The organism is Streptomyces sp. NPDC127177 (genome assembly GCF_042672475.1).
Lineage (GTDB): Bacteria > Actinomycetota > Actinomycetes > Streptomycetales > Streptomycetaceae > Streptomyces.
Genome location: NZ_JBHXUW010000011.1, coordinates 1 through 57,671, shown reverse-complemented (window position 1 = coordinate 57,671; position 57,671 = coordinate 1). Strand labels below are relative to the sequence as shown.

The 57,671-nt window shown below is 71.3% G+C and carries 42 protein-coding genes (1 of these 42 running past the window's edge); 21 read left to right on the top strand and 21 right to left on the bottom strand.

Going from position 1 to position 57,671, the window contains the following annotated elements; translation table 11 throughout:
* Positions 1-1,858 carry the 3' portion of a BTAD domain-containing putative transcriptional regulator gene (locus ACFVJX_RS09820; RefSeq protein ID WP_384125561.1) on the top strand. 1,475 nt of this gene lie to the left of the window's left edge, so only the last 1,858 of its 3,333 coding nucleotides appear in the window; the start codon falls outside the window, past its left edge; it ends in the stop codon at positions 1,856-1,858.
* A 10-nt stretch (positions 1,859-1,868) separates the two neighbouring features.
* On the opposite strand, the gene ACFVJX_RS09815 is transcribed toward ACFVJX_RS09820, so the two are convergent.
* The 3 genes from ACFVJX_RS09815 to panB form a co-directional block, all read right to left on the bottom strand.
* Positions 1,869-2,723, bottom strand: coding sequence for an ABC transporter permease (locus ACFVJX_RS09815; RefSeq protein WP_384125563.1), 855 nt, complete (start codon positions 2,721-2,723; stop codon positions 1,869-1,871).
* Positions 2,720-3,742: an ATP-binding cassette domain-containing protein gene (locus tag ACFVJX_RS09810; protein ID WP_384125645.1), complete on the bottom strand. Its 1,023-nt coding sequence runs from the start codon at positions 3,740-3,742 to the stop codon at positions 2,720-2,722. Before ACFVJX_RS09810 ends, ACFVJX_RS09815 begins: the two co-directional genes overlap by 4 nt.
* A 99-nt stretch (positions 3,743-3,841) precedes the next feature.
* The gene (gene panB / locus ACFVJX_RS09805; RefSeq protein ID WP_384125565.1) at positions 3,842-4,729 is read right to left on the bottom strand and encodes a 3-methyl-2-oxobutanoate hydroxymethyltransferase; all 888 of its coding nucleotides are present in this window, start codon (positions 4,727-4,729) and stop codon (positions 3,842-3,844) included.
* A 195-nt stretch (positions 4,730-4,924) separates the two neighbouring features.
* On the opposite strand from panB, the gene ACFVJX_RS09800 reads away from it, so the two are divergent.
* The 4 genes from ACFVJX_RS09800 (at position 4,925) to ACFVJX_RS09785 (ending at position 9,986) form a co-directional block, all read left to right on the top strand.
* Complete coding sequence (locus ACFVJX_RS09800; protein ID WP_384125567.1) at positions 4,925-6,529, top strand: DHA2 family efflux MFS transporter permease subunit; 1,605 nt, start codon at positions 4,925-4,927, stop codon at positions 6,527-6,529.
* A gap of 114 nt (positions 6,530-6,643) precedes the next feature.
* Positions 6,644-7,336 (top strand): TetR/AcrR family transcriptional regulator, encoded by a 693-nt coding sequence (locus ACFVJX_RS09795; protein WP_384125569.1) that lies wholly within the window; start codon positions 6,644-6,646, stop codon positions 7,334-7,336.
* 191 nt (positions 7,337-7,527) lie between these two features.
* A complete protein-coding gene (locus ACFVJX_RS09790) occupies positions 7,528-8,550 on the top strand; it encodes an endonuclease/exonuclease/phosphatase family protein (RefSeq protein WP_384125571.1) in 1,023 nt (340 codons plus the stop codon).
* 215 nt (positions 8,551-8,765) lie between these two features.
* Complete coding sequence (locus ACFVJX_RS09785) at positions 8,766-9,986, top strand: MFS transporter (RefSeq protein WP_384125573.1); 1,221 nt, start codon at positions 8,766-8,768, stop codon at positions 9,984-9,986.
* Positions 9,987-10,162: 176 nt separating this feature from the next.
* On the opposite strand, the gene ACFVJX_RS09780 is transcribed toward ACFVJX_RS09785, so the two are convergent.
* The 5 genes from ACFVJX_RS09780 to ACFVJX_RS09760 form a co-directional block, all read right to left on the bottom strand.
* Positions 10,163-11,917: an NAD+ synthase gene (locus ACFVJX_RS09780; RefSeq protein WP_384125575.1), complete on the bottom strand. Its 1,755-nt coding sequence runs from the start codon at positions 11,915-11,917 to the stop codon at positions 10,163-10,165.
* A 79-nt stretch (positions 11,918-11,996) separates the two neighbouring features.
* Entirely contained in the window at positions 11,997-13,574 is a 1,578-nt protein-coding gene (locus ACFVJX_RS09775; RefSeq protein ID WP_384125577.1) for a multicopper oxidase family protein, read from the bottom strand.
* A 424-nt stretch (positions 13,575-13,998) separates the two neighbouring features.
* Positions 13,999-14,424, bottom strand: a complete 426-nt coding sequence (locus ACFVJX_RS09770) for a CBS domain-containing protein (RefSeq protein WP_384125579.1) — start codon at positions 14,422-14,424, stop codon at positions 13,999-14,001.
* Positions 14,425-14,552: 128 nt separating this feature from the next.
* Positions 14,553-15,272 (bottom strand): DUF305 domain-containing protein, encoded by a 720-nt coding sequence (locus ACFVJX_RS09765; protein ID WP_384125581.1) that lies wholly within the window; start codon positions 15,270-15,272, stop codon positions 14,553-14,555.
* A complete protein-coding gene (locus tag ACFVJX_RS09760) occupies positions 15,269-15,955 on the bottom strand; it encodes a DUF3105 domain-containing protein (RefSeq protein WP_384125583.1) in 687 nt (228 codons plus the stop codon). The genes ACFVJX_RS09765 and ACFVJX_RS09760 overlap by 4 nt, the downstream gene beginning before the upstream one ends.
* Before the next feature lie 243 nt (positions 15,956-16,198).
* Between ACFVJX_RS09760 and glnA the strand changes: the two genes are divergently transcribed.
* Positions 16,199-17,560, top strand: a complete 1,362-nt coding sequence (glnA, locus tag ACFVJX_RS09755) for a type I glutamate--ammonia ligase (protein WP_073735717.1) — start codon at positions 16,199-16,201, stop codon at positions 17,558-17,560.
* Between the two features lie 143 nt (positions 17,561-17,703).
* Here the strand turns inward: glnA and ACFVJX_RS09750 are convergent, their stop codons facing one another.
* Positions 17,704-18,297 carry a CGNR zinc finger domain-containing protein gene (locus ACFVJX_RS09750; RefSeq protein ID WP_384125585.1) on the bottom strand — a complete coding sequence of 198 codons (594 nt, stop codon included), beginning with the start codon at positions 18,295-18,297 and terminating at the stop codon, positions 17,704-17,706.
* Positions 18,298-18,454: 157 nt separating this feature from the next.
* Between ACFVJX_RS09750 and ACFVJX_RS09745 the strand changes: the two genes are divergently transcribed.
* On the top strand, positions 18,455-19,195 hold the full coding sequence (locus tag ACFVJX_RS09745; RefSeq protein ID WP_384125587.1) for a metallophosphoesterase: 741 nt from the start codon (positions 18,455-18,457) through the stop codon (positions 19,193-19,195).
* 37 nt (positions 19,196-19,232) lie between these two features.
* On the opposite strand, the gene ACFVJX_RS09740 is transcribed toward ACFVJX_RS09745, so the two are convergent.
* Complete coding sequence (locus ACFVJX_RS09740) at positions 19,233-20,195, bottom strand: LysR family transcriptional regulator (protein WP_384125589.1); 963 nt, start codon at positions 20,193-20,195, stop codon at positions 19,233-19,235.
* 401 nt (positions 20,196-20,596) lie between these two features.
* On the opposite strand from ACFVJX_RS09740, the gene ACFVJX_RS09735 reads away from it, so the two are divergent.
* Entirely contained in the window at positions 20,597-21,388 is a 792-nt protein-coding gene (locus tag ACFVJX_RS09735; RefSeq protein ID WP_384125590.1) for a putative protein N(5)-glutamine methyltransferase, read from the top strand.
* Between the two features lie 15 nt (positions 21,389-21,403).
* Here the strand turns inward: ACFVJX_RS09735 and ACFVJX_RS09730 are convergent, their stop codons facing one another.
* Positions 21,404-21,937, bottom strand: a complete 534-nt coding sequence (locus tag ACFVJX_RS09730) for a pyridoxamine 5'-phosphate oxidase family protein (RefSeq protein WP_384125592.1) — start codon at positions 21,935-21,937, stop codon at positions 21,404-21,406.
* Between the two features lie 138 nt (positions 21,938-22,075).
* Here ACFVJX_RS09730 and ACFVJX_RS09725 point away from each other — a divergent pair, with 138 nt between their 5' ends.
* On the top strand, positions 22,076-25,072 hold the full coding sequence (locus ACFVJX_RS09725) for a bifunctional [glutamine synthetase] adenylyltransferase/[glutamine synthetase]-adenylyl-L-tyrosine phosphorylase (protein ID WP_384125593.1): 2,997 nt from the start codon (positions 22,076-22,078) through the stop codon (positions 25,070-25,072).
* A 134-nt stretch (positions 25,073-25,206) separates the two neighbouring features.
* On the opposite strand, the gene ACFVJX_RS09720 is transcribed toward ACFVJX_RS09725, so the two are convergent.
* Together ACFVJX_RS09720 and ACFVJX_RS09715 are read right to left on the bottom strand one after the other, a co-directional pair.
* Positions 25,207-26,103 carry a phosphatase PAP2 family protein gene (locus ACFVJX_RS09720; protein ID WP_384125595.1) on the bottom strand — a complete coding sequence of 299 codons (897 nt, stop codon included), beginning with the start codon at positions 26,101-26,103 and terminating at the stop codon, positions 25,207-25,209.
* Between the two features lie 135 nt (positions 26,104-26,238).
* On the bottom strand, positions 26,239-27,309 hold the full coding sequence (locus tag ACFVJX_RS09715) for a LacI family DNA-binding transcriptional regulator (protein WP_384125597.1): 1,071 nt from the start codon (positions 27,307-27,309) through the stop codon (positions 26,239-26,241).
* Positions 27,310-27,677: 368 nt separating this feature from the next.
* Between ACFVJX_RS09715 and ACFVJX_RS09710 the strand changes: the two genes are divergently transcribed.
* From ACFVJX_RS09710 to ACFVJX_RS09690, 5 genes are all read left to right on the top strand, one after another.
* Complete coding sequence (locus ACFVJX_RS09710; protein ID WP_384125599.1) at positions 27,678-28,955, top strand: extracellular solute-binding protein; 1,278 nt, start codon at positions 27,678-27,680, stop codon at positions 28,953-28,955.
* A gap of 21 nt (positions 28,956-28,976) precedes the next feature.
* Positions 28,977-29,993 (top strand): carbohydrate ABC transporter permease, encoded by a 1,017-nt coding sequence (locus tag ACFVJX_RS09705; RefSeq protein ID WP_384125601.1) that lies wholly within the window; start codon positions 28,977-28,979, stop codon positions 29,991-29,993.
* Positions 29,990-30,868 (top strand): sugar ABC transporter permease, encoded by an 879-nt coding sequence (locus tag ACFVJX_RS09700; protein WP_384125603.1) that lies wholly within the window; start codon positions 29,990-29,992, stop codon positions 30,866-30,868. Before ACFVJX_RS09705 ends, ACFVJX_RS09700 begins: the two co-directional genes overlap by 4 nt.
* Positions 30,869-31,051: 183 nt before the next feature.
* Positions 31,052-32,779: a glycoside hydrolase family 13 protein gene (locus ACFVJX_RS09695; protein ID WP_384125605.1), complete on the top strand. Its 1,728-nt coding sequence runs from the start codon at positions 31,052-31,054 to the stop codon at positions 32,777-32,779.
* The gene (locus tag ACFVJX_RS09690) at positions 32,764-33,822 is read left to right on the top strand and encodes a LacI family DNA-binding transcriptional regulator (protein ID WP_384125607.1); all 1,059 of its coding nucleotides are present in this window, start codon (positions 32,764-32,766) and stop codon (positions 33,820-33,822) included. Before ACFVJX_RS09695 ends, ACFVJX_RS09690 begins: the two co-directional genes overlap by 16 nt.
* A gap of 63 nt (positions 33,823-33,885) precedes the next feature.
* On the opposite strand, the gene ACFVJX_RS09685 is transcribed toward ACFVJX_RS09690, so the two are convergent.
* Positions 33,886-34,698: a hypothetical protein gene (locus ACFVJX_RS09685; protein ID WP_384125647.1), complete on the bottom strand. Its 813-nt coding sequence runs from the start codon at positions 34,696-34,698 to the stop codon at positions 33,886-33,888.
* 578 nt (positions 34,699-35,276) lie between these two features.
* Here ACFVJX_RS09685 and ACFVJX_RS09680 point away from each other — a divergent pair.
* The 4 genes from ACFVJX_RS09680 (at position 35,277) to ACFVJX_RS09665 (ending at position 45,093) form a co-directional block, all read left to right on the top strand.
* Positions 35,277-36,998 (top strand): carbohydrate-binding module family 20 domain-containing protein, encoded by a 1,722-nt coding sequence (locus ACFVJX_RS09680; RefSeq protein WP_384125609.1) that lies wholly within the window; start codon positions 35,277-35,279, stop codon positions 36,996-36,998.
* Between the two features lie 103 nt (positions 36,999-37,101).
* Entirely contained in the window at positions 37,102-42,429 is a 5,328-nt protein-coding gene (pulA, locus tag ACFVJX_RS09675; protein ID WP_384125611.1) for a pullulanase-type alpha-1,6-glucosidase, read from the top strand.
* Between the two features lie 194 nt (positions 42,430-42,623).
* Positions 42,624-44,660: an ATP-binding protein gene (locus ACFVJX_RS09670; RefSeq protein WP_384125613.1), complete on the top strand. Its 2,037-nt coding sequence runs from the start codon at positions 42,624-42,626 to the stop codon at positions 44,658-44,660.
* 79 nt (positions 44,661-44,739) lie between these two features.
* Positions 44,740-45,093, top strand: a complete 354-nt coding sequence (locus ACFVJX_RS09665) for a 5-carboxymethyl-2-hydroxymuconate Delta-isomerase (RefSeq protein ID WP_384125615.1) — start codon at positions 44,740-44,742, stop codon at positions 45,091-45,093.
* 42 nt (positions 45,094-45,135) lie between these two features.
* Here the strand turns inward: ACFVJX_RS09665 and ACFVJX_RS09660 are convergent, their stop codons facing one another.
* The 5 genes from ACFVJX_RS09660 to ACFVJX_RS09640 all read right to left on the bottom strand — a co-directional run bounded on the left by ACFVJX_RS09660 (position 45,136) and on the right by ACFVJX_RS09640 (position 50,902).
* Entirely contained in the window at positions 45,136-45,858 is a 723-nt protein-coding gene (locus tag ACFVJX_RS09660) for a TetR/AcrR family transcriptional regulator (protein ID WP_384125616.1), read from the bottom strand.
* Between the two features lie 225 nt (positions 45,859-46,083).
* Positions 46,084-47,172: a PDR/VanB family oxidoreductase gene (locus ACFVJX_RS09655; RefSeq protein ID WP_384125618.1), complete on the bottom strand. Its 1,089-nt coding sequence runs from the start codon at positions 47,170-47,172 to the stop codon at positions 46,084-46,086.
* A gap of 2 nt (positions 47,173-47,174) precedes the next feature.
* Positions 47,175-48,080 carry a metal-dependent hydrolase gene (locus ACFVJX_RS09650; protein ID WP_384125620.1) on the bottom strand — a complete coding sequence of 302 codons (906 nt, stop codon included), beginning with the start codon at positions 48,078-48,080 and terminating at the stop codon, positions 47,175-47,177.
* Positions 48,081-48,158: 78 nt separating this feature from the next.
* Positions 48,159-50,102 (bottom strand): hypothetical protein, encoded by a 1,944-nt coding sequence (locus ACFVJX_RS09645; protein WP_384125622.1) that lies wholly within the window; start codon positions 50,100-50,102, stop codon positions 48,159-48,161.
* A gap of 254 nt (positions 50,103-50,356) precedes the next feature.
* The gene (locus ACFVJX_RS09640; protein ID WP_384125624.1) at positions 50,357-50,902 is read right to left on the bottom strand and encodes a carboxymuconolactone decarboxylase family protein; all 546 of its coding nucleotides are present in this window, start codon (positions 50,900-50,902) and stop codon (positions 50,357-50,359) included.
* Between the two features lie 69 nt (positions 50,903-50,971).
* Between ACFVJX_RS09640 and ACFVJX_RS09635 the strand changes: the two genes are divergently transcribed.
* Together ACFVJX_RS09635 and ACFVJX_RS09630 are read left to right on the top strand one after the other, a co-directional pair.
* Positions 50,972-51,466, top strand: coding sequence for a MarR family winged helix-turn-helix transcriptional regulator (locus ACFVJX_RS09635; protein WP_384125626.1), 495 nt, complete (start codon positions 50,972-50,974; stop codon positions 51,464-51,466).
* Positions 51,467-51,612: 146 nt separating this feature from the next.
* Positions 51,613-53,271, top strand: coding sequence for an alpha-L-fucosidase (locus ACFVJX_RS09630; RefSeq protein WP_384125628.1), 1,659 nt, complete (start codon positions 51,613-51,615; stop codon positions 53,269-53,271).
* A 19-nt stretch (positions 53,272-53,290) separates the two neighbouring features.
* On the opposite strand, the gene ACFVJX_RS09625 is transcribed toward ACFVJX_RS09630, so the two are convergent.
* Together ACFVJX_RS09625 and ACFVJX_RS09620 are read right to left on the bottom strand one after the other, a co-directional pair.
* Positions 53,291-53,938, bottom strand: coding sequence for a LuxR C-terminal-related transcriptional regulator (locus ACFVJX_RS09625; protein WP_384125630.1), 648 nt, complete (start codon positions 53,936-53,938; stop codon positions 53,291-53,293).
* Positions 53,923-55,191, bottom strand: coding sequence for a sensor histidine kinase (locus ACFVJX_RS09620; RefSeq protein WP_384125631.1), 1,269 nt, complete (start codon positions 55,189-55,191; stop codon positions 53,923-53,925). Before ACFVJX_RS09620 ends, ACFVJX_RS09625 begins: the two co-directional genes overlap by 16 nt.
* Before the next feature lie 248 nt (positions 55,192-55,439).
* Between ACFVJX_RS09620 and ACFVJX_RS09615 the strand changes: the two genes are divergently transcribed.
* Positions 55,440-57,596 carry an MMPL family transporter gene (locus ACFVJX_RS09615; protein WP_384125633.1) on the top strand — a complete coding sequence of 719 codons (2,157 nt, stop codon included), beginning with the start codon at positions 55,440-55,442 and terminating at the stop codon, positions 57,594-57,596.
* Positions 57,597-57,671: the final 75 nt, after the last annotated feature.

Sequence of the window (57,671 nt, the reverse complement as noted above, 5' to 3'; positions counted from 1 at the left end):
ACCGCGCCAGATCGCCGACCGGCTCGACGACCGCTTTCGCCTGCTGACCAGCGGCAGCCGCACCGTGCTGCCCCGACAGCAGACCCTGCGGGCCGTCGTCGACTGGTCCTGGGACCTCCTGGACGAGGCCGAACGCAGCGCGCTGAGACGGCTGTCGGTCTTCTCCGGCGGCTGCACCCTCGCCGCCGCCGAGGCGGTCTGCGCGGACGGCTCCCAGGACGTGTACGACATCGCCCGGGTGCTCGGTTCACTCGTCGACAAGTCCCTCGTCGTCGCAGCGCCCGGCGCGGACGGCGGGATGCGCTACCGCCTGCTGGAGACCGTCGGTGAGTACGCCGCCGAGCGGCTCGACGAGGCGGCGGAGCGGGACACCGTGGAGCGGCGGCACCTGGTGTTCTTCCGGGAGCTGGCCCGCACCACCGACGCCGAACTCCGCGGCGCCGGGCAGCGCGCCGCCATCGAGCTCTTCCAGCGCGAGTACGAGAACCTGCGCACCGCCCTGCGGCACGCCGTCGCCGCCCGCGACGAGCAGGAGGTGCTCTGCATGGTGCTCTCCCTCTCCTGGTACTGGCACATACGCGATCTGAGCAGCGACGCCCTCCAGTGGGCCGAGGCCGCCGCCGACCTCGGTCCGGATCCGTTCGCCCCGCCCGGCAGCCCCGCACCGCCCCTGCACGAACGCTGCATCGACGCGCCCCCGCCGATGAGACCCGAGCTGCTCCAGGAGGCGCGGCGTCAGGTGGCGCTCGTCCGGATGGTCAGCACGGACGACGGAATGGACGAGTGGACGAACGTCGACAGCCTGGCGCGGCTGCGGGTCGTCGCGTCCACCTACCGGCCGGGCCAGCCGCAGACCTGCCGCTGGCCGACCTCCCTCTGGTTCTTCGCCGTGCTGGTCACCGGTGACCTGGGCGCACTGCGCGACCTGATGGAGAAGACGGTCGTGGCGGCCCGCGGGTTCGGCTACGAATGGGAGCTGGCCTCGTCGCTCCAGATGCGCGCCAACGTGCTGGCCAACCGGCTCGACTGGGCGGTCCAGGCCGGTGCGGACGCCGACGAGAGCCTGGAGATCTTCGTCCGCCTCGGGGACGACTGGGGCGCGGCCGAGGCGCTCTCCGCGCGCGGCGAGGCCGGCGAGAAGCGGGGCGACTACGGCCAGGCTGCCGACGACTACCAGGCCGCGGTCGGCTACGCGGAGAAGATCGGCGCCCGTGCCCAGGTGTCGGTGCTCCGCACCCGGTACGCCTCCGCCCTGACCGAGCTGGGCCGAGGCGCGGAGGGCGAGGCCATTCTGCGCGAGGTGCTCCAGGAGACGTGGCACACGGGGCACGGGGCCAAGTCCTTCGCCCGGCTCTTCCTGGCCATGTGGCTGGGCAGGTCCGGCCGGGTCGGCGAGGCCCGCGAACACCTCACCGCCCTGCGCGAGGAGTTCACGGCGGAGACCCAGGCGATCTTCGACGGATTCGTGCTGGGAGGGGTGGCCTGGCTGGACAACCTGGAGGGGCTGTACGCGGACGCCCTGGACCGCAGCCGGCAGGCGCTGGCCCGGTCCGGCGATCCGCTGACGCGGATGGTGGCGCCGCACATGGTCACCATCCACCTGGTCAGCGCCGCGCGGGCGCTGGGCGGCCTCGGCGGGGAGCGCCGGGCCGCGCTGGCCGTGCGGCTGCTGGTCACCTGCCGGGAACTGCTGCCGGGCGGACACGTGCCGACGGCGATGGAGCGGGAGAACTACGAGGCGGCGGAGGAACTGGTCCGGGCCGCTCTCGGGGACGCCGCCTTCGAGACCGCGTACGCCGAGAGCGGCGGCCTCTCCATGGAGGAGGCCACCGCTCTCGTCGACGCGTACCGGGACTGAACCGCTCCGGTCAGGTCCGCTTGCGGAACTTCGACACCGCCAGCGGCGCCGTGACGGCGGTGATGCCCACGGCCCAGACGAGGGTCATCCACACGGAGTGGCCGAGCGGTCCGCCGGTCATCAGGCCACGCGCCGCGTCGGCCAGGTTGGACAGCGGGTTGTAGTCGGTGAAGGTCTTGAGCCAGCCGGGCATCGTCGTCGGCGGGGCGAAGATCGAGGAACCGAACTGAAGAGGCATCAGGACGAGAAAGCCCATCGCCTGAACCGACTGGGGCGTCTTGAGGGACAGCCCGAGCAGGATGAAGATCCACATGATCGCGGCGCCGAACGCCGCCGACAGCACCACCGCGACCAGCAGGCCGGAGACCGAGTCCACCTGGAGTCCGAGCGCGAAGCCCATGCCCAGCAGGATGGCCGTGGCGACCATCATCCGGCCCAGCTCGACCACGATCTTCGCGATGAGCACCGACGAACGGGCGATCGGCATCGTGCGGAACCGGTCCATGACCCCCTTGTGGAAGTCGTCGTTGACGCCGGTGCCGACCGCGGTGGCGATGTTCATGCCCATCATCGCCATCAGCCCGGGGATCACGTAGTTGATGTAGGTCTGCCGGTCACCGCCCAGGCTCGCGCCGACGGATCCGCCGAAGACGTACACGAACAGCAGGGTGAAGACGATGGGCATCAGCAGCACATCGAACATCGACTCCGGATCCTTCTTGATCTGGAGCAGGTTGCGCCGCATCAGCGCACTGATGTGGCGCAGGTTGCCGCGCAGCCCGATCCGGGCGTCGTCATCGAGCGTCGTGACCGGGGCGGCACCGGCCGAACCGGCGGGGGCGGGCTTCAGAGTCGTCGTGCTCATGCCGCGACCTCCTCGTGGATCGTGTCGGTGGGGGCCGAGGTCTTCTCGCCGGTGATGGCGAGGAAGACCTCGTCCAGGCTGGGCAGCGCGGTGGCGACGTGCGCCAGCGAGAAGCCCCGGGTGCCGAGCAGACCTATGACGGCCGTCAGCTGCTCGTCGCTGAGGATCGGTACGTACAGCAGCCCCTCGTCCGGGACCGCCTGCGCGCCCGCGACACCATCGAGACCGGTCTCGCGCAGTGCCTGCGCCATCGCGGCCAGCTCGGACGGGTCCGTGGGCCGGATCTGCAGGGTGCGGCCGCCGACCCTGGCCTTCAGCTCGTCGACCCCGCCGCGGGCGATGATCTTGCCGTGGTCGATGACGGTGAGCTCACTTGCGAGCTGTTCGGCCTCTTCCATGTACTGGGTGGTGAGCAGCACGGTCGCCCCCTCCGCGACCATCCTCTGCACCTCGTCCCAGACCTCGTTGCGGGTACGGGGGTCGAGCCCCGTCGTCGGCTCGTCCAGGTACAGCACGGCCGGGCTGCCGATCATGGAAGCGGCCAGGTCCAGCCGACGCCGCATGCCGCCGGAGTACTCCATCGCGGCCTTCTTCGCCGCGTCGGTGAGCGAGAAGCGCTCCAGCAGCTCGTCGGCGCGCGAACGGGCCTTGTTGCGCGGCAGGTCGAGCAGCCGCCCGATCATGTAGAGGTTCTCCCAGCCGGAGAGCTTCTCGTCGACCGAGGCGTACTGCCCGGTCAGACCGATGGTGCGGCGCAGCCGGCGGGGCTGCTTCACCACGTCGTAGCCCGCCACGACCGCGTGTCCGGCGTCGGGCAGGATCAGGGTGGAGAGGACTCGTACGAGGGTGGTCTTGCCGGCTCCGTTGGGGCCGAGCACTCCGAGTACGGTGCCCTCGCGCACATCGAGGTCCACGCCGTCCAGAGCTTTGGTCGAGCCGTAGTGCTTGACCAGTCCCCGTACCTCGACGGCGTTCGAGCCGTTACTGGGGTTCTTGTCGATTCGCGTCATGTCCACCATCAGACCAGCCGCCACCGACAAGCCACCGACAGCGGGCCGACAGCCCGCCGATGGGGGAAGTCGGCGGGCTGTCGGTGGTGCCGGCAGTGGTCGTCCGGGTCAGTGGAAGGTGTGCTCGGGCGCCGGGAACGTGCCGCCGACGACCTCGTCCGCGTACGCCTTCGCGGCGTCGCCGAGGATCTGGCGCAGATCTGCGTACTGCTTGGTGAAGCGCGGCACCTTGCCACCGGTCAGGCCCACCATGTCGGTGTAGACCAGCACCTGCGCGTCGGTGTCGGGGCCGGCCCCGATGCCGACGGTCGGGATGTGCAGGGTGCGGGTGACCTCGGCGGCCAGTTCGGCCGGTACGAGTTCCAGGACGACGGCGAACGCGCCCGCGTCCTGCACGGCCTTGGCGTCGCGCAGCATCTGCTGGGCGGCCTCCTCGCCGCGGCCCTGCACCCGGTAGCCCATCGCGTTGACGGACTGCGGGGTCAGACCGATGTGGGCCATGACCGGGATGCCGGCGTCGACCAGGAGCTTGATCTGCTCGTGGCTGCGCTCACCGCCCTCCAGCTTGACCGCGCCGACCCCGGACTCCTTGATCAGCCGGGTGGCGTTGCGCAGGGCCTGGACCGGGCCCTCCTGGTAGGCCCCGAAGGGCAGGTCGGCGACGACCAGGGCGCGCTTGGTGCCCCGGACGACGGCGGCGGAGAGGATGGCGATCTCGTCCATCGTGACGGGCACGGTGGTCTCGTAGCCGAGGTGACAGTTGCCCATCGAGTCGCCGACGAGCATGACCGGGATGCCGGCCTCGTCGAAGACGGACGCGGTCATCGCGTCATAGGCGGTGAGCATGGGCCACTTCTCGCCGCGCTCGGTGGCGGCGGCGATGTCGTGGACGGTGACGCGGCGGTTGCTCTTGCCTCCGTACAGCGCCTTGCTGCTGTCGGCGGGGGCTCCCGCGGGGGGTGTGGCGGACTGGTCGTGCGCAGCCTGAAGCGACATTGCCAACGGCTCCTTCGTCATCTCGAGGCGCCCTGACGGCGTCCCCGGATCCCTTCCATGGTGGCATCCCGGGGGCGGTCACGGGAAGTGGGCCCGCACACGTCCCCCGGACGACGGGGCGGTTCCCTGTTCCCGCCGGGTAAAGACTTTCCAATACGAGACGGTATCGTATCGAAATGACTTAGGCTCTTGTCCATGTCCATACCGTCCGGCGCTCCCGCCGTCGTGCCCCAGGTCCCGGAGGCGGTCCACCGCCGCCGCTGGGCGATCCTCGTTGTCCTGATGTTCAGCCTGCTCATCGTGGTGCTGGACAACTCGATCCTGAACGTCGCCGTCAAGACGATCGCTTCCCCCTCACCCACCGGTCTGGGGGCCACCCAGAGCGAGCTGGAGTGGGCGATCAACTCCTACACGCTCGTCTTCGCAGGACTGCTCTTCACCGCGGGCCTGCTCGGTGACCGCGTCGGACGCAAGAAGATGCTGCTCCTCGGCATCGTGCTCTTCGGCATCGGCTCGGCCTTCGCCGCCATGTCCGGCTCGCCGGGCGAACTCGTCGCCTGGCGCGCCGTGATGGGCTTCGGCGCCGCCTTCGTGATGCCGGCCACCCTCGCCGTCCTGATGAACGTCTTCGAGCGCGACGAGCAGCCCAAGGCCATCGGCATCTGGGCCGGCAGCGTGGGCCTCGGCATCGCGATCGGCCCGATCACCGGCGGACTGCTACTCGAACACTTCTGGTGGGGCTCGATCTTCCTGGTCAACGTGCCCGTCGTGGTCATCGCCCTGATCGCGATGGTGATCCTCGTACCGGACTCCAAGGACCCGAAGCCGGGCCGTCTCGACCCGGTGGGCGTGGTGCTCTCCATCATCGGCCTGGTGCTGCTGGTGTACGGCATCATCCGTGGCGGTGAACTGGCCGACTTCACCGACGTGTCCGTGCTCCTGCCGGTCATCGGTGGTCTGGCCGTCCTGGTCGTGTTCGTCCTCCACGAGAAGCGCAGCAGCAGCCCGGCCATCGACATCACGTACTTCCGCAAGCCGGCCTTCTCGGCCGCCGTCGCCGCCATCGCGCTGGTCTTCTTCGCGCTGATGGGCGTGACGTTCTTCTCCGCCTTCTACATGCAGAGCGTGCGGGGCTGGAGCGCCCTCCAGTCGGGGCTGCTGATCCTGCCGCTCGCCGTCGCCCAGATGATCTTCGCGCCCAGGGCCCGGCTGGTGGTCGACCGGTTCGGCGCCCGCGCCGTGTGCACCGTCGGCATGCTGATGGTCGCGGTCGGACTGGCGGCGTTCGCGCTGTTCGACGCCGACACGCCCGTCTGGCTGATGTGTGTGGTCTTCTTCGTGCAGGGCACGGGCATGGCCCATGTGATGCCGCCGGTCACCGTCGCCGTGATGCAGGCGCTGCCGCGCGAGAAGGCCGGCTCCGGCTCGGCGGTCAACAACACCTTCCGGCAGGTCGGCGGTGCCCTCGGGATCGCCGTCCTCGGCTCGGTGCTGTCCGCCGTCTACCGTGGGGACATCGAGGGCCACCTCGGCGCGCTCCCGGCCGGCGCAAGGGACGCGGCGGCGGAGTCCATCGAGGCGACGCTCGGCATAGCGGAGAAGCTGGGTCCGAAGGGTGCACCGCTGGTCGCCGCGGCGCACGACGCCTTCCTGAGCGCCATGCACATCACGGCCATCAGCTCGGCCTTCGTGGCCCTGCTCGGAGCGATCGTGGTCGCGCTGTTCCTGCCCGGCAGGCCGCCGGCCGAGCAGACGTCCGCGCGCGACGAGCAGGCGGCGCCCGCACCCGCGGGACGGTGACGCCGACGGCCTCGTAAGGCTGACGGCGTCAAGCCGCCGACGGCCTCGTACGGCTGAAAGCGGCGGGACGCCGTCCGCCTGGGCGAGAATCGGGGCGGCGAAAGGTGGTTTCACGTGCAGGCTCAGGCATCGGACCGGGGCGAGCGGGCTCCGGTCGAGGGCGACCGCGACCCCGTCGGCGACCAGGAGCCCCGTCGCGGCCGTCCGCGCAGCGCGGCGGCCGAGCGGGCCATCCTGGACGCCGTCGTCGAACTGCTGGAGGCCGGGGAGCCCCTGGCCGGCCTCTCCATCGAGCGGATCGCCCGCACCGCCGGAGTCGGCAAGGCCACCATCTACCGGCGCTGGAAGGACAAGGAGGAGCTCTTCGTCGACGTCCTGCGCGACATCGAGCCACCGGAGCCCGATGTCTCCGGCACCGCCGGCCTCGACGACCTGCGCGTCCTGCTGGAGTCGATGCGCAGGCGCGGCCAGGCCCAGCGCTCCTCGGTGCTGCTGCACAACGTCTTCGCGCAGATGAAGAGCCACCCCAAGCTCTGGGCCGAGTACCAGTGCACGGTGATCGCCCCCCGCCGGGTCGCCATGCTCGCGGCCGTGCACCGGGCCGTCGACGCGGGCGAACTGCGGGGCGACACGGACGTGGAGCTGATGGACGACCTGTTCCTCGGCCCCATGCTCGTACGCACCGTCCACCGGCCGGACGCGCCGCTGCCCGACGACCTCGCCGACCGCATCATCCAGCTGGTCGTCGAGGGTGTCGGACCGCGCCCGCAGGGCGCCGCACCCGGCAAACCCGCAGGCCAAGGCTGACGCGCCGGGCCCGGCCCGAGTGTGCGCGTTCTGTCACAAGCCCCCGCGGACCGGCCCCGGCCGGAACCCGTCGCGCCGCCCCGTTCGTCCTCGTGGCAGTACGGCCGTCATCGACGGCGGGAAAAACATCGCGCATCGCCTAGGGTCGTGGGCGCGGGCGATGTGCACGGCAAGGCAGTGAGGACAGCGCGATGGTGCAGGCGTACAGGACGGACACCGGGAACGGCGGCGTGGGGCCGCAGCCCACCGGATCCCGCTTCCGGGACCTGCGCGACAGGCTGACCCGGGACAGAGGCATCTGGCGGCGCGGGATCGTCCTGGCGGGCTGCTCGGTCCTGCTGACCCTCGTGATGGTCCTGCACGCACACATCCCGAACGCCATCGGCAACCTGGGCAGCCTCAGCGAGACGTTCCTGCCGTGGATCGCCGTCTTCGTACCCGTGCTGCTCGTGCTCGGCCTGGTACGGCGCTCCGCCACCGCGCTCATCGCGCTGCTGCTGCCGATCGTGGTCTGGTTCAACGTGTTCGGCGGCCTGCTCACCGACAAGTCGGGCGGCGACGGCGATCTCACCGTCGCCACCCACAACGTCAACGCGGACAACACCGACCCCGCGGGCACCGCCCAGCAGGTCGCGGGCTCCGGCGCCGACGTCATCGCACTCCAGGAACTGCCCGCCGGCAAGGTCGCCACGTACGAGTCGGCGCTCGCCGCCCGCTTCCCGTACCACTCGGTGCAGGGGACCGTCGGCGTGTGGAGCAAGTACCCGATCAGCGACACCCGCCCGGTGGACATCAAGATGGGATGGGTCCGGGCCATGCGGACCACCGTCGCCACCCCCGAGGGCAAGGTCGGCGTCGTCGTCGCGCACCTGCCGTCGGTACGGGTCAAGCTGCACGCCGGATTCACCGCCAACCAGCGCGACCAGAGCGCGGACGCTCTGGGCAAGGCCATCGCGAGGGAGAAGCTGGACCGGGTCGTCCTGCTCGGAGACCTCAACGGCACCATGAACGACCGCGCGCTCAACGCGGTCACCTCGCAGATGCGCTCCACCCAGGGAGCCGCCGGGGACGGCTTCGGATTCAGCTGGCCCGCCTCGTTCCCGATGGCCCGGATCGACCAGATCATGGTCAGGGGCGTCGACCCCGTGTCGTCCTGGACGCTCCCCGCCACGGACAGCGACCACCTCCCGATCGCCGCCAGCGTCAAGCTCTGACGTCACGGGCCGTTCACCTCCCGGCATAAACCATCTGAGAGTATTTGTTCCGATCAGGGACCGAGGCCGACCGGCGATGGAGCCGGTCCGCCGCTGTGCGCTCCGGCCCCCACACCCGGCAGCGCCGCCATGCCCCGGCTCCCTCCTGCGCCTCGCGCCACGGCCGGCCCTGCCCGCCGCGGTGGACGGGGCCCCCTGCGGAAAGGTCTCTCCTCATGCCTCTGGCTCTGCTCGCACTCGCGGTGAGCGCCTTCGGCATCGGTACCACGGAGTTCGTGATGATGGGCCTGCTGCCCGATGTCGCGGACGATCTCGGCACCTCCGTCCCCACGGCGGGCTACCTCGTGTCGGCCTATGCGATCGGTGTGGTGCTCGGCGCCCCGCTGCTCACCGCCCTCGGCTCCCGGATCCCGCGCAAGCGGATGCTCCTGCTGCTGATGGCGCTCTTCACCGTCGGCAACCTCGCCTCCGCGCTCGCGCCCGGCTTCGGCTGGCTGATCGCCGGCCGGGTCCTCGCCGGGCTGCCGCACGGCGCGTTCTTCGGCGTCGGCGCGGTCGTCGCCGCCCGGCTGGTCGCCGACGGGCGCCAGGCACGGGCCGTGGCGACGATGTTCCTCGGCCTGACCGTCGCCAACATCGTCGGCGTACCCGCCGCCACCCTGCTCGGTCAGCACCTCGGCTGGCGCGCCACGTTCCTGGTCGTCGCGGTGATCGGGCTGTGCGCGATGGCCGCGCTCGCCCGGCTCGTCCCGCAGATCCCCGTCGACGCGCACGGTGATGTCCGTCACGAACTGCGGGCCCTGGGCAACCGGCAGGTGCTGCTCGGACTGCTCACCGCCGTCTTCGGCTTCGCCGGGGTCTTCGCCGTGTACTCCTACCTCTCGGCGATGACGACCGAGGCGATGGGCTTCGGCGAATCCTCGGTCACGCCGGTGCTGGCGCTCTTCGGCATCGGCATGACGCTCGGCGCGCTCGCGGCGGGCCCGCTCACGGACCGGGCGCTGCGTCCGACCCTGTACGGGTCGCTGGGCGCGCTGGCGGTCGTCCTGGTGGTCTTCCCGTTCGCCGCGCACGTGCAGTGGGCCGCGCTGGTGATGGTGGTGCTCCTGGGCGGGGTCGGCTTCATGACGACCACACCGCTCCAGATGCTCGTCATGAACAAGGCCAAGGACGCCCCGACGCTGGCGTCCGCCTCCAACCACTCCGCGTTCAACCTGGCCAACGCGGGTGGCGCGTGGCTGGGCGGGATGGCCATCGCGGCCGGCTGGGGCTGGACGTCCCCGGCGCTGGTCGGCGCGGTCCTGGCCGTCGCAGGCCTCGCGGTGGCGGTCACGGCGGGATTCCTGGACCGCGACCCCACTCCGTCCCGAGTGGTGGCCCGCGCGACCCCGGAACCCACCGCGGCACGACACGGATCCGAAGCGGACGTGCACTGAAAGCGCGACGCCCGCCCGGCAGCACCCAGCCCGTCCGGCGATTGGGGGCACCACGGGCGTCGGCGTGGACGTGTGCTGAGTAACGACGCCCGGCAGCACCGAGCCCGTCCGGCGATTGAGGGCACCCCTCCCGACACACCCTCAGCCGGACGGGCCCGCGCACCCCACCCCCGGCGTCAGCCGGACTCGCGCCACCGGTTCGTGATCGGCAGTCGCCGGTCCTTGCCGAACCCCTTGGGCGAGATCTTCGTCCCCGGCGGGTACTGCCGCCGCTTGTACTCCGCCGTGTCCACCATCCGCAACGTCTTCGCGACCAGCGCCGCGTCGAACCCGGCCTCGACGATCGCGTCGAGCCCCTGGTCCCGGTCGACGTACAGCTCCAGGATCCGGTCCAGCACGTCGTAGTCCGGCAGCGAGTCCGTGTCGACCTGCCCCGGCCGCAGCTCGGCGCTGGGCGGCTTGGTGATGGAGGCCTCCGGGATCGGCGGGGTCTGCCCGCGCTCCTCGGCCGCCCGGTTGCGCCACTTCGCCAGCCGGAAGACCGACGTCTTGTACACGTCCTTGATCGGCCCGTACGCGCCCACCGAGTCCCCGTACAGCGTCGAGTAGCCGACGGCCAGCTCCGACTTGTTGCCCGGCGCCAGGACGATCTGGCCCTCCTGGTTGGAGACGGCCATCAGCATCGTGCCGCGCAGCCGCGACTGGAGGTTCTCCTCGGCGAGACCGCTGAGACCCAGCGAGCCCATGTACGCGTCGAACATCGGCTCGATCGGTACGGTCCGGAAGTTCAGCCCGGTACGCCGCGCCAGCTCGGCCGCGTCGCCCTTGGAGTGGTCCGACGAGTACTTCGACGGCATGGAGATGCCGTACACGTTCTGCGCGCCCAGCGCGTCGCAGGCGATCGCGGCGACCAGCGCCGAGTCGATCCCGCCGGAGAGCCCGATGAGCACGCTGCTGAAGCCGTTCTTCGCGGCGTACGCCCGCAGCCCCACCACGAGCGCGGAGTACAGCTCCTCGTCGTCGTCGAGCCGGTCCGCGTACCCTCCGGTCAGCTCCGCCCCGTAGCCGGGCAGCGGCTTCTCGGACAGCGTCACGTGATCGATCCGGAGCCCGTCGTTGACCACACCGGACGGCGCCCGGTCCGCGGCGGCCGGCAGCTCCAGGTCGATGATCACGCTGCCCTCGGCGAACTGCGGGGCGCGCGCGATCACCTCGCCGTGCTTGTCGACGACGATCGAGTCACCGTCGAAGACCAGCTCGTCCTGGCCGCCGATCATCGCCAGATAGGCCGTCGTGCAGCCGGCCTCCTCGGCCCGCCTGCGGACCAGTTCCAGCCGGGTGTCGTCCTTGTCCCGCTCGTACGGCGAGGCGTTGATCGAGAGCAGCAGCCCGGCCCCGGCGGCCCGCGCGGCCGGCACCCGGCCGCCGTCCTGCCAGAGGTCCTCGCAGATCGCGAGCGCCACATCGATGCCGTGCACCCGTACGACCGGCATCGAGTCGCCCGGCATGAAGTACCGGAACTCGTCGAAGACGCCGTAGTTGGGCAGATGGTGCTTGGCGAAGTTCAGCGCGATCCCGCCGCGGTGCAGTACGGCGGCGGCGTTGCGCGGGGACCCGGCGGGCTGGCCGTAGCGCGGCGCCGGGAACTCGGAGCGGTCGAGGTATCCGACGACGACCGGCAGCTCCCCGAACCCCTCCTCGTCGAGACGGGCGGCGAGCGCGCGCAGCGCGTCCCGCGAGGCCTCGACGAAGGACGAGCGCAGGGCCAGGTCCTCGACGGGGTAACCGGTCAGCACCATCTCGGGGAACGCCACCAGGTGGGCGCCCTGTTCGGCGGAGTGCCGGGTCCAGTGGAGGATCGCCTCGGCGTTGCCGGCGAGGTCACCGACCGTCGAGTCGATCTGATTCAGTGCGAGGCGTAGTTGAGGCACGCCGCCCAGTGTAATCGTCTGACTGACGCGATGTCCTGGCGGGCCGCGCGGAACGCCGTCCGGCCCGCCAGGGGCCCGGTCAGCGGCGGTAGCCGACGACCGTCATCATGCCCGCCTCCGCGTGGTACAGGTTGTGGCAGTGCAGCATCCACAGCCCCGGGTTGTCGGCGTCGAAGTCCACCGTCAGCGGCTGTCGCGGCAGCACGATCGCGGTGTCCTTGCGCGCCCCGGACGCGTCCCCGGCCAGCGCGAACGTGTGCCCGTGCAGATGGATCGGATGCCACATCCGGGTCGGGTTGCGGAACTCCAGCCGCACCCGCTCCCCGGCCTCCACCGGATGACGCTGGTCGGCGCTGTACGGCTTTCCGTCGAAGGCCCAGTCGTACGCCTCCATGGAACCGGTCAGCCTGATCCGCACCGTCCGGTCGGGCTCCTTGGCGGGCAGCGCGACGGACGCGTCCGGGACCAGCCGGTCCGCCGTCACCAGTGCACCGTCCAGCTCCTTGGGCCGCGCGGAGGCGGCGGGCGCCGCTCCCGGGCCGGTCCGGAGCAGTGCCCTCGCGGAGGCCTTCTTCCCCTCGGCCAGCGCGGTCAGCGGGAACACCCCGTCCCCTGCGGTCACCAGCACGTCGTACCGTTCGCCCATGCCGAGCAGCAGGGTGTCGGCCGGGGTGTGCCGGACCGGGAAGCCGTCGGTGTGGGTGACCGTCATCCGGTGCCCGCCGAGCGCGAGGCGGAAGGCGGTGTCGCCGCCCGCGTTGATGATCCGTAGCCGGATCCGGTCGCCGGGCCGTGCGGTGAACACCGAAGGATCCTCCTCGGTGCGGCCGTTGACCAGGTAATAGGGGTAGGCGACATCACCCGCGTCACCGCCGAGCAGTTGGCTGGTGGCGCCCGTCAGCATGCGTGACGGACCGTCGTCGGCGGCGCCGGACGTGGACGGCGCGGGCATGGCGTGCCCGCTGTGAGCGGTGCCGCCGGTGAGCTCGGCGAGCACCGCGTCGGGCGTGGAACCGTCCACGCCGTCGACCCAGTCGTCCAGGACGACGACCCACTCCCTGTCGTACGACAGCGGCTCCTTCGGGTCCTCGACGATCAGCGGCGCGTACAGCCCGCGGTCCAGCTGGACGCCCGAGTGCGGGTGGAACCAGTACGTGCCGGGGTTCGGCACCGCGAACCGGTACGTGAAGTCGGCGCCCGGCTCGATGGGGCGCTGGGTGAGATCGGGCACCCCGTCCATGTCGTTGCGCAGGGCGAGCCCGTGCCAGTGCAGCGAGGTCGACTGGGGCAGGTGGTTGGCGAGGGTGAGGGCGAGCGTGTCACCCGCGGTGACCCGCACCTCCCTGCCGGGCAGCCGGTCCCCGTACGACCAGGTGCTGACGGTGTGCCCGCCGCCCAGTTCGAGCCGGGACGGGGTGGCGGTCAGGGCGATCTCCCGTACGGGGCCGGAGCCCCGGCGCTGCTCGGCCGCCGCGACCTCGGGGCCGTCGGGCGAGACGTACCCCTCGGGGGCGGGGGTGCCGGACGGGCCGGTGGGCGTCGTGTCGTGGTGGGCCTGCGTACCGCTGCCCCAGCCGAAGCGGGCGGCGAGAGCGTTCGTACCGGCCAGGGCGATCGACGCGCCGAGCACGGCGCGGCGGGTGTGCTGAGCGGGCATGGCTGAGTGCACCTCGGGGATGTCGTCGGTGTGGTGAAGGGCGGACGGGCGCGCGGTGCGCCCGTATCCGCGGTACCGGCGGACCGGTGAGGAGGACCCTGCGCGGCCGTGGCGGGGGAGTGCGCCGCGGCGCGCGCGAGGCACGGGCGGCGGCGTCCCCCGGCAGGGTGCTCGCGGCCCGCCGGGTCACCCGCGGAAGCCCGGTGAGGAGCGCGGGACCCGGGGCGGAGCGCCCGGTGAGGAGTGCGGGACCCCGGGCGGAGAGCACGGTGAGGCAGACGGCCACCCGGTCCATTCCCACGCGCTCCTCGTCCCGAACATGGCGGCCAACCTACCCCCGCCGGGTATGTGAACGACGGCGGCCCGCCGCCCCGCGCGCGGCGGGGCGACGGGCCGATGGGCCGTCCGGGCGTACGCGTGCCGGTCAGCCGCGTGAGTAGACCTTCTCCGCCCAGCCGGCGATCTGGTCGTCCGAGAGGTGCTGGGCCAGATCGGCCTCACTGATCATGCCGATCAACGTCTTGTTCTCGACCACGGGCAGCCGGCGGATGCGATGGCTCTGCATCTCCTCCAGAACGTCCTCCACCTCCGCGCCCGCGTCGATCCAGCGGGGCGTGCCCTGGGCGAGGTCACCCGCGGTCACCTTCGAGGGGTCCCGGCCCATCGCCACACAGCCGACCACGATGTCGCGGTCGGTGAGGATGCCGACCATCCGGTCCTGCTCGCCGTTGGCCGAGATGGGCAGCGCCCCGACGTTGTGCTCACGCATCAGCTGTGCGGCGCGGTCGAGGGTCTCGTGCGCCGGGATCCAGGTGGCGCCGGTGTGCATGATGTCCTTGGCGGTGGTCATGGCGGGTTCCTCCTGCGTGCCGATGGGCGCTGCCGTACGACCCCGAGCGAACCCATCGTGGGGGGCCCGTTCGGGGTACGCGAGCGCTATCACCCATTCGGGTGCATCTGTGGAGGCCCGGGAACCTTTCAGCTCCTCGGTGCCGCCCCGCGCTCCGCCAGCATTTCCGCCATCGCGTCCAGCTCGGATTGCTGGGCCTCGGCCATGCCCCGGGCGAGACGCTTCTCCGCCTTGACGGTGCACAGGTCCGCGCAGCCGCGGGCCATGTCGATACCGCCCTTGTGGTGGTCGGTCATCAGCTGGAGATACAGGATCTCGGCCTGCTTGCCACTGGCCGCGCGAAGCCGCCCGAGCTCGGTGCGGGTGGCCATGCCGGGCATCAGGGACCCGTCATGGGCCCGGTAACCGCTGCCCGCCGTACCGTCCATCCCGTCCATGTCACCCATGTCGTGGCCGGCGTGCCGCCCGTTCATCCAGGTCATCGGCTCCTGCCCGGCGGCCACCTTGGGCAGCTCCCACAGATCCAGCCAGCCGAGCAGCATGCCCCGCTGGTTGGCCTGCGTGTTGGCGATGTCGTACGCGAGACGGCGCACGTCCTCGTTCTCCGTGCGGTCCCGGACGATGAAGGACATCTCGACGGCCTGCTGGTGGTGGACGGCCATGTCGCGGGCGAACCCGGCGTCCGCCGAGTCCACCGCGGGGGTGCCCGGGGCGGACGCGCTCGCGTGGTGGTCCGCCCCGTCGTCCCGCGCGGAGGCCATCGTCGTGGCCCCCGCGAACAGGACGGCGAGCGCGGCCGCGGAGCCGACCAGCCAGCGGGTGCGCCGGGAGTGCTCCGGCACCCTCACTGCGCGTCCAGCCCGCCGGTGCACGCCGCGCCCGGCTCGGGGGTCTGCGGCCCCTGCACGTACTTGGTGAAGAACTGCGCCACCCGGGGGTCGTCCGCACCGTCCACCGTGACCTGCTTGCCCCAGGCGCTGAGCATGATGGTGCCGGCCTGGTCCTCGTACGGGCTCATCAGCGAGTACGGGGTCTTCCCGACCCGCTCGGCGAGCTTGTCCACATCGGCGGCCGGGGCCTTGTCGGTGTACGTCACCCACACCGAACCGTGCTCCAGCGAGTGCACGGCGTTCATGTCGGGGATCGCCTTCTTGTATACCTCCCCGTCGCAGTTCATCCAGACGGGGTTGTGGTCACCGCCGACCGGGGGCTTCATCGGGTACGTCACGGTCTTGGTGACGTGGTTGCGGGTCAGCTTCTTCGCGTCCCACGTCTTCTCGCCCTCGATCGCCCCGGCGGCCGGCGCCTTGGCGTCGGCCCCGGAGTCCTTCGGGTCCTTCGCGCCGGTGTTCTGCTGCTCGGCGGAGGCCTCGGACTTGTCGAGGATCAGGTAGCTGCCGAAGCCGACCAGACCTGCGAGGACGACGGCGCCGAGGCTTATGGCCAGCACGCGGTTGCGGCGGTCCCGCGCACGGTCGGCGTTGCGCATCCGCTCTATGCGGGTCCTGCGGTCCTGGCTGTCGTGGCTCATGTCGTTGGTCCTTCTGCGAAGGGGCGATGAGGGGGTGGAACAGGTCGGGAAACCGGTGTGCGCAGGGCAGTTGCGGGGCCGCCCCGACCCGTGCACACCATGGCCGACGATCGTAGTGGGTGGCCGAGTGCTCCATCTCACGTCGTGTGCGTAATCTGGGTGAAATCCCGGGTCGTGATACTTGAGTGTCCCCCCTACCCCGGGCGGTGGTGCACGGACCGTCTGAACTGCAAGGATGTGGCTATGGACAAGCAGCAGGAATTCGTCCTCAGGACACTTGAGGAACGCGACATCCGGTTCGTCCGGCTGTGGTTCACCGACGTGCTCGGTTACCTCAAGTCCGTGGCCGTGGCCCCTGCCGAGCTGGAACAGGCGTTTGACGAGGGCATCGGCTTCGACGGCTCGGCCATCGAGGGCTTCGCCCGGGTGTACGAGTCGGACATGATCGCCAAGCCGGATCCGGGCACGTTCCAGATCCTGCCCTGGCGCGCGGAGGCCCCCGGCACGGCCCGCATGTTCTGCGACATCCTGATGCCCGACGGCTCGCCGTCCTTCGCCGACCCGCGCTACGTGCTCAAGCGCATCCTGGCCAAGACCTCCGATCTGGGGTTCACCTTCTACACCCACCCGGAGATCGAGTTCTTCCTGCTGAAGGACAAGCCGGTCGACGGCAGCCGCCCCACCCCTGCGGACAGCTCCGGCTACTTCGACCACACCCCGCAGAACGTCGGCATGGACTTCCGCCGTCAGGCGATCACGATGCTCGAATCGATGGGCATCTCCGTCGAGTTCAGCCACCACGAGGGCGCCCCCGGTCAGCAGGAGATCGACCTGCGGTACGCGGACGCGCTCTCCACCGCCGACAACATCATGACGTTCCGCCTGGTCATGAAGCAGGTCGCACTGGAGCAGGGCGTGCAGGCGACGTTCATGCCGAAGCCGTTCTCGGAGTACCCGGGCTCGGGCATGCACACCCACCTCTCCCTCTTCGAGGGCGACCGCAACGCGTTCTACGAGTCGGGCGCCGAGTACCAGCTCTCCAAGGTGGGCCGCTCCTTCATCGCGGGCCTGCTCACGCACGCGGCGGAGATCTCCGCCGTGACCAACCAGTGGGTCAACTCCTACAAGCGCATCTGGGGCGGCTCCTCCCGCGCCGCGGGCGCCGGCGGTGAGGCCCCCTCGTACATCTGCTGGGGCCACAACAACCGCTCGGCGCTCATCCGCGTCCCGATGTACAAGCCCGGCAAGACCGGCTCGGCCCGCGTCGAGGTCCGCTCCATCGACTCCGGCGCCAACCCCTACCTCACGTACGCGGTACTCCTCGCCGCGGGCCTCAAGGGCATCGAGGAGGGTTACGAACTCCCGGCCGGTGCCGACGACGACGTCTGGGCCCTGTCCGACGCCGAACGCCGCGCGATGGGCATCGAGCCGCTCCCGCAGAACCTGGGCGAGGCGATCTCGCTGATGGAGAAGAGCGAACTGGTCGCCGAGACGCTGGGCGAGCACGTCTTCGACTTCTTCCTGCGCAACAAGAAGCAGGAGTGGGAGGAGTACCGCAGCGAGGTCACGGCCTTCGAGCTGAAGAACCTGCTGCCGGTGCTGTAGGCGCGGGTCAGCGCCGACAGGGCGCGTGCGGGTGGCTTCGGGCCGACGGTGTCTCACCGTCGGCCCGAAGTCGTTTCCGATGTACTCCGGTCCGCCTGCGGGGAGTTGGGTGCGCCCGGGGTCCCGCGTCCGGGGCGGGCCGGTCAGTGGGCGGGGGACTGGCGCCGGTAGTGGCGTGCCGCGCGGGCGCGGTTTCCGCATGACGGCTTGCACCACTCCTGCCGCCCGTGGCTCTTGACGAAGTAGCGCACGCAGCGGGGTGCGGTGCAGGCCCGCAGCTGCTCGCGCTCCGGGCCGGTCAGGAAGTCGATCGCGGCGCGGGCCAGGGCCGCCAGGAGCCGGACGGCCGGGTCGCCCTGCGTGGACGAGAGCCTGACCGCGGGGGCCCCGTCGAGGGGCCAGTCGAGCTGAGGGGTCACGGGTTCGAGGGCGGCGACCGTATTCAGGTGAGCCGTCGCCTCGGTGGCGGGCATCAGCCGGTCGGCGTCCGCGGGGCTCGGGGGAGCGGGGCTGACGGCCCGGGCGAACAGTGCGCGGACTGCCCTGCGCAGCTCGACGATCCCCAGCCTGAGCTCCTCGTCCACCACGAACTCGTCGTCCGCGTGGCCGGCGAGCAGCTCGCGCTGGTGGTGGATCCAGCGGGACGTCCCTCGGGCCGTGGCGAGGTCGTCGGTGACCCCGCCGTCTCCGTCGTGACGGATCGTGCTCGCCAGTTCCAGCGCCGGCCGACGCTCCATGAGGCTGCCTCTTCTCCTTCTGCGACCGGTCGTCAACCACTTGATCGCATCCCTGCGCACACTCTAGAGTCCTAACGGTAAAGCAGAATTTAACCGTTAGGTGTCGGGGTGGGGCGATGACGTCCGGGCTCCGGCCGTCAAAGGAGGACGAGGGACCATGACGCTGCTTGCCCACATCAGCGACCTGCATCTGGACGGCAGCGAGAGGGCGACCCGACGCGCCACCCGCGTCATGGACTACCTGCGCGCCCTGCCGCGTCCGGTCGACGCGCTCCTGGTCACCGGGGACATCGCCGATCACGGGGCGGAGAGCGAATACGAGGAGGCGGCACGGATCCTGACCGCCCCCTTCCCCGTACTCGCCTGCCCCGGCAACCACGACGCGCGCCCCGCCTACCGCAAGGCCCTGCTCGGAGAGGACCCCGGGCACGGGCCCGTCAACCAGGTCCATCACATCGGCGGCACGGCCGTCCTGATGTGCGACTCCACCATCCCCGGCCGCGACGAGGGACTCCTCGACACCGAGACGCTGGCCTGGATCGATGCCACGCTCACCGGGCTGCCGCAAGGGGTCCGGGCCCTGATCGCCTTCCACCAGCCGCCGGTGGACCTCCACCACCCGCTCCCCGACTCCTGCCGGCTCCAGCGGACCGGCGAACTGGCCGACCTGCTCGACGCGCACCCCCGGGTCGCCGCCGTACTGACCGGCCACGCCCACACCGCCGCCGCCTCGACCTTCGCCGCTCGCCCCCTGATCGTCGCGCCGGCCGTCACGTGGACGCTGCGCATGCCCTGGGAGGGGAGCGCCCCCGCCGACCGCGACCAGCCGCCCGGCCTCGCCTTCCACGTCCTCGACGACCACGGGCGCCTGACGACCCACTACCGCGTCGTGCTCTGATCGCCGAACCGTGGGCCGGACGCGCCCGTGGAACGCCTCAGGCGCCGACTTCCCCGCTGCCGCCGCGTGGCCGGGCTGCCGCCCAGGACGGCAGCCAGAGCGGTGCGGGGGGCTCCGGCAGGCTGCCGAGGTGGCTGACGATCCCCCGGAGCCCCGGGTGCGGATTGGTCCGGGGGAGGAGGAGCGAGAGCGGATAGGCGAGCGTCGGACCGACGACGGGGATGCGGCGCAGGTCGTGGCCGGCCGGCCAGATGTACCGGTCGCGTGCCCCGACGAGAGTGGCCACGTCCGCGGAGCCCGCGAGGGTGTCCAGCAGCACTTCGTCGCCGAAGTGCGGGCCCGCGGCGTCGATGCGCAGGTCGAAGTCGGCGGCGAGCTGGTCGTAGAACTCGCCCCATTCGCTGCGGGGTGCGATACCCGGTACCCAGATCCGGTGTCCGCGCAGCTGCGGCGGGGTCACCTTCCGCGCGGAGGCGAGGGGGTGCTCCGGGCCGACGAGGAGTTCCAGTGGTGAGTGGAAGGCGTGGATCATCCGCACGCCGGACGGCAGGGTGTCCGGATCGGTGACGGTGCGGAACGAGGCGTCGACATCACCCGCTTCCACGGCGGCCACCGCCACGCGCGGATCGTCGACCCGGAGGGTCACCACGTCGAGTTCGGTTCCGGGACGCGACCGCCAGTAGTCGTGCAGGACGACGGCCTGTGCGCTCCGGAGGCCGAGAACGTCGATCCGCAGGGCCCGGGAGCCCGGTCTGACGGCGGTGACGGCGCGGTCGACACCCGTGACGACGCTGTGCGCGTGGGGGAGGAACGCCTGACCGTCCAGGGTCAGTTCGACCCCTCGGGCGGTACGCGTGAACAGCCGGACCGCCAGCTCGCGCTCCAGGGCGGCGATCCGCTTGGAGACCGCCTGCTGCGTCACGCCCAGCTCATCGGCCGCATGCTGCAGGCGTCCGAGCTCGGCGGCCCGGACGAACGTACGCAGTGCCTCGGTGTCCACGGGCACAGCATAGGCGGGCACAACCGGACGTTGTGGCTTGTCCGGGGCCGGTTGTCGGCTGCCCCGGCCCTGCGGGAAGGGAGGGCCGGCCGCGCCTTCCTCCGCGCCCACCCGTGCCGGCCGCTCCATCGGCTCGACGCCGCCCGGCCCGTCGGTGGCCGAGCGCCAGGTGCGGGCCAGGAGTTCCTTTCCGCGGTGGCCCCCGTTGGGGGTATGGTGACGCTTCCCCGGACGGGGACATCGTGAAGGCTCCCCGGCACGGGGACCGACCAAGGAGGTGGGACCCATCACCGCTGTATCAGGCTGGGTGCTCACCCCTTGTCACCACGTGGTCGACCGGACGTACCGGACGTAACCGACCGCGGAGCACCCATCGGCATCATCCCGAAAGGCTCCGCTCCATGCCGGTCCCGCTGTCGCCGCTCGCCCTCGCCCGCCTCGTCACCACGCTCCGCACCGCGGGCTGCGTGTTCGCCGAGGACGAGGCGGAGCTGATCACCTCCACCGCCGCCGACCCGGCCGCACTCACCGCCATGGTGGAGCGCCGCGTCGCCGGTCTGCCCCTGGAACACGTCCTCGGCTGGGCCGAGTTCAGCGGTCTGCGGATCGCCGTGGACCCCGGGGTCTTCGTCCCCCGCCGCCGCACCGAATTCCTGATCCGCCAAGCCGTGGAACTCGCCCCCAGCCCGGCCGTCGTGGTCGACCTCTGCTGCGGTACGGGCGCGTTGGGTGCCGCGCTCGCCGCCGCCCTCGACCGGGTCGAGCTGCACGCATCCGACGTCGAACCCGCCGCCGTGCGCTGCGCCCGGCGCAACATCGGGCAGCTGGGGCGGGTCTACGAGGGGGACCTCTTCGCACCGCTGCCCGACTCGCTGCGCGGGCGCGTCGACGTCCTGCTCGCGAACGTGCCCTACGTACCTACGGGGGACGTCGCGCTGCTCCCAGCCGAGGCACGCGTGCACGAGCCGCTGGTGGCGCTCGACGGCGGCGGTGACGGACTCGACGTCATGCGGCGGGTCGCCGGCGAGGCGCCGCGGTGGCTGGCACCGGGCGGCAGCCTCCTGGTCGAGACGAGCGAACGCCAGGCGGCCCGTGCCGAGGAGACCCTTGGCGGCAGCGGGCTGATCCCGCGCGTGGTCTCCTCCGACGAGCTGTACGCCACCGTCGTGATCGGCACCAGGCCCGCCCCCTGAGCGGTGGCCGGGCGCTCAGGCCGGGCGCCAGCGGGTCTGGGTGAACGGATCGCCCTTGCCGAAGCCGAAGACCGCACGCGGAAAGACCGCGAAGACCTCGGCCCGGTTGCCCTGCGAACCGACGAACTCCCCGTCGTGGACGTCGAAATGCCAGACAGGTCCGTACTTCTGCTCCCAGGCCGCGGCGAGACCGGCCAGCAGCCCCCCGTCCGTCACCCGTTCCGCCCGGCCCTCCACCACCACGTCGAACCCCTCCGACCAGGTGTTGGTGCCGGTCGTGAGGACCACCTCGGCACGCTCCGCCAGATTGCGGGCCTTGCGCTCATCGGCGCCGGTGGAGAAGTGCAGCGCGCCCCGCCACCAGACACCGATCAGCGGCGTGACATGCGGGCGGCCGTCCGGGCGCACCGTCGTCAGCCAGTACAGCTCCGCCTCCGTCAGCAGCTCTGCCGCATCGGCCCAGGGGCGGGCCACGGCTCCGGGGCTGCTGTAGCGGGCGTCCAGCTCACCGCGCGGTTCGGGTGCGGGGTGCGGTTCTGCTGCGGGCATGGTCGGTGCCTCCCGGTCGGGTCCTGAAAGAGATCGTGCCTGTTGAAGTACGGACCGTGCGGCCGCTCCGCATTCATCGGTGCGGTACTAGGCTCGTACAGCTGGATGGTGATCGGGCGGCGAGCAGGAGAGCGCGGAATGACGACGTTGCCGGGGCGCAGAAGCAGCACGTTCACCCGACTGCTGCGGCACGGATTCACCGACCCGTCCGCGGCCGAGCGCCTGCTCGACCTGCCGGACCTGTCCTCGGTACGCTCCGACCCCGTCCTCCTCGAAGCGCTCGGGGCCACCGCCGACCCCGATCTCGCGCTGCGCGGCGTCGTACGGCTCGTGGAGGCCGAGGAGCCGGACGAGCGGCAGATCCTGCTGGACACCCTCGTCACCGCCAAGCCCCTGCGGGACCGGCTGCTGGGCGTGCTCGGGGCGTCCGAGGCGCTCGGTGACCACCTGGCCAGGCACCCGCGCGACTGGCAGGCCCTCGTCACGTACGAGGCCACCGACCTGCACCCCGGCGTCGCCGAGTTCGAGCACGAGCTGTCCGGGGCCGACGACCCGGACGCGCTGCGCGTCGCCTACCGCCGGTGCCTGCTGTCGATAGCGGCACGCGATGTGTGCGGCACGACGGATGTCGCCGAGACCGCCGCCGAGCTGGCCGACCTCGCCACGGCCACCCTGCGGGCCGCGCTCGCCATCGCGCGGGCGTCCGCGCCCGAGGACGCCGCGCTGGCCCGGCTCGCGGTCATCGCGATGGGCAAGTGCGGCGGCCACGAACTGAACTACGTCTCCGACGTCGACGTCATCTTCGTGGCGGAACCCGCCGACGGTGCCGAGGAGAGCGCCGCCATCCCGGCCGCCACCCGGCTGGCCGCGCACATGATGCGGATCTGCTCCGACACGACCGTCGAGGGCACCATCTGGCCCGTCGACGCCAACCTCCGCCCGGAGGGCCGCAACGGGCCCCTGGTGCGCACCCTGTCCTCGCACCTCGCCTACTACCAGCGCTGGGCCAAGACCTGGGAGTTCCAGGCGCTCCTCAAGGCCAGGCCGGTGGCCGGCGACCCGCTGCTGGGCGCCGAGTACGTCGATGCCGTCTCGCCGCTCGTCTGGCAGGCCGCCGACCGCGACAACTTCGTCCCCGACGTGCAGAAGATGCGCCGCCGCGTCGTCGACACGATCCCCGTCGACCGGGTCGACCGCGAGATCAAGCTCGGGCCCGGCGGACTGCGGGACGTCGAATTCGCCGTACAGCTGCTCCAGCTCGTGCACGGCCGCAACGACGCCACCCTGCGCAGCGGCTCGACCCTGGACGCCCTGGGCGCGCTCGCGCGGGGCGGTTACGTGGGGCGGGTGGACGCCGCGCAGCTGGACGACGCCTACCGCTTCCTGCGTGCCATGGAGCACCGCATCCAGCTCTACCGGCTGCGCCGCACCCACCTGGTCCCCGAGGAGGAGCCGGACCTGCGGCGGCTCGGCCGCTCCCTCGGGATGCGCACCGACCCCATCGCCGAGCTCAACCAGGCCTGGAAGCGGCACGCCGCCGTGGTGCGGCGCCTGCACGAGAAGCTGTTCTACCGGCCGCTGCTCGACGCCGTCGCCCAGCTGGCACCCGGTGAGTCCCGGCTCAGCACCAAGGCCGCGGCCCACCGGCTGGAGGCCCTCGGTTACGAGGACCCGGCGGCGGCCCTGCGGCACCTGGAGGCCCTGTCGTCCGGTGTCTCGCGCAAGGCCGCCATCCAGCGCACCCTGCTGCCGGTCCTGCTCGGCTGGTTCGCGGACTCCGCCGACCCGGACGCCGGACTGCTCGGATTCCGCAAGGTGTCCGACGCACTCGGCAAGACCCCGTGGTACCTGCGGCTGCTGCGGGACGAGGGCGCGGCCGCGGAGAACCTCGCCCGGGTGCTGTCGGCCGGCAGGCTCGCCCCCGATCTGCTGCTGCGCGCCCCCGAGGCGGTGGCGATCCTCGGCGATCCGCAGGGGCTGAAGCCGCGCAGCCGGGAGAACCTGGAGCAGGAGGTGCTGGCCGCGGTGGGGCGGTCGGGGAGCGCCGCATCGGCGGTCGCGGTGGTGCGCGCGGTGCGGCGGCGCGAACTGTTCAGGACGACGTCCGCCGACCTCATCGGCTCCTACGGCACGGAGGAGAGCCCCGCCGAACCGGACCCGGGCGCGCTCGTCGACCGGGTCGGCAGCGCGCTCACCGATCTGAACTCCGTGACCATCGCGGGGGCGCTGCGGGCCGCCGTGCGCTCGGAGTGGGGCGACACGCTCCCCACCCGGTTCGCCGTGATCGGCATGGGCCGCTTCGGCGGCCACGAGCTCGGTTACGGCTCGGACGCGGACGTCCTGTTCGTCCACGCGCCCCGCGAGGGAGTCGACGAGCAGGAGGCGTCCCGGGCCGCGAACCGGGTGGTCGCCGAGATGCGCAGGCTGCTCCAGCTGCCCACCGCCGACCCGCCGCTGCTGATCGACGCGGATCTGCGCCCCGAGGGCAAGAGCGGGCCGCTGGTGCGCACCATGAGGTCCTACGAGGCGTACTACCGGCGCTGGTCGCTGATCTGGGAGAGCCAGGCGCTGCTGCGGGCCCAGCCGATGGCCGGTGACGCGGATCTGGGCCGCGACTTCATCGAGCTGATCGATCCGTTGCGCTACCCGGTGGAGGGGCTGGGGGAGGACGCGGTCCGTGAGATCCGGCGGCTGAAGGCCCGGATGGAGTCCGAGCGGCTGCCGCGCGGGGCGGACCCGACCCTCCACACGAAGCTGGGCCGGGGCGGGCTGAGCGATGTGGAGTGGACGGTCCAGCTGATGCAGATGCAGCACGGCTGGGCCGAGCCGGGGCTGCGGACGAGCCGGACCCGTGAGGCGCTGGCCGCGGCGTGTGCGGCGGAGCTGATCTCCAGCGAGGACGCCCAGACACTGGACGAGGCGTGGGTGCTGGCCACCCGGGTCCGCAACGCGGTGATGCTGGTGCGGGGGAGGCCGGGCGACACGTTCCCGTCCGGCCCGCGGGAGCTGACCGCGGTGGGCCGGTATCTGGGGTACGAGCCCGGGCATGTCGGAGACATGCTGGACGACTACCGACGGATCACGCGGCGCGCCAGGGCGGTGGTCGACGAACTCTTCTACGGAGCGGCGGTGTGACCCGGGGCCCCGCCCAGGCCCCGCCCCACGATCGCCGCAGGGCTTGAATCCGCCCCGCCCCGCCGGAGGGGCTTGAGCCTGCCCTGCCCTGCCCTGCCCTGCCCGCCGGACGGGCTTGAACGTGCCGGGCCCCGTCAGTTCCGCCCCGCCGCCGCCTTCGTCCGGTGGACCGACAGCGCTGACAGCCGTGGCCGCACCGCGGTCTTCGCCGGGATCAGCTTCGGCAGATGGTGCGGCAGCGCTCCGTACCAGGCGTACGACACCGCGTAACCGAAGGCCAGGCAGGCCATGCCCCCCACCGCGTCCAGCCAGAAGTGGTTCGCCGTGGACACGATCACGATCAGGGTGACCGTGGGGTAGAGCAGACCGAGGATGCGGGCCCAGGGCGCGGAGGCCAGCGCGAAGACGGTCAGCCCGCACCACAGCGACCAGCCGATGTGCATCGACGGCATGGCCGCGTACTGGTTCGACATGTTCTTGAAGTTGCCCGAGGCCATCGAACCCCACGTCTGGTGAACCATGACCGTGTCGACGAAACTGCTGCCGTTCATCAGCCGCGGCGGCGCCAACGGGTAGAGGTAGTAGCCGGCCAACGCGGCCGCCGTGGTCGCGAACAGGGCCAGGCGGGCCGCCGCGTAACGGCCGGGGTGGCGGCGGAACAGCCACACGAGCACACCGATGGTGACGATGAAGTGCAGTGTCGCGTAGTAGTAGTTCATCGACACGATCAGCCATGTCACGGAGTTGACCGCGTGGTTGACCGACTGCTCGACGGCGATGCCCATGAACCGTTCGACCGACCAGAGCCAGTCCGCGTTGGCAAGCGCCGCCGCCCGCTGTTCGGGAACGGCGTTGCGCACCAGCGAGTACAGCCAGTAACTGACCGCGATCAGCAGGATTTCGAACCAGAGCCGCGGTCTGCGGGGGGACCGCGGACCGCGCAGCCCCGCCACACCGCGGTTGAGCAGTCTGCCCAGCCGGTGCACGTTGCCGACCTGCTTCGTGTTCGCCTCGGGAGCCGCCTCGTTCACGATGGGTGACGGGGGGGCCTCCGTGCGGCCTTCCTGTGGTTCCACGCTCAATTCACCCATAGGCACAGAGTCTGCCAGATTTGCCCGCTTCGCCTGATGATCCTCCGGTCCGGGGCGGGCTGCACGTCCTGCGGACTACGGGTGTGCGTGGGATCCTTGGACGGGCGGGGCGGCGGAGGAGGCCGCGTCAGGACCGGGACCCGCGGCCGTCGAGCCGCGCACGACGAGTTCCGGCATGAAGACGAACTCGCTGTGCGGCGCGGGTGTGCCGCCGATCTCCTCCAGCAGCGTGCGCACCGCGGCCTGGCCCATCGCCGTCACCGGCTGCCGGATCGTGGTCAGCGGCGGATCGGTGAACGCTATGAGCGGGGAGTCGTCGTAACCGACCACCGACAGATCACGCGGTACGTCCTTGGAGAGCCTGCGCGCGGCCCGGATCGCGCCGAGCGCCATCATGTCGCTCGCGCACACCACCGCCGTGCAGCCCCGCTCCATCAGCGCCGAGGCGGCCGCCTGGCCACCCTCCAGCGTGTACAGGGAGTGCTGGATCAGCTCCTCCACACCGTCCGCGGTGAGGTTCAACTGCTCCCGCATCGTGGCGTGGAAGCCCTCGATCTTCCGGACCACCGGGACGAACCGCTTCGGTCCGACCGCCAGCCCGATCCGGGTGTGGCCCAGTGACACCAGATGCGTCACCGCCAGCCGCATCGCGGCCCGGTCGTCCGGTGAGATGAACGGCGCCTGCACCTTCGGCGAGAAACCGTTGACCAGCACGAAGGGGACACCCTGGGCGCGCAGTTGCTCGTAGCGCTGCATATCGGCCGACGTGTCGGCGTGCAGTCCGGAGACGAAGATGATCCCCGAGACGCCCCGGTCGACCAGCATCTCGGTCAGTTCGTCCTCGGTGGAGCCGCCGGGCGTCTGGGTCGCCAGCACCGGGGTGTACCCCTGCCGGGTGAGCGCCTGGCCGATGACCTGGGCGAGCGCCGGGAAGATGGGGTTCTCCAGCTCGGGAGTGATCAGGCCGACCAGACCCGCGCTGCGCCTGCGCAGCCGTACCGGACGTTCGTAGCCGAGTACGTCGAGTGCGGCAAGGACGGATTCACGGGTGGCAGCGGCTACCCCGGGCTTGCCGTTCAGTACACGGCTGACCGTCGCTTCGCTGACCCCCGCCTGAGTTGCGATATCGGCAAGCCGTGCGGTCATGGGACTGGACTGTACCGGGAGTGGGTCGGATTGCCCACCATGCACAGGAATCGGCCGGTGGGGGGCGCGCGGCCGGCCGAGGCCGCACCTGGGAGACGCTCCGGCAATATCTTGCAAGGTCTTGCGAAGGTCGTCCGTGTGCTGCGATCAGATCGTCGCACTGCCGAATCATGGGCCGTGGCCTGCCCTTGCCAGGGTCCCTTAACTCACGTCAAGGGGCTTGACGGCAACCGTGAGGACACGCGAATGTAACGATCGCCGGAGCTTGCAGAAATCTTCCGCAAAGTCTTTCGGCCTTCTTTCATCCTTGTTACGTTCACGTCGACCCGGCGCCGCGACGGAGCGGTACGGCAGTTGAAGGAGTTCAGATGCGACGTGGCATAACGGCCACCGCCCTGGTTGCGGCCCTGGCGCTCGCGGCGACCGCCTGCGGCAGCGACGACGACAGTTCCGGCGGCACCAACAAGAGCTCGGGCGAGCTCTCGGGGACCGTGACGTGGTGGGACACCTCCACCGCGGGCAGCGAGGACAAGGTCTTCAAGAAGATCGCCGAAGGCTTCGAGAAGGAGCACCCGAAGGTCGACGTCAAGTACGTCAACGTCCCCTTCGGCGATGCGCAGAACAAGTTCAAGAACGCTGCCCAGGCCGGCTCCGGTGCCCCCGACGTGATCCGCTCCGAGGTCGCCTGGACGCCCGAGTTCGCGGACCTCGGCTACCTCGCGCCGCTGGACGGCACCCCCGCCCTGCAGAAGGCGGACGACTTCCTGAAGCAGGCCGCCGCGTCCACCAAGTACAAGGACAAGACGTACGCGGTGCCGCAGGTCATCGACTCCATGGGCATCTTCTACAACAAGAAGATCTTCAAGGAGGCCGGCGTCGAGGTCCCCAAGACCGTCGGCGAGCTGAAGACCGCCTCCAAGAAGATCAAGGAGAAGACCGGCAAGACCGGCCTCTACCTGCGCGGCGACGACGCCTACTGGTTCCTCTCCTTCCTGTACGGCGAGGGCGGCGACATGGTCGACGCCTCCAGCAAGTCCGTCACCATCGACAACCCGGCCGGCGTCAAGGCGATGAAGGTCGTCAAGGACCTGGTCGACTCCGGCGCCGCGAAGACCGACGCGACGGACGGCTGGGACAACATGCAGGCGTCCTTCAAGGACGGCGACGTCGCGATGATGATCAACGGCCCGTGGGCCGTCGCGGACACCTACACCGGCAAGGAGTTCAAGGACAAGGCCAACCTGGGCGTCGCCCCGGTCCCGGCCGGCTCCGCCGCGCAGGGCGCCCCGCAGGGCGGTCACAACCTGGCCGTCTACGCCGGTTCCAAGAACATCGATGCCTCCTACGCCTTCGTCGACTACATGACCTCCGTCAAGGTCCAGGCCCAGGTCACCAAGGAGCTCAACCTCCTGCCGACCCGCACCTCCGCCTACGCCGAGGAGCCCGTGGTCGACAACGAGATCGTCGGCTTCTTCAAGCCGGTCGTCGAGAGCGCCGTCGAGCGCCCCTGGATCCCGGAGACCGGCAGCCTGTTCGCGCCGCTCGTCACCGAGTACACCAAGGTCCTCACCGGCCAGACCTCCCCGGAGAAGGCGGTCAAGACGACCGGCAACTCCTACCGCAAGCTCCTCGATGGCTGGAAGTAACTCAGGAAGGCAGGCCGGCTGATGGCTGTCCACACCAGCCAGTCGGTGGCGAAGGCCGCGGGCGACGACGTCGCCCGCGGCCGGAGCCGCGGTACTGGTAACCCCCCGCCGCCGGGCAGGCTCCGACGGGCTCTGTCGACACACTGGTACGCCTGGACGATGGTGACCCCGGTCGTCGTCGTGATCGGCGTGATCATCGGCTATCCGCTGGTCCGCGGCATCTACCTGTCGCTGACCGACGCCAACGAGCGCAACGTCGCGCGGTCCATCGGTGTCAACCACCTGCCCGCCACGTACAAGTTCGTGGGTCTGGACAACTACACCGACGCGCTCACCGGCGACCAGTTCCTCGGCACGCTCGGGTGGACCCTGGTGTGGACGGTCTCCTGCGTGGCCATCACCTTCGGCCTCGGCATGGCGCTCGCCAACATCCTCAACCGCAGGATCGCCGGGCGCTCCGCCTACCGGATGGCCCTCATCCTGCCCTGGGCCGTGCCGGGCTTCGTCTCCGTCTTCGCCTGGCGCTTCCTCTACAACAACGACCGCGGGCTGCTCAACAAGCTCCTCTCCGGCGGCGGCTTCGGCGGCATCGACTGGCTCGGCGACCCCACCTGGGCGAAGCTGTCCGTCATCGTCGTCAACGTGTGGCTCGGTGTGCCGTTCATGATGGTCGCCCTGCTGGGCGGTCTGCAGTCCATCCCCAGCGAGCAGTACGAGGCCGCCGAGATGGACGGTGCCACCGCCTGGCAGCGCTTCCGGCACATCACCCTGCCCGGACTGCGGCCCGTCTCCACGACGGTGATCCTGCTCTCCACCATCTGGACCTTCAACATGTTCCCGGTGATCTTCCTGCTGACCCGCGGCGGGCCCGGCGACGCCACCCAGATCCTGGTCACCCAGGCCTACAAGTTCTCCTTCGAGATCAGCCCGCGCGACTTCGCGCAGTCCTCCACCTGGGGCGTGCTGATCCTCGTACTCCTGCTGATCTTCGCCACCATCTACCGGCGAGTCCTGCGCACTCAGGGAGATGACTGGTGACCACCGCACCCACCCCCACCGCGCGGCACTCCGCGCCCAAGGTCCGGCGGCGCGGCGAGCGTTCGCCGCTGGCCTCCACGGCCCTGCACCTGACGCTCGTCGTCGCGTCCGTGATCGCGGTCTTCCCCGTGCTCTGGGTCCTGCTCACCTCGCTGAAGCCGGCCGAGTTCGCGTCCACCACGAGCTTCTTCAAAGAGACGACGTTCGAGAACTACACCCACCTCATCCGGGACACGAAGTTCCTGACGTGGTTCGGCAACTCGCTGATCGTCGCGGGGCTCACCACGCTCATCGGCGTCATCGTCTCCGCGTCCACCGGCTACGCCGTCAGCCGCTTCCGCTTCCCCGGCAAGCGCGGACTGATGTGGACGCTGCTGATCACCCAGATGTTCCCGGTCGCCGTCCTCATCGTGCCGATCTACAACATCATGGCCGGCCTGGGACTGCTCAATAAGCCGGCCGGGCTGGTCATCACCTACCTCACCATCTCGGTGCCGTTCTGCGCCTGGATGATGAAGGGCTTCTTCGACACCATCCCGCGCGAGATCGACGAGTCGGGACAGGTCGACGGCCTCACCCCGTTCGGCACGTTCTGGCGGCTCATCCTGCCGCTGGCCAAGCCCGGCCTCGCCGTCACCGCGTTCTACTCCTTCATCACCGCCTGGGGCGAGGTGGCGTACGCATCCGCCTTCCTGGTCGGCGAGGACAACCTCACGCTCGCGGGCGGACTCCAGCTGTTCGTCAACCAGTACGGAGCCCAGTGGGGTCCGATGACCGCCGCGTCCGTGCTCATCGCGATACCCGCGGCCCTGGTCTTCCTGTTCGCGCAGAAGCACCTCGTCACCGGCGTGTCCGCCGGGGCAGTCAAGGGCTGAGCAGGGAGGGGGCCGACGATCCAGGCGGGCGCCCGGCGCCCGGCGCCCGGCACGCGCATCCGCGGCCGAGATCGTCAGCACCCTCCCCACGCCGCAGCACGACCCGCACGCACCAGTCACGGTGGCGCCGGCATCCCGACCCGGTCCCGGCGCCACCCCCCACCCAGACACCCCAGGGACGACATGACCCAGCACCTCGCTGCCCCCTCCACCGGCACGTCCGACGACGCCCCGGGCCACCGCACCGGCTGGTGGCAGGACGCGGTGATCTACCAGGTCTATCCGCGAAGCTTCGCCGACGGCAACGGCGACGGCATGGGCGACCTCGCAGGCGTCACCGCCCGGCTCCCCTACCTCAGGGACCTCGGCGTCGACGCCGTGTGGCTCAGCCCCTTCTACGCCTCCCCGCAGGCCGACGCCGGCTACGACGTCGCCGACTACCGGGCCATCGACCCGATGTTCGGCACCCTGCTGGACGCCGACGCGCTGATCCGCGAGGCCCACGACCTGGACCTGCGGATCATCGTCGACCTGGTGCCCAACCACTCGTCCGACCAGCACGAGTGGTTCAAGCGCGCCCTCGCCGAGGGCCCCGGATCCGCCCTGCGCGACCGCTACCACTTCCGCCCCGGCAAGGGCGCCAAGGGCGAACTCCCGCCCAACGACTGGGAGTCCATCTTCGGCGGACCGGCCTGGACCCGGACCACAGACCCGGACGGCACTCCCGGCGACTGGTACCTGCACCTGTTCGCGCCCGAGCAGCCCGACTTCAACTGGGAACACCCGGCCGTCGCCGACGAGTTCCGCTCCATCCTGCGCTTCTGGCTCGACATGGGCGTCGACGGCTTCCGGGTCGACGTCGCGCACGGGCTCGTCAAGGCCGAGGGCCTGCCCGACCTGGGAGCCCACGACCAGTTGAAGCTGCTGGGCAACGATGTCATGCCGTTCTTCGACCAGGACGGCGTGCACGCGATCTACCGCAGCTGGCGCACCATCCTCGACGAGTACCCCGACACCAAGGCGCCCGAAGGGCCTTCGCCGGACGGCCGGCGACGGGCGACGGGCGGGCGCATCGCGGTGGCCGAGGCATGGACCCCGACCGTCGAGCGCACCGCCAACTACGTGCGCCCCGACGAGATGCACCAGGCCTTCAACTTCCAGTACCTGACGACCGACTGGGACGCGGCCGAGCTGCGCGCCGTCATCGACACCTCGCTCGACGCGATGCGTCCGGTCGGCGCCCCCACCACCTGGGTGCTCTCCAACCACGACGTGACCCGGCACGCCACCCGGTTCGCCAACCCGGCCGGCCTCGGCACCCAGATCCGGACCGCGGGCGACCGCGAACTGGGCCTGCGCCGGGCCCGTGCCGCCTCCCTGCTTATGCTGGCGCTGCCCGGCTCCGCCTACGTCTACCAGGGCGAGGAGCTCGGTCTCCCCGACGTCACGGACCTGCCCGACGAGGCCCGCCAGGACCCGTCGTTCTTCCGCGCCGAGGGCCAGGACGGCTTCCGCGACGGGTGCAGGGTGCCGATCCCGTGGACGCGCGGCGGCAGCTCCCACGGCTTCGGTGAGGGCGGCAGCTGGCTGCCGCAGCCCGCCGGCTGGGGCGAGCTCAGCATCGAGGCGCAGACCGGTGCGGCCGGCTCCACCCTGGAGCTGTACCGGGCCGCGATCGCCGCCCGCCGCGAGCACCCCGGACTCGGCGCGGGCACCGAGGTGGAGTGGCTGGACGCCCCCGAAGGGCTGCTGATCTTCGCGCGCCCCGGATTCGTCTGCACCGTCAACACGACGGGCGCCCCCGTCCGCATCCCCGTACGCGGCACCGTCCTGCTGTCCAGCGCTCCGGTCCACGCCGACGGCGCCGAGATCGAGCTGCCGGCCGACACCACGGTGTGGTGGACGGTGTGACGGTCCCCCTGCCCAGGGCCGGCGGCGCGCTGAGGCTCTCGGACATCGCCGGTCAGGCCTCGGTCAGTGAGGCGACCGTCAGCCGGGTGCTCAACGGCAAGCCGGGCGTCGCGGACACCACGCGTCAGCGGGTGCTCGCGGCGCTCGACGTCCTGGGCTACGAGCGCCCGGTACGGCTGCGGCAGCGCAGCGCCGGACTGATCGGACTGGTGACGCCCGAGCTCACCAACCCGATCTTCCCGGCGTTCGCGCAGTCCGTCGAACAGGTCCTGGCGGGCCACGGCTACACGCCGGTGCTCTGCACCCAGCTGCCCGGCGGCGCCACCGAGGACGAACTCGTCGAGCAGCTCGTCGAGCGCGGCGTCGGTGGCATCGTCTTCCTCTCCGGGCTGCACGCCGACACCTCGGCCGACCCGGCACGCTATGCCGCGCTCACAGAGCGCGGGGTGCCGTTCGTCCTGATCAACGGCTACAACGAGCGGATCAGCGCCCCGTTCGTCTCGCCCGACGACACCGCCGCCGTCCGGATGGCAGTGGGCCACCTCGCGGAACTCGGCCACCGCAAGGTCGGGCTCGCGATCGGCCCTCAGCGCTACGTGCCCTCCCGCCGCAAGCGGGACGGCTTCGTGGACGCGGCGGTCTCCCTGCTGGGGCTCGACCGCTCCGATGCCGAACTCCTGGTGTGCTCGACGCTGTTCAGCGTCGAGGGCGGCCAGGTGGCGGCGGGCGCACTGCTCGACCAGGGGTGCACCGGCATCGTCTGCGGCAGCGACCTGATGGCGCTGGGCGTGGTGCGGGCGGCCAGGGACCGCGGGCTGGACGTGCCGCGTGAGGTGTCCGTGGTCGGCTTCGACGACTCGCAGCTCATCGCGTTCACCGACCCGCCGCTGACCACCGTGCGCCAGCCGGTGCAGGCGATGGCGGCGGCCGCGGTGGGCGCCCTGCTGGAGGAGATCGGCGGAAGTCCCGTGCAGCGCACGGAGTACGTGTTCCAGCCCGAGCTGGTGGTACGGGGATCGACGGCGGCGGTGCGCACCGCCTGAACGGGCGTGGGGACGGGGCCGGGTCCGGAGGGGGGTCCCGGCCCCCGTCCCCGCGTGCCGCCCTCAGTCCTGCCCGTCGCCCTCCTCGAAGAGCCGTACGGTGCCGAGGATCCGGCGGACCGTGGCGTCGGAGACCTCGTCGGGCACCCCGTGCGCCCCGACGTAGGTCCATGACACGAACTCGCCCCGCGCGTTCTTGAAGGCGAACGTCACCGCCTTGCCGTCGGTGTCGCACTTGCCCTTCTTCGGCGACCCGGACGATGTGACGGTCACGAGCCGGCCCTCGATGCCGGACTTCGTCCGGTACGGCTTGGCCTCACCGACTGTGAGGCGGCTGCGGTCCGGCTGGGTGTAGGCGCCGTAGACCCAGGTCTTCGCGGTATCCCTGGCGGCCTCGGCGGCGCTCTTCGAGCCCTTCTCGCCGGTGGTGCCCGTCGAGGCGAGGCCGGTGTCCTCCTTGGTGCCGTCCTGGTCGTCGTCGGACGTGCACCACTTCTCCTTCAGGACCGCCGGGGCCATCATCGCGACCAGCGGCTTCTCCTGGGGGTCGTCGTCCTCCGCGACGTAGCTGACCCAGCTCGCGGACTGCCGCTTCCAGGAGGCGGGCACGTCGAAGGTGATGCCGCGCTTGGCGTTGACCACCGTGTTCCAGCCGGGGACGAGGGGGCCCGAGCTGTGGTCGGCAGCGGACCGGGCCGGGTCGCCTGTGCTCGCCGAGGCCGTCACCGCGGGCTTCGCGTCGGCCTTGTCGCCGTCGTCGCCGCGAAGGGCCAGGAAGCCGGTCACCCCGCACGCCACGACGACTGCCGCGCAAGCGGCCACGGCGGTGACCGTGGTGCGGCTCCAGCGGCGGCGGGGCGGCTCGGGGGCGCCCATGCCCAGCGTGGGTGCGGCGTGCAGGTCGGGGCCCGGCCGTCCGGGCTGTGTCGGGGTCGAACCCGGGTACCCGTCGCGGGAGTTCGGATGCTCGGAAGACGACTGCTGTCCTGGCCACATGGAAGATCACTCTAGTCGGCGCCGCCGAACGCGTTCGAACGCCGCGCTTCCTGCCGGTCCGTCACGCACTGGAGAGGCCCCGAGGCCGGCCCGGGGTGGGCCGGCGGGGAAGCGGCCTCGGGGCCCTTCCGGTGGTGTGACCGGTCCGGCCGGCCGGGCGCGTGGGGCCCGCGGTAACGGGTCCCCCGGCCGACCGGACCGGAGTCGGGAGAAACGTAACAGCGCTGCAATGTCTTGCGTAAGGCATTGCAGGAAGGAATCTCCAGTATTTCGCGGGTGTGAGCGGGATATGAGCAGGTCGTGTCCAAAGGGTTGACCGGAACCTGGTGGGCTCGTACGGTCTCCCCGCGGCAAGGTTTGCATTCTTGCAGCAAGAACATTCAGGAGCCTTGAGGGCAGGGCGCGTTGCCGTATGAGGCTGCATCGTCACCCGCATTTCCCCCACCGCAGGAGGAAACATGGCACGAAGACCTCTGTCTGCCGCCCTCGCCCTGGTGGCGGGCGCCGCCGCCCTCGTGGTCCCCGCCACGAACGCCGAGGCCGCCACGCCCGGCACCAAGGACGTCACCGCGGTTCTCTTCGAGTGGAAGTTCGACTCCGTCGCCAAGGCGTGCACGGACACCCTCGGCCCGGCCGGCTACGGATACGTACAGGTCTCGCCGCCCCAGGAGCACATCCAGGGCGGGCAGTGGTGGACCTCGTACCAGCCGGTCAGCTACAGGATCGCCGGACGGCTCGGCGACCGCACGTCCTTCGCCAACATGGTCAGCACCTGCCACGGCGCGGGCGTGAAGGTCGTGGCCGACTCGGTCATCAACCACATGTCGGCCGGATCCGGCACGGGCACGGGCGGGTCCTCGTACAGCAAGTACGACTACCCCGGCCTGTACTCGGTCAACGACATGAACGACTGCCAGTCGCAGATCAGCAACTACGGCGACCGCGCCAACGTCCAGAACTGCGAACTCGTAGGCCTGGCCGACCTGGACACCGGTGAGGAGTACGTCCGCGGCAAGATCGCCGGATACCTCGACGACCTGCTCTCGCTGGGCGTCGACGGCTTCCGCGTCGACGCGGCCAAGCACATCCCCGAGAACGACCTCGCCAACATCAAGTCGCGGCTGACCAACCCGGGTGCCTACTGGAAACAGGAGGCGATCTACGGAGCCGGTGAGGCGGTCTCACCCGACGAGTACGCCGGGACCGGTGACGTCCAGGAATTCCGCTACGCCCGCAGCCTCAAGCAGGTCTTCGAAAACGAGAACCTCGCCAACCTGAAGAACTTCGGCGAGGGCTGGGGCTTCATGCCCTCCTCGACGGCCGCGGTCTTCGTCGACAACCACGACACCGAGCGCAACGGCGAGACGCTGAACTACAAGGACGGCGCCGACTACACGCTCGCCGGCGTCTTCATGCTGGCCTGGCCCTACGGCTCGCCCGACGTCCACTCCGGCTACGAGTGGTCCGACGCGGACGCAGGACCGCCGAACGGCGGCACGGTGAACGCCTGTTACAGCGACGGCTGGAAGTGCCAGCACGCCTGGCCCGAGATCGCCTCCATGGTCGGCTTCCGCAACACCGCGCGCGGCGAGGCCGTCACCAACTGGTGGGACAACGGTGGCGACCGGATCGCCTTCGGCCGAGGCTCCAAGGCGTACGTCGCGATCAACCACGAGGGCTCCCCGCTGACGCGCACGTTCCAGACCTCGCTGCCCGCCGGTGACTACTGCGACATCCAGTCCGGCAACGGCGTCACCGTCAACGGCTCCGGCCAGTTCACCGCCACGCTCGGTGCCGACACGGCGCTGGCCCTCCAGACCGGCGCCCGCACCTGCTCCGGCGGCGGCACCGACCCGACCGACCCGACCGACCCGGGCACGGGCGCATCCGGCGTCTCCTTCGGCGTCAACGCCACGACCCAGCCCGGCCAGAACATCTACGTCACCGGCAACCAGTCCGCGCTCGGCAACTGGAACACCGGCAGCGCGCCGAAGCTGGACCCGGCCACGTACCCCGTCTGGAAGCTCGACGTGAGCCTGCCCGCCGGTACGTCGTTCGAGTACAAGTACATCCGCAAGGACGCGAGCGGCAACGTCACCTGGGAGAGCGGTGCCAACCGCACGGGCACCGTGCCGTCCTCCGGCAAGGTCGCGCTGACGGCGGACGCCTGGCGGAACTGAGACCTCTCCACGGGCCGCGCGGTCGCCGGCCGCGCCGTGTCCTCAACCGCCGGACGGGCCGGATCCGCCCGTCCGGCTCCACACCCCTTCGAGGAGAACCAGAGTGATACGTCCGTCCCCGCGCGCGTCCGCGCGAAGAGCGGCGCCCGCCGCCGTCGTCGCGGCCGCCCTGTGCGCGGCCCTCGTGCCCGCGCCGCCCGCCGCCGCGGCCAGGCCGCCCGCCGCGCCTTCGGACGCCGAACTGGCCGCGCAGCCGGCCCGCCAGGACCTGACCCGTGAGCAGTTCTACTTCGTCATGCCCGACCGGTTCGCCAACGGCGACACGGGCAACGACCGGGGCGGTCTGACCGGCTCCCGGCTGGAGACCGGGTACGACCCCACGGACAAGGGGTTCTACCAGGGCGGCGACCTCAAGGGACTGACCAGCAGGCTCGACTACATCAAGGGGCTCGGCACCACCGCCATCTGGCTCGCCCCGATCTTCAGGAACCGGCCCGTCCAGGGCACCGGCAAGGACGCGTCGGCCGGGTACCACGGTTACTGGATCACCGACTTCACCCAGGTCGATCCGCACTTCGGCACCAACGCCGACCTGACGAAGCTGATCGACAAGGCCCACGGCAAGGGCATGAAGGTCTTCTTCGACGTCATCACCAACCACACCGCGGACACCGTCGACTACGCCGAGAAGACCTACGGATACAGGCCCAAGGGCGCCTACCCGTACCTCGACCGGGACGGCCGCCCCTTCGACGACGCCGCGGGCGTGGCGAAGGTGGACGCCGACTCCTTCCCGTACAAGCCGGTCACCACCGGCGGCAAGACACCGGCCTGGCTGAATGACCCGACGATGTACCACAACCGGGGCGACTCGACCTACGCCGGCGAGTCCACCACGTACGGCGACTTCTCCGGGCTCGACGACCTGTGGACCGAGCGGCCCGAGGTCGTCTCCGGCATGGAGAGGATCTACGAGAAGTGGGTCCGCGACTTCCGCATCGACGGCTTCCGCGTCGACACCGTCAAACACGTCGACATGGACTTCTGGACCCAGTGGGCGACCGCGCTGGACGCATACGCCGCGAAGCACGGGCGCAAGGACTTCTTCATGTTCGGCGAGGTCTACTCCGCCGACACCGCGGTCACCTCGCCCTACGTCACCCAGGGACGGCTGGACGCGACGCTCGACTTCCCCTTCCAGGAAGCGGCCCGCCAGTACGCCTCCCAGGGCGCCGCGGCCTCCAAGCTCGCCGCCGTCTTCGGCGACGACTACCGGTACACCACCGACAAGGCGAACGCCTACGAGCAGGTGACCTTCCTCGGCAACCACGACATGGGCCGCATCGGCACCTTCCTCCGGCAGGACAACCCGAAGGCCGGTGACGCGGAACTCGTCAAGCGCGCCCGGCTCGCCAACGAGCTGATGTTCCTCAGCCGCGGCAACCCCGTCGTCTACTACGGCGACGAGCAGGGGTTCACGGGCGCCGGCGGCGACAAGGACGCCCGCCAGAGCATGTTCGCCTCGAAGACCGCGGACTACCTCGACGACGACGAGCTGGGCACCGACCGCACCCACGCCTCCGACGCGTACGACACCGGGCACCCCCTTTACCGGTCCATCGCCGCCCTCTCCGAACTGACCGGGAAGAACCCGGCGCTGCGCGACGGGGTCCAGACCGAGCGGTACGCCGAGGGTTCCGTCTACGCCTTCTCGCGTACGGACCCGAAGCACAGCAACGAGTACGTCGTCGCCACCAACAACGGCACATCCGCGAAGACCGTCCAGCTGCCCACGGAGTCGGCGCGGATGGACTTCCGTACCCTGTACGGCGGTTCGGGCACGGTCCGCAGCGGCGCCGACAAGAAGATCGAGGTCACGGTCCCGGCCCTCTCCAGCATCGTGCTCCGCGCCGGGAAGACACTCGGCGCCCCGGCCGCCAAGCCCTCGATCACGCTGAAGGCACCCGCCGCGGGAGCCACCGGCACGGTCGAGCTGACCGCGGGCGTCGACGGCGGCTCACTCGACCGGGTCGTCTTCGCCGCCCAGCAGGGCAACGGGAAGTGGACCACGCTCGGCACCGCCGACCACGCCCCGTACAAGGTCACCCAGACCATCGGCGACACGACCGCCGCCGGAACGCCGCTGCGCTACAAGGCCGTCGTCGTCGACCGCGCCGGGCGCACCGCGAGCGCCCTCGCCTCCTCGACCGCCGGACAGGCACCCGCCCCGGCGAAGCCCGTGGCAGTCGACCGCGACTACGCGGTCATCCACTACAGGCGCGCCGACGGCGACTACGACGGCTGGCAGGCCAGGTCCGGCGACGCCACCGCGGACTTCACCGGACGGGACGCCTACGGCGCGTTCGCCTGGATCAAGGTGCCGGAGGACGCCACCTCGGTCCCGTACACCGTCGAGAAGGGGGCCACCGCCGACGGGCCGGAACGGACCGTCGACCTCGCCACGACCGGACAGGTCTGGATCGAGCAGGGCGCGGACGGCCAGGCCGGCACCGCACCCGACGGCGCCTATCCCGCACCGGACACCTCCAAGGCCGTCCTGCACTACTACCGTGCCGACGGCGACTACGACGGCTGGGGGCTGCACACCTGGACCGGCGCCGAGAAGCCGACCGACTGGGCCGAGCCGCTCCAGCCGGTGAAGAAGGACGCCTCGGGCCTCACCTTCGAGGTCCCGCTCACCGACGGGGCCACCTCGCTCAGCTACATCCTGCACCGCGGCGACGAGAAGGACCTGTCCAGCGACCAGTCGCTCGACATCGCGAGCTACGGCCACGAGGTGTGGATGCTCGGCGGTACGGCCGGATACCTGCTGCCGCAGGCCGGCGGCGCGCCCGCTCCCGACCTCTCCAAGGCCGAGGCGCAGTGGATCGACTCCGACACCGTCGTCTGGAAGGTGAAGGCCACCGAGGCCACCAGCCAGCAGCTCGTCTACGCGAAGAACGGTGGCATCTCCGTCGTCGACGGCGCGCTGACCGACGAGGGCCGGTGGCTGCGGCTCACCCCGTCCGCGCTGAGTGACGCGCAGAAGGCGAAGTACCCGCACCTCAAGGACTATCCGGCGTTCACCGTGGACGCCCGGGACCGGGACAGGGTCCGGGAGGCCCTGCGCGGCCAGCTGATCGCCACCCAGCGCGCGGCCAACGGGGCGCTGCTCGCCGCCACCGGTGTGCAGAGCGCGGGCGTGCTCGACGACCTCTACGGCTCGCGGGCGAGCGGCGCCTCGCTCGGCCCGGTCTTCCGCAAGGGCAGGCCCACCCTCTCCGTCTGGGCACCCACCGCACAGAGTGTCGCGCTCGAACTCGACGGCAGGACCGTCCCGATGCGGCGGGACGACCGCACCGGCGTCTGGTCCGTCACCGGCACCGAGAAGTGGAACGGCAAGCCCTACCGGTACGTGGTGAAGGTCTGGGCGCCCACCGTCCGCAAGATCGTCACCAACAAGGTCACCGACCCCTACTCCACCGCGCTGACCACCGACTCCGCCCGCAGCCTCGTCGTCGACCTCGACGACCGCGGGCTCGCGCCCAGGGGCTGGAGCACGCTCCGCAAGCCCGCCGCCGTGCCGCCGCGCGACGCCCAGATCCAGGAGCTCCAGATCCGCGACTTCTCGATCGCGGACCCCACCTCCAAGCACCCCGGCGAGTACCTCGCCTTCACCGACACCCGCTCCGACGGGATGAAGCACCTCAAGCAGCTCGCCGACTCCGGCACCGGCTACGTCCACCTGCTGCCCGCCTTCGACATCGGCACCATCCCGGAGAAGAAGAAGGACCAGCAGAAGCCGGCCTGCGACCTGTCCGTCTACGCCCCGGACTCCCGGGAGCAGCAGGCCTGCGTGGCGAAGGCCGCCGCGAAGGACGCCTTCAACTGGGGCTACGACCCGCTGCACTACACCGTCCCCGAGGGCAGCTACGCCTCCGACCCGGACGGCACCAAGCGCACGGTCGAGTTCCGGCAGATGGTGCAGGGGCTGAACGGCGCCGGTCTGCGGACCGTCATGGACGTGGTCTACAACCACACCGTCGCCTCCGGCCAGGACGACAAGTCCGTGCTCGACCGGATCGTGCCCGGCTACTACCAGCGGCTGCTGGAGGACGGCACCGTCGCCACCTCCACCTGCTGCGCCAACACCGCGCCGGAGAACACGATGATGGGCAAGCTCGTCGTCGACTCGATCGTCACCTGGGCCAAGGAGTACAAGGTCGACGGCTTCCGCTTCGACCTGATGGGACACCACCCCAAGGCCAACATCCTGGCCGTGCGCAAGGCCCTGGACGCCCTGACCGTCGCCAAGGACGGGGTCGACGGCAAGAAGATCATCCTGTACGGGGAGGGCTGGAACTTCGGTGAGATCGCCGACGACGCCCGCTTCGTCCAGGCCACCCAGAAGAACATGGCCGGCACCGGCATCGCGACCTTCTCCGACCGGGCCCGCGACGCGGTGCGCGGCGGCAGCCCCTTCGACGAGGACCCCGGCGTACAGGGCTTCGCCACCGGCCTCTACACCGACCCCAACACCTCCGCGAACAACGGCACCGAGGCCGAGCAGAAGGCCCGGCTGCTGCACTACCAGGACCTGATCAAGGTCGGGCTCACCGGCAGCCTCGCCGGGTACACCTTCACCGACACGTCGGGGCACACGGTCAAGGGCTCGGACATCGACTACAACGGGGCCCCGGCCGGATACGCCGCGGCCCCCGGTGACGCCCTCGCCTACGCCGACGCCCACGACAACGAGACGCTGTACGACACCCTCGCCTTCAAGCTCCCGGCGGGGACCTCGGCGGCCGACCGGGCCCGTATGCAGGTCCTGGCCATGGCGACGGCCACCCTTTCGCAGGGACCCTCGCTCTCCCAGGCCGGCATCGACCTGCTGCGCTCCAAGTCCCTGGACCGCAACTCCTTCGACAGCGGCGACTGGTTCAACGCCCTGCACTGGGACTGCCGGGCGGGCAACGGCTTCGGCCGCGGACTGCCGCCCGCCGCCGACAACGAGGCCAAGTGGTCCTACGCCAAGCCCTTGTTGACCAATTCCGCGATCAGCCCCGGCTGCCCGCAGATCAACGGCGCCTCGGCCGCGTACCAGGACCTGCTCACCATCCGCGCGACCGAGAAGGACTTCGGCCTCGCCACGGCCGCGCAGGTGCAGTCCACGCTGTCCTTCCCGCTCTCCGGAAAGGACGAGACGCCCGGCGTGATCACCATGCGGCTCGGAAGGCTTGTGGTCGTCCTCAACGCCGCCCCCGGCACCGCCACCCAGAAGGTCGCCGCCCTGGCGGGCAGGAACTACGCACTGCACCCCGTCCAGGCGGCGGGCGCGGATTCTACCGTCAAGAAATCCACATACGAGAGAAGTTCGGGAAGGTTCACCGTTCCGGGACGCACAGTGGCGGTGTTCACCCTGCGCTGACCACAACAGGTCTACCGTGAGGCCAGCCGCCGGGGAGAGCCGCACCACCGCACTCCCGGGCGCGCCCTCCCACTCCACCCGGCCGGGTCCCGGCCCCGCCCCGTAGCACCGGCAGCCGCACCGTCGGCCCGCCGGTGCCCTACCGGGCGCGGGGACCGGGCCCCGGCCTCTCCACCTGTTCAGCGACGGTGACGATGGTGAGCTACATCCCCGAGGAGACCACGAGCTTTGTCGGACGGAAGGCGGAGCTCGGCCGGATCGAACACGCCCTCGCCACCGGCCGGCTGACCACACTCACCGGCAGCGGCGGCGTCGGCAAGACCCGGCTCGCGGTCCGTGCGGCCGGCCGGGCCGAACCCGGGTACCGCGACGGGGCATGGTGGGCCGACCTCGCCCCGCTCCACGACGACGGGCTGCTCCTGGCCACCGTCTCCGACGCCGTCGGACTCAGCGACCACACCCTGCGGATGCCCATGGACGTCCTGTGCGAGTGGCTCACCGACAAACACCTGCTGCTCGTCCTGGACTCCTGCGAGCACCTGCGCCACGCCTGCGCGCACCTCCTGGGCGAGATCCTCACCACCTCGCCCGGACTCACCGTGCTCGCCACCAGCAGACAGCCCCTCGACATCAAGGGCGAACAGCTCGTCGAGGTGGAACCGCTGCCCGTGGAGGGCGCGGGCGACGCCCTGACACTGTTCCGGGAACGGGCCGTCGCGGCCGCCCCGGACACCGCACTCGACGAACCGGGCACCGTGGCCGCGGCCGGCGAGATCTGCCGCCGGCTCGAAGGCATTCCGCTCGCCATCGAACTCGCCGCCGCCGGCACCGGCCGGCACACCGTCGAACAGATCGCGCAGCGGATCGGCTCCCGCCTCGACCTGCTCGCCGACGCGTCGATCCGGCCGCAGCGCCACCGCACCCTGCGCACCACCATCGGCTGGAGCCACGAGCTGTGCACCCCGCTGGAGCGGCTGCTCTGGGCCCGGCTGACGGTACTGCGCGGCGACTTCGACGAGGCCGTGGCCCAGGAGGTCTGCGCCGGCGGACCACTCACCGGGGACGGTGTCCGCAGGGCGCTGCGCGGACTGGTGGCGAAATCGGTCGTCGCGCACGACGGGGTGCGCCACCGCATGCTCGACACCATCCGCGAGTACGGCCGGATGTGGCTGGCCGAACTCGGCGAGGAACGCGCCGCCGCCGACCGGCACGCCGCCTGCTTCCTGCACCTGGCCCGCAACGCCCACGCGGGCTGGACCGGCGACGACCAGATCAGCTGGTACCACCGCATCGCCGACTCGCACGCCGACCTCTGCGCGGCCCTCGACCACCTCCTCGCCCACGACACCGCCGCCGCCCAGGAGATGGCCGGCCGGATCGGCTTCTTCTGGTGCTGCTGCGGCCACCTGCCGCAGACCCGCGGCTACGCGCAGCGCGCCCTGGACGTCGGCCCGCGCCGGGGTCCCCACCGCACCCGCGCCCTGTGGGTGCTCGGCATCTGCGTGATGCTCCAGGGCGACTACCCGGCTGCCGAGCGGATCGGTGAGGAGTGCGAACGGGCGGCGGCCGACGACGGTTCCGACGAAGGCGTGCTCGCCGCCGCCTACCTGCGCGGCCTCACCCACCTGATGACCGGCAGCCCGGAGCTCGGCCTGCACGAGGCGGACCGGGTGCTGCGCAGCACCGAGGCCGGTACCCCGCTCGAATCGGCCTACCGGCTGCGCTGCCACCTGATCACCGTCTTCGCCCTCACCGGCCTCGGCCGCCTGGACGAGGCCGCCGAGGCCGCGGTCGTGCTGCGCGCGGCCTGCGAGGCCCAGGACGAATGCTGGACCCGCAGCTACGTCGACTACCAGCTCGCCCTGATCGCCCTGCTCCAGGGGCGCGCCGAGGCGGCCGCCGCGCACGCCCGTTCCATGCTCGCCGGCAAGCACCGCCTCCGCGACAGCTTCGGCATCGCGCTCGGCCTGGACATCCTCGCCGCCGCGGTCGCCGCCCAGGGCGAGGGCGCGCACGCCGCCCGGGTGTACGGCACCGGACAGGTCTACTGGCGCATGGTCGGCCACCCCCAGCGCGGCACGCCGGAACTGGGCCCGCTGCGCGAGGCCTGCGAACGCCAGGCCCGCGAGGCCGTCGGTGACGCCGCCTACCAGCGGGCCTTCGACCGGGGCCGCCGGGACAGCGCGGAGGCGGGCCTGGCCCTCGCGCTCCAGGGTGAACTGCTCACATAGTGAATCCCGCTTGTGCGCCCTGCCCGGCCCCGGAAGGGTGGTGGCGTCCCGCCCAGCCCTTCCCGCCGAGGAGCCCGCCATGCCGCAGATCGCCATCGACTACTCCGCCGAGCTCGACGACGCCTTCGACCGCGGCGGCTTCGTGGCGGCGCTGCATCCGCTGGTCGCCGAGACCGTCAGCACGAAGATCGCCGCCTGCAAGACCCGGTTCCGCCGGGTCGAGGAGGTCGTGGTGGCGGACGCGCCCGGCGGTGGTGACGCGCTCGTGCACATCGATATCTCGCTGCTGGCCGGCCGCACCCCCGAGGTCAAGGCCCGGCTCACGGAATCCGTACGGGACCTGCTGGCGGCCCATGTCCGGTCTGCTGCCGGACTGACCCTGCACCTCTCGGTCGAGGCGCGTGACCTCGACGCCTCCTACCGCAAGAACTGATCGCTGCTGAGGGCTGTCCCGTGACGGGACGGCCCCTCGGCGTCAGGGCAGCCGCTGCGGGGGCACGGTGGGTGTGGCGGGGGTCAGCGCGGAGAGCCGTAGCAGCAGATCCCCGAACGGCCCGTCCGCCGGCTCCCGCGCCAGGACCCGCTGCACGATGGCGGCCATCTCCTCGTTGTACGCGGCGCTCACGGCGATCAGGGCCGCGAAGTCGTGCACCAGCTGCAACTCCAGCTCCGCACGCGGGATCTGCCGCCCGTCCAGCCAGATCAGGGCCGTCGACTCGGCGAGCGACACCCAGGACCGGACGACCAACTCCAGCCGGGCCGGCGGCTCATCGACCCCCAGATGGGTCAGGATCTGCTCGCAGGCCGCCTGCCGGACGCCGTCGATCATCGCGTTCGCCGTGGACGAGCCGACGGCCGGACCGCCCCGCATCAGCGCGGCGAAGCCGGGACCGTGCCCGTCGACGAAGTCGAAGAACCTGCCCATCACCCGCAACAGCCTTGCGCCCAGGGGGCCTTCGTGCGGCTCCAGGAAGCGGGCCGCCAGCTCGTCGGCGGCCCGTCGCAGCGCCGCCTCGTACAGGCTCTGCTTGCCCGGGAAGTAGTGGTAGACCAGCGGCCGCGAGATCCCTGCGGCGGCGGCGATCTCGTCGATCGACACCTCGTCGGGGGAGCGGTGGCTGAACAACTCCAGCGCGACACCGATCAGCTGCTGCCTGCGCTCCTCGACGCCCATCCTGCGCCGCACCCCGGTCGTCATGGGGAACAGCGTACCGACCGGCTCCGGACGACGGGACGCCAGACCTTCCCCTGGGGCGTGCTTTGGAAGTCCCGCCTGCCCGGCGGCGTCTGGCAGGCACGCTCGCGGCGTTGCAGAAATGCCCTGGTAGCTCCGCTACGAGAACATTTCCGCGCCTTGCGATCGCACGCACCAGACGCCGCCGGGCCCGCCCTCCGGGCGGACGACGCTACTTTCAAACACGCCCTAGAGGTCCAGCACCAGTCGTCCGCCCCGGCACCGGGACACGCAGAGCAGCATCGAGTCCGCCCGTTCCGCGTCGTTGAGCAGGTCGTCCCGGTGATCCACCTCGCCCTCCAGGACGCGCTGTTGGCACGTACCGCAGAAGCCCTGCTCACAGGAGTACGAGATGTGCGGGAGCTCCGCGCGCACGGCTGCCAGCGCCGACTGGCCCGCCGCGACGGCGACCGTGCGGCCCGAGCGGCGCAGCTCCACCTCGAAGGCGGCGGAACCGGTGGCGTCCGCCGCCGCGGCGGTGAAGCGCTCCAGGTGCAGGGTGCAGTGGGGCGGCAGCGCGGCGGCGACGGCGTCCATCAGGGGCTCCGGCCCGCAGCAGTGGACCGCCGTGCCCGGCGCCGCGTCCGCCAGGGCCGCTGTGACATCGGGGTGGCCCGACTCGTCCTGAGGTACGACGGTGACCCGCCCGCCGCCCGCGTCCAACTCCTCGATCTCCGCCAGGAACGGCATCGTCGCCCTGCTGCGGCCCCCGTACAGCAGCCGCCAGTCCGCTCCGGAGGCGGCGAGCGCACGCAGCATCGGCAGGATCGGTGTGATGCCGATACCGCCCGCGACGAGCACGTACGCGGGCGCGTCCGCCAGCGGGAAACGGTTGCGCGGGCCGCGGATCTCGATCTCCCGGCCCGCGTGCAGCAGTTCGTGCACTTCCTTGGAGCCGCCCCGGCCGTCCTCGGCGAGCCGGGTCGCGACGGTGTACGTGTCCGGGTCGGCCGGGTCGCCGCACAGCGAGTACTGGCGGATCAGCCCGGACGGCAGCACCAGGTCCAGATGGGCGCCCGGCTGCCAGCGCGGCAGGCCGGAACCCTTCAGCCGGAGCAGCACGACGCCCTCCGCCGGAGTGGTCCGCTCGGTGACGGTCAGCCGACGCCCGGTGGCGGAACGGCGCCGCGAGTAGCCGGACACGGGCTCGTCCAGCGCCGGCAGCGGCCACAGCGGGGACTCCTCGATGCGCCGGCGCATCGCCCGCCTGGCGAGGAGCGCGGCACCGGTCACCGCGAGGACGGTACGCAGCCGGGGCAGGGGCAGGGAACGCGGCATGGTCAACGGGCTTCCGTCGTACGGGCCTCGGCCGCGACCGCGGCGGGCGAGCGGGTGAGGTAGTCGACGGCCTGCGCAGTGCTGCCCTCCTGCGAGGGGTGGTACGCGCGGCTCAGATAGCGGGGGATGGAACGCAGCATCGACGGGGTGCTGGGCAGGGTGCCGCGCCTGCCGCTGCGGTAGAACTGCGCGAAGGACGCCTTGCCGTCCAGCAGGCTCGGGTCGTTCTCCATGAAGAACCGGGCCCCGCGCTGCCAGAGGAAGGCCAGCGCTGAGAACGCCGTCGCCCAGGTCCGCACCCGGCGCCGGTACCCGCCGTCGACATGCATGAACACGTCGAAGGCCACCGACCGGTGCTCGACCTCCTCCGCGCCGTGCCAGCGCAGCAGATCCAGCATCGTGGGGTCGGCGCCGCGCCTGTCCAGCTCGTCGGCGTTCAGGACCCAGTCACCGAGGAACGCGGTGTAGTGCTCGATCGCCGCGATCGTCGCCACCCGCTCCATCAGCCACCACTTGCGCGCCCGCCCCGGCGGCAGCGTCCGGTCGCCGAGCAGCTTCTCGAAGAACCAGTCGACCTGGGCCGTGTACGGGGTCGGGTCGAGGCCCAGCTCCTTCAGATGCGGGAGCACGTCGTCATGGGCCTGGGAGTGCATCGCCTCCTGGCCGATGAACCCGATGACGTCCTCGCGCAGCCGCTCGTCGTGGATGTACGGGAGCACCTGGCGGTAGACGTGGATGAACCAGCGTTCCCCTGCCGGGAGCAGCAGATGGAGCACGTTGATGGTGTGCGTGGTGAACGGATCACCCGGCACCCAGTGCAGGGGCGTCCTGTCCCAGGCGAAGGAGACCCGGCGGGCCTTGAGCGCGATCCGCTCCGACGCGACCGCCGCTGGCTGCGTGTTAGACATGTTGTCAATGTACTGAGGGGTAGGCGCGGGGAACAGGGGCATGCGCCGAATTCCTGAGCCCGCCCCCGCCGGGCCCGCTCACCGCAGCGCCCCGACCCGACTGCCGTCCGCCAGCAGCCCGTTCAGCTCCGCCCGGTCGCCCGCCCTGGCCGGCACCGCGAGCAGCCGGCCCCGGGCGGTCCCCGTCACCCCGCCCGACGTGGTGAGCGAGGTGAACTGCTCGCTGCCCGCCGCGAGCACGTACCACCGGCCGCCGTGCGACTTCCACAGCACACCCGCGAGGACCCGTGGAGTGCGCGGCCCGCACGCGGGCGAGTCCTCGGAGCGTGCCGCGACAGCCCCCGGCGGACGGCTTCCCGACGGCTGGGCGGACGGCGCCTGGAACTGGGCCAGGACCCGGCTCCCGGTGCCCCGCCAGGTCTCCGCCCGGGTGCACAGCCAGCGGGCCGAACCACCCCCCTCGGGCAGCGGCTGCGTCGCGTACGCCCAGGAGTTCACCGACCGCACGCCGTGCGCACGTACCGCCGGCAGCAGGCACGCGGTCCGCGCCCAGCTCTCCAGCTCCGCCCGCCCCGCCACATCGTGCGGCTTCGACGGCGGGCCCGAGGTCAGCCGGGCCGGGGCGAGCTCCCCCAGATCCGTCACCAGCCGGGACGTCGTACCGTCGGCCAGCCGGACGGCGTCCCAGGACCGGCAGCCGCCCGAGGCCGCCGGGGCGGCCACGGCGTCGGTCACCCCGTCCGCGGAGCGGCGCAGCGGGCGCGGCGCACGCTCCGGCGTCAGCAGATCCCGCACCGACACCTCGCGCACCCAGGGCGCCGTCAGATAGCGGACCCGGCCCTCCGAGCGCTCCACCACGAGGGCGCCGGAGGCGGGGGCGTCCGCCCCGTCGACCCGCGCGAAGTCGAGCGCCGCACCCTCGGACGGATCGGCGTTACGGGGCTCCGCGTACCGCACGACACGCAGCCCGTCGTAGAACAGCACCACGGCCGACGCACCCACCTCACCCGCGTACAGCAGCTGTGGCGCCCCCATGGGCGGCCCCACCGGAGTCCGTGGCGTCGCCGATGTCCGCACTCCGCCGCCCGGCCGCGCCCACACCGCCAGCGCCCGCCGCAGCAGCCCGGTGTCCTCGGTGCGGTCGCCACGGGTGGGCCAGGCCGTGAAGTCGGTGCGCGGCGAACTCCGCCAGTACGCCGCGGTCACCGTCCGCAACGCCCCGGGATCAAGGGCCTCCTCGGCGGCCGGGTTGCGCGCGTACGGCGGAGCGGACAGCGCCCCGCGCCCCCAGCCGCCACCCGGCAGCCCGAGCAGCGTCCCGCAGACCAGCAGCGCGGCCGTGGCGGCCAGCGCGGCCCGTGCGTACCTGCGCCGGCGCACCAGATCCGGCGGCCTGGCGTGCAGCGAGCACGGGTCGAACTCGGCCGACGCCAGCAGCGCGTAGGGCGCCGGCACCCCGTCCGCCTCCCGCAGCGCCGCATGCGGATCCGCCACCCCCGCGGCGGCCAGCTCCCGCCGGACGTCCCCGTCCGCGAGCGACTCCAGACCCCGCAGTACGAACGCGGCGCGCGCCGGACCGCCGACCGCCGACAGCCGCTGCTCCAGGGCGAGTTCGTCCGCCCCGCCGGAGTGCGGTAACAGCCGCAGCCCCCAGACCAGCGGGAGGACGGACGGCAACTGGGCGCGTCGCGGCCACAACCGCGGCGGCATCCCCGCCGCCAGCGCGCCGCGCAGCACCTGCCGCCGGGCGTACGGGTAGCCGGGACCGCACGCCGGGGCCCGGCCGGTGTGGCGCGGCAGCGGGATGTCCGGCCCGTGCGCGGTGCCGGCCCCCCGCGCGGCCTGCAGGGAGCGCTGGGCCAGGGCGTGGGCGGTGAGAACGCGCCGGCTGCGGCCCAGCGAGGGCGGCAGGACGAGATAGCCGAGCCGGACCAGTCGCGGGTAGTGCTCGACGAGCGAGGTCTCGGCCTGCTCCGCGTCGACCGGGGCGGCGGCTGACGGTACCTCTGGCAGTGGGCGCACGTTCAGCTGAACGAGCGAATCGTGCGATGGTCACTCCGGGGGGTCGCCCGGCCACATCGGATCGAGGCCGTCCGCCGGACCGGCCTGGTGCCGTTCGGCCGCCGGGCGCGGGCGTGGAGCGGCGCGACGGCCCGGTGGTGAGGCCGCGCGGAACGCGAAGGGCGCGGGGGTGCGGGGACCGGCCGCCGCCCTGGCGGACGCACGGGCATGGCTCTGCTCCAGGAGCGGATCGATACGGCCGACGACTACGGCGGTCAGGCGAACGCGGCCAGTTGCGGGTCGACGGGTGCCTCCGTCATCCGGTTCGCCAGGGTCGACATGGTGTAGGCGCCGATCCCCAGGACCACTTCCAGCGCGTTGCGGGCGGTGTGGCCGTGCGCGAGGAACGCCTGGAGCGTGCCATCGTCCACGGCCCCGTTCGTCTCGATCACGGCCAGGGTGAACTTCCGCACCGCTTCCAGCTGTTCGTCGCAGAGCGGGCTCCCGTCGCGCAGCGCGGCGACGAGACCGGCGTCGGCATCGAGCGCGTCGAGCTTCGCGGTGTGCATCGCCACGCAGAGGTGGCAGTCGTTGCGGGTGGCCATCGTCATGATCACGACCTCCCGGGCGAGCGGGGGCAGGGTCGTCGACTCGAAGAGCGCGCTGACCTTCAGGAAGCCGTTGAGCAGCTCCGGCGACGAGGCGAGCCGGGCGACCCCGACGGGCAGGTAGCCCTGCTTCCGTGTCACGGCCGTCATGGTGGCGCGGGCGGCGGCGGGAGCGGATTCGGGGGAGTGGTCGGGAAAGGCGGACGCGGACATGGCTGACCCCTCGCGGTAAACTCGACAACGTGATTGACGAAAAGGTAAACCAGGTTGTCGAGTATCGCAATGGCTGAGCGTGCGGGAGAGGTCGCTCCGGACGGTGCCGGTGCGGGCTTCGAGCTGCCCCTGCTGCTGTTCGCCGGCTTCCGGTCGATCATCGACGATCTCCACCGTGAGCTGGCCGAACAGGGCCACCCCGAGGTGCGGCCCGCGTACGGCTACGCGCTCCAGGCGGTCGGCCGCGACGGCGCGACCGCCAGCGAGATCGGCCGGCGGCTCGGGGTCTCCAAGCAGGCGGCGGGCAAGGCCGTCGACAGGCTCGAAAGCCTCGGATACGTCGAGCGTGCCGACGATCCGCAGGACGGCCGCCGCAAACTGGTCCGGCTCGCCCCGCGCGGGACCGACGTACTGGCGCGGTCCGCCGAGGGCTTCGACCGGCTGCGCGCCGAATGGGTCCGGGTGCTCGGCCCCGACCGGGTCGCCGCCCTGGAGTCCGACCTGCGCGCCATGGCCCCCGCGGACGCCTTCCGGCTCGATGTGGCGAGCTGGATCAACGGCTGACCGGAGACGGTGAACGCTTGGACTTTACGGACGAGAGATAGGACGTATCTGTCGGGCACTCTTCCCGTGGGCCACTCCGTGCGGCACCATGCACGCGTCGGTACCCAAGAGATCCGACCACTCGTGGTCGGGAATGGGAGGGAACCATGGCACGACGCACGCGTGCGCCAGGTGTGCTCGCACTGGCGGTCGCCGCCGCGCTCATCCCCGTACAGGCCACGGCGAAGCAGCCCGCACCGCCCGCCGCACCCTGTAGCGCGCCCGTGAGACCCGCGTCGCAGATGACGGTCGAAGCGTGCGACAGCCCCGGGCGGATCATCGAGAAGGCGGCGAACATCGTCCCCACTCCGGGCCAACTGGCCTGGCAGCAGCGGGATGTCACCGCCTTCACGCACTTCGGGATGAACACCTTCACCGGCCGCGAGTGGGGTTCCGGCACGGAGGACGAGAAACTCTTCGCGCCGAAGAGCATCGACGCCGACCAGTGGATGCGCGCCTACAAGGCGGCCGGAATCAAACAGGTCATGCTCACCGTCAAGCACCACGACGGCTTCGTCCTCTACCCGAGCCGCTACACCGACCACTCGGTCGCCCTCAGCCCCGGCAGCCCCGATGTCGTCGCCCAATACGTAAAGGCCGCCCGCAAGGCGGGCCTTGAGGTCGGCCTCTACCTCTCGCCCTCCGACGGCGCGGAACTCCCGCACGCCTGGCACGCCGAGTGGGTCGAGAAGATCCGCGCCAAGCAGGCGGAAGGCAAGACGCTGAGCCTGCCCGAGCGGATGGCACTGGAGGACGGCGACCGCGCGCCCGCGGGCCGGGGCCGCTTCGGCAACGGCAGCGCCGTCACCGAACGCACCATCCCCACCCTCGTCCCGGGCGACGACCGAGCCGCCCGGGTGAGGAGCGGCGAGCTGCCCACCTTCAAGGTGAAGGCCGACGACTACGACGCGTACTACCTCAACCAGCTCTACGAGATCTTCACCCAGTACGGCCCGGTCGAGGAGCTGTGGCTGGACGGCGCCAACCCCTGGTCCGACTCCGGAATCACCCAGAAGTACGACGTCAAGCAGTGGTTCGACATGGTGAAGGCGCTCTCGCCGAACACCGTCGTCTTCCAGGGCCCGCAGGGCGTGCGCTGGGTCGGCAACGAGAACGGGACCGCCCGGGAGACCGAGTGGAGCGTCACCCCGCACGTCACCGATCCCTGGACCGGTCTCGGCAGCCTCCCCAACGACTCGACCGACCCCGACATCGGCTCCCGCGACAGGCTCCTCGAACCCGGTATCAACTACCTCCAGTGGTACCCGGCCGAGGCCGACGTCTCCAACCGCCCCGGCTGGTTCTACCACCCCGACGAACAGCCCAAGAGCGCCGCGCAGTTGATGGACCTGTACGAGAAGAGCGTCGGACGCAACGCCTCGCTCCTGCTCAACGTCCCACCCGCGCCCGACGGCCGGATCGACGACGCGGACGTCGCCTCACTGACCGCGTTCGGCGCCGATCTGCGGCGGATCTACGGCTCCGACGTACGCGAGGGGGGCCACGGGCCGTACACCTTCGACCGGGTCGCCGTCCGGGAGGACATCCGGCACGGACAGCGGGTGGAGAAGTTCGCCGTCGAGGCCCGGACCGGCGGGAGCTGGCAGCGGATCGCCGAGGGCACCACCATCGGGCACGAACGCATCCTGGAGCTGCCCGCGGCCGTCACCGCGACGGCGGTGCGGGTCAAGGTCCTGGAATCCAGGGCGAAGCCGTACCTGGGAGCCACCACACTCCACCTCACCACGGCGCCGGCCACGCCCTGACCCACCGCCCGGACACGCCCTAACCGCGGTCCAGATAGGCGAGTACCGCGAGAACGCGGCGATTGTCGTCGTCGGACGGCGGCAGGCCGAGCTTCCCGAAGATGTTCGAGGTGTGCTTGGCCACCGCCCGCTCCGTGATCACCATGTGCGAGGCGATCGCCGCGTTCGAACGGCCCTGGGCCATCTGCTCCATGACCTCCCGCTCGCGCGGCGTCAGGCCGCCCATCGGCTTGTCCTGCGAACGCCGCGACAGCAGCTGCGAGATCACCTGCGGGTCCATCGCCGTACCGCCAGACGCGACCCGGCGCACCGCGTCGATGAACTGGTCGGCGTCGAAGACCCGGTCCTTGAGCAGATAGCCGATGGCGCCGTTGCCGTCCGCCAGCAGCTCACGCGCGTACAACTGCTCCACGTGCTGGGAGAGCACCAGCACCGGCAGGCCCGGTCTCGCCCGGCGGGCGGCAAGTGCGCACTGCAGCCCCTCGTCCGTGTGGGACGGCGGAAGCCGGACGTCGACAACGGCGACATCCGGCTTCAACTCGGCGAGGGCTCTGGTCAGTTCGGGCCCGGTCTCGACGGCGGCCGCGATCTCGAAGTCGTACGCCTCCAGCATGCGCACCAGGCCGTCACGCAGCAGGAAGAGATCTTCGGCTAGGACAACTCGCAAGGGATCTCCATGGTCACCATGGTGGGACCGCCCGCAGGGCTGCTGACGGCCATGATGCCGTCGAATGTACCGAGTCGGCGTTCGACTCCGCTCAGGCCCGAGCCCGATCCGGCCGCCGCGCCGCCCCCTCCGTTGTCCGTGACGGAGATCCGCAGCCGGCCGTCCGCATGGTGCAGATCCACCCAGATCCGGTCCGCACCGGAGTGCTTCGCCGCGTTCGTCAGGATCTCGCTGACCGCGAAGTACGCGGCCGACTCGACCGGCGCCTCCGCCCGCCCGCTCAGCTCCACGGCGACCTCGGTACCGATGGGCGTCCGCAGCGCCAGCGCCTTGACCGCGTCCCCGAGCCCGCGCTCGGCGAGAACCGGCGGATGGATGCCGCGGACCAGGTCGCGCAGTTCGGTGAGCGCCTCCGCGGACGACTCACGCGCCATCGCCAGGAGCTTCTTCGCCTGCGCCGGGTCCTTCTCCACCAGCGCCTCGATGGTCCCCAGGTTCATGCCCATGGCGACCAGCCTGGCCTGCGCCCCGTCGTGCAGATCGCGTTCGATGCGGCGCAGCTCCGAGGCGGCCGTGTCGACCGCCTCGTGCCGGGTCTCGGTCAGCCGGTCGATGCGCAGGGCCAGCTCCTGCTCATGGGTGGGGGCCAGGACCGAGCGGGCGATCACGAAGTGCGTCTTCAGCAGCCGCTCGCTCAGCGCCACCCCGATCGCGAAGATCGCCGCACCGAGCGCGGCGGCGGCGAGCCCGGTCGCCTGGCTGTCGACCGGGACGAACCCGTACCAGTAGCGGTCGTCCGTGAAGACCCGCCACAGCCCCGCCGCCAGGACGAACCCCTCCACCGGGTAGATCAGAAGCGCCGCCGCCAGGATCGACACCACGTAGCCGGCCGTCATGTCGACCAGGAGCCACTGGATGTCCCGCCAGGTCGCCGGGTCCTTCAGCAACAGGCCGGTCCGCTCCACCTGCCCGGTGAACCCGCCGCGTACATCCGCCGGAAAGGGCCGGTACGGCACCGGGATACGGACGTCCGACCAGGTGATCGCCAGCAGCCGGCGCTGATTGGCGTGCTTGCGGACCGCCGCCAGCAGGTACGGGGTGGTGACCAGGCCGATCCCCAGCGGGATGAAGGAGATGGAGAGCACCGTCAGCACGAACAGCGTGACCGACCCGACGATCGAGGCGAACGACAGCACCAGCCCGCGCCCAGCGGCCAGCAGGGCGGCCCTTATCCGTCCGTGCGGCGTGTTCATATCGGTCCCTCTTCCCTCGCCGGAGCCCGTGGCGGCCCCGGTCAGCACACAGTCTGACGTGTCGGACGGCCGTGCGGTCAGCCGTCCCGACACCCGGCGGGGGTGTACCCAGCACCACCCCCGTGACCTCGCCCTACGTCGCGGCGAGTGGGGGTCCCAGCGGCTGGGGCGGGGCGGCCCGGCTTCCTAGATTCGAGGTGTCTTCTCCGACGACTCTTCCGATCACGAATTCAGGGGGCGAACACGCCATGAGGCGTAATCTCGCGGCACGTATCGGTGTGTGGAGCGCACACCATCGCAAGACGGCCATTCTCGGCTGGCTGCTCTTCGTCGTGCTCGCCGCGGGCATCGGCGGCGCGTCGGGCCTGGTCGAGATGTCCGACGCGGAGAACGGCGCGGGCGACTCGGCCCACGCCGAGCAGATCCTCTCCGACGCCGGCCTCAGCCACCGGGCGGGCGAGCTGGTCATGGTGTCCTCCGCACAGCCGGACGGCTGGCGGACCGCGGCGCGCGAGCTGACCGGGGCCCTCGGCAGGACCGGCGAGGTGACGGGCCTCGCGGCGCCGGTCGCCTCAAAGGACGGCAAGGACGCGCTGATCACCTTCGAGATGAAGGGGGACGCGGCCACGGCGTCCGACCGGGTGCAGCCCGTCCTGGACGCGGTGGCCGGTGTCCAGAAGGAGCGGAAGGACGTCACGGTCCAGCAGTTCGGCGACGCCAGCGCCGGGAAGTGGCTCGGAGATCTGCTCTCCGACGACTTCAAGAAGGCCGAGTTCACCGCCGTACCCCTGGCGCTGGGCATTCTGCTGGTCGCCTTCGGTGCCGTCGTCGCGGCCCTGCTGCCCGTCGGTCTCGCACTGACCGCGTGCATGGCCGCCTTCGGTCTGCTCTCGCTCGCCAGCCACCAGCTGCACCTCGCCGAGACCACGTACTCCGTGATGTTCCTGATGGGCTTCGCCGTCGGTGTGGACTACTGCCTCTTCTACCTGCGGCGCGAGCGGGACGAGCGGGCGGCGGGGCGCGACGCGGAGACTGCGCTGCGGATCGCCGCGGCGACCAGCGGCCGGGCCGTGCTCGTCTCCGGGCTGACCGTGATGGTCGCGATGGCCGGCATGTTCCTGTCCGGGCTGATGCTGTTCAAGGGCTTCGCCCTCGCCACGATCACCGTGGTCCTCATCGCCATGCTGGGTTCCGTGACGGTCCTGCCCGCGCTGCTGTCCTGGCTGGGCGACCGGATCGATGCCGGCCGGGTGCCGCTGCTGAACCGTCGCGCCAAGCGGGGCGCGCGGGCCGCCGGGGGCACGAAGGAGAGCGGGCGGATCGCCGGAAGGCTGCTGCGGCCCGTCCTGTCCCGGCCGAAGTTCTTCGCCGCCGCGTCGGTCCTCGTCCTGCTGGTCCTCGCCGCGCCCGCCCTCGGCATGAAGACCGAGTCACTCGGCCTGGAGAAGCAGTTCGGCTCCGACTCCACGCTGTCCGTCGCCTACCGCGACATCACCGATACCTTCCCCGGCGGCCCCGCCCCGGCCCGGGTGGTCGTCGAGGCGGACGACATCCAGGCCCCCGCCGTTCGCAAGGCGCTCGCCACCTTCGACGGGGTGACCGTCCACCGGGCACAGAACATCGCCGAGATCGAGGTACCGCTGCCCGACGGCGAGGCCGGCCTGTCCGAGCTGCGCGGACAGCGGCTGCCTGCCGCGTTCGACGGGACGGGTGCGCGGGCGTACGTCACCGGTGAGGTGGCCGGGTCCGTGGACTTCAACGACCAGCTGAAGCACGGCATCGCCCCCGTCTTCCTCTTCGTCACCGCGGTGACGTTCCTGCTGATGCTGTTCTGCTTCCGCAGCTACGTGATAGCGGTGACCGCGATCCTGCTCAACCTGCTCTCCGTGGCCGCCGCCTACGGTGTGATGACCGCCGTCTTCCAGCACGGCTGGGGCGCCTCGCTGATCGGCTCGGAGGGCGTCGGCGCGATCGAGTCCTGGATGCCGCTGTTCGTCCTCGTCGTCCTGTTCGGCCTCTCGATGGACTACCACGTCTTCGTGGTCTCCCGGATCCGCGAGGCCCACGGGCGCGGACTCGCCACCCGCGCCGCGATCGACGAGGGCATCCGGCGGACGGCGGGCGCGGTGACCGGCGCCGCCGTGATCATGGTGGCGGTCTTCGCGGTCTTCGGGACGCTGTCCATGCAGGACATGCAGCAGATGGGCGTCGGCCTGGCCGTCGCGGTGCTGCTGGACGCGACGATCGTACGGATGGTGCTACTGCCCTCCGTGATGGCGCTGCTCGGCGAGCGGAACTGGCGCACCCCGCGCGGGCTCTCCCGGCTGCCCGCCCTGGACCACAGCGAGCCCGAGCCGGAGCCCGCCCCCGCGGCGGCCCCGGTGGGAACGGGACTGCGCGGCTGACCCCGACCCACGAAGACGGACACACGAAGGGGGCTCCGGTTCCGGGAACTACCGGAAACGGGGACCCCGTAGTGA

What these genes read in the sequence shown, in the direction of transcription:
- ACFVJX_RS09800 (WP_384125567.1), top strand. Translation starts at nt 4,925, where the DNA reads ATGTCCATACCGTCCGGCGCTCCCGCCGTCGTGCCCCAGGTCCCGGAG.
- ACFVJX_RS09680 (WP_384125609.1), top strand. Translation starts at nt 35,277, where the DNA reads ATGGCACGAAGACCTCTGTCTGCCGCCCTCGCCCTGGTGGCGGGCGCC.
- ACFVJX_RS09735 (WP_384125590.1), top strand. Translation starts at nt 20,597, where the DNA reads ATGCCGGTCCCGCTGTCGCCGCTCGCCCTCGCCCGCCTCGTCACCACG.
- ACFVJX_RS09615 (WP_384125633.1), top strand. Translation starts at nt 55,440, where the DNA reads ATGAGGCGTAATCTCGCGGCACGTATCGGTGTGTGGAGCGCACACCAT.
- ACFVJX_RS09695 (WP_384125605.1), top strand. Translation starts at nt 31,052, where the DNA reads ATGACCCAGCACCTCGCTGCCCCCTCCACCGGCACGTCCGACGACGCC.
- ACFVJX_RS09725 (WP_384125593.1), top strand. Translation starts at nt 22,076, where the DNA reads ATGACGACGTTGCCGGGGCGCAGAAGCAGCACGTTCACCCGACTGCTG.
- ACFVJX_RS09670 (WP_384125613.1), top strand. Translation starts at nt 42,624, where the DNA reads ATGGTGAGCTACATCCCCGAGGAGACCACGAGCTTTGTCGGACGGAAG.
- ACFVJX_RS09750 (WP_384125585.1), bottom strand. Translation starts at nt 18,297, where the DNA reads ATGGAGCGTCGGCCGGCGCTGGAACTGGCGAGCACGATCCGTCACGAC.
- ACFVJX_RS09760 (WP_384125583.1), bottom strand. Translation starts at nt 15,955, where the DNA reads ATGAGCCACGACAGCCAGGACCGCAGGACCCGCATAGAGCGGATGCGC.
- ACFVJX_RS09790 (WP_384125571.1), top strand. Translation starts at nt 7,528, where the DNA reads ATGGTGCAGGCGTACAGGACGGACACCGGGAACGGCGGCGTGGGGCCG.
- ACFVJX_RS09745 (WP_384125587.1), top strand. Translation starts at nt 18,455, where the DNA reads ATGACGCTGCTTGCCCACATCAGCGACCTGCATCTGGACGGCAGCGAG.
- ACFVJX_RS09635 (WP_384125626.1), top strand. Translation starts at nt 50,972, where the DNA reads ATGGCTGAGCGTGCGGGAGAGGTCGCTCCGGACGGTGCCGGTGCGGGC.
- ACFVJX_RS09630 (WP_384125628.1), top strand. Translation starts at nt 51,613, where the DNA reads ATGGCACGACGCACGCGTGCGCCAGGTGTGCTCGCACTGGCGGTCGCC.
- ACFVJX_RS09730 (WP_384125592.1), bottom strand. Translation starts at nt 21,937, where the DNA reads ATGCCCGCAGCAGAACCGCACCCCGCACCCGAACCGCGCGGTGAGCTG.
- glnA (WP_073735717.1), top strand. Translation starts at nt 16,199, where the DNA reads ATGGACAAGCAGCAGGAATTCGTCCTCAGGACACTTGAGGAACGCGAC.
- ACFVJX_RS09640 (WP_384125624.1), bottom strand. Translation starts at nt 50,902, where the DNA reads ATGTCCGCGTCCGCCTTTCCCGACCACTCCCCCGAATCCGCTCCCGCC.
- ACFVJX_RS09810 (WP_384125645.1), bottom strand. Translation starts at nt 3,742, where the DNA reads ATGGTGGACATGACGCGAATCGACAAGAACCCCAGTAACGGCTCGAAC.
- panB (WP_384125565.1), bottom strand. Translation starts at nt 4,729, where the DNA reads ATGTCGCTTCAGGCTGCGCACGACCAGTCCGCCACACCCCCCGCGGGA.
- ACFVJX_RS09685 (WP_384125647.1), bottom strand. Translation starts at nt 34,698, where the DNA reads ATGGGCGCCCCCGAGCCGCCCCGCCGCCGCTGGAGCCGCACCACGGTC.
- ACFVJX_RS09705 (WP_384125601.1), top strand. Translation starts at nt 28,977, where the DNA reads ATGGCTGTCCACACCAGCCAGTCGGTGGCGAAGGCCGCGGGCGACGAC.
- ACFVJX_RS09775 (WP_384125577.1), bottom strand. Translation starts at nt 13,574, where the DNA reads ATGCCCGCTCAGCACACCCGCCGCGCCGTGCTCGGCGCGTCGATCGCC.
- ACFVJX_RS09660 (WP_384125616.1), bottom strand. Translation starts at nt 45,858, where the DNA reads ATGACGACCGGGGTGCGGCGCAGGATGGGCGTCGAGGAGCGCAGGCAG.
- ACFVJX_RS09785 (WP_384125573.1), top strand. Translation starts at nt 8,766, where the DNA reads ATGCCTCTGGCTCTGCTCGCACTCGCGGTGAGCGCCTTCGGCATCGGT.
- ACFVJX_RS09620 (WP_384125631.1), bottom strand. Translation starts at nt 55,191, where the DNA reads ATGAACACGCCGCACGGACGGATAAGGGCCGCCCTGCTGGCCGCTGGG.
- ACFVJX_RS09715 (WP_384125597.1), bottom strand. Translation starts at nt 27,309, where the DNA reads ATGACCGCACGGCTTGCCGATATCGCAACTCAGGCGGGGGTCAGCGAA.
- ACFVJX_RS09665 (WP_384125615.1), top strand. Translation starts at nt 44,740, where the DNA reads ATGCCGCAGATCGCCATCGACTACTCCGCCGAGCTCGACGACGCCTTC.
- ACFVJX_RS09770 (WP_384125579.1), bottom strand. Translation starts at nt 14,424, where the DNA reads ATGACCACCGCCAAGGACATCATGCACACCGGCGCCACCTGGATCCCG.
- ACFVJX_RS09655 (WP_384125618.1), bottom strand. Translation starts at nt 47,172, where the DNA reads ATGCCGCGTTCCCTGCCCCTGCCCCGGCTGCGTACCGTCCTCGCGGTG.
- ACFVJX_RS09710 (WP_384125599.1), top strand. Translation starts at nt 27,678, where the DNA reads ATGCGACGTGGCATAACGGCCACCGCCCTGGTTGCGGCCCTGGCGCTC.
- ACFVJX_RS09650 (WP_384125620.1), bottom strand. Translation starts at nt 48,080, where the DNA reads ATGTCTAACACGCAGCCAGCGGCGGTCGCGTCGGAGCGGATCGCGCTC.
- ACFVJX_RS09815 (WP_384125563.1), bottom strand. Translation starts at nt 2,723, where the DNA reads ATGAGCACGACGACTCTGAAGCCCGCCCCCGCCGGTTCGGCCGGTGCC.